General features: G+C 43.4%; 54 protein-coding genes and 2 tRNA genes (2 of these 56 cut by a window edge). 14 read left to right on the forward strand and 42 right to left on the reverse strand.

Features of this window, described 5'->3' with window-relative positions; genetic code table 11:
• The 7 genes from KO531_RS22540 to lrp form a co-directional block, all read right to left on the reverse strand.
• A protein-coding gene (locus KO531_RS22540) for a hypothetical protein (protein WP_028759944.1) crosses the window boundary here: on the reverse strand, nucleotides 1-7 show its beginning. The gene continues 116 nt to the left of window position 1, outside the view; 7 of the gene's 123 nt are visible here — the first part of the coding sequence; its start codon is at nucleotides 5-7; its stop codon lies beyond the left edge, outside the window.
• A 19-nt stretch (nucleotides 8-26) separates the two neighbouring features.
• Nucleotides 27-1,313, reverse strand: a complete 1,287-nt coding sequence (gene serS / locus KO531_RS07445) for a serine--tRNA ligase (RefSeq protein ID WP_028759943.1) — start codon at nucleotides 1,311-1,313, stop codon at nucleotides 27-29.
• An 18-nt stretch (nucleotides 1,314-1,331) separates the two neighbouring features.
• The gene (gene crcB / locus KO531_RS07450; protein ID WP_028759942.1) at nucleotides 1,332-1,706 is read right to left on the reverse strand and encodes a fluoride efflux transporter CrcB; all 375 of its coding nucleotides are present in this window, start codon (nucleotides 1,704-1,706) and stop codon (nucleotides 1,332-1,334) included.
• Entirely contained in the window at nucleotides 1,699-3,030 is a 1,332-nt protein-coding gene (locus KO531_RS07455; RefSeq protein WP_219250790.1) for a replication-associated recombination protein A, read from the reverse strand. The genes crcB and KO531_RS07455 overlap by 8 nt, the downstream gene beginning before the upstream one ends.
• Nucleotides 3,031-3,038: 8 nt before the next feature.
• On the reverse strand, nucleotides 3,039-3,665 hold the full coding sequence (gene lolA, locus KO531_RS07460) for an outer membrane lipoprotein chaperone LolA (RefSeq protein ID WP_219250791.1): 627 nt from the start codon (nucleotides 3,663-3,665) through the stop codon (nucleotides 3,039-3,041).
• 55 nt (nucleotides 3,666-3,720) lie between these two features.
• Complete coding sequence (locus KO531_RS07465) at nucleotides 3,721-6,486, reverse strand: DNA translocase FtsK 4TM domain-containing protein (RefSeq protein ID WP_219234164.1); 2,766 nt, start codon at nucleotides 6,484-6,486, stop codon at nucleotides 3,721-3,723.
• Between the two features lie 341 nt (nucleotides 6,487-6,827).
• Nucleotides 6,828-7,334, reverse strand: coding sequence for a leucine-responsive transcriptional regulator Lrp (gene lrp, locus KO531_RS07470; RefSeq protein ID WP_006081649.1), 507 nt, complete (start codon nucleotides 7,332-7,334; stop codon nucleotides 6,828-6,830).
• 179 nt (nucleotides 7,335-7,513) lie between these two features.
• On the opposite strand from lrp, the gene ald reads away from it, so the two are divergent.
• On the forward strand, nucleotides 7,514-8,629 hold the full coding sequence (gene ald / locus KO531_RS07475; RefSeq protein WP_173496917.1) for an alanine dehydrogenase: 1,116 nt from the start codon (nucleotides 7,514-7,516) through the stop codon (nucleotides 8,627-8,629).
• A gap of 332 nt (nucleotides 8,630-8,961) precedes the next feature.
• Entirely contained in the window at nucleotides 8,962-9,915 is a 954-nt protein-coding gene (gene trxB / locus KO531_RS07480; RefSeq protein WP_219250792.1) for a thioredoxin-disulfide reductase, read from the forward strand.
• 266 nt (nucleotides 9,916-10,181) lie between these two features.
• Here trxB and rplT read toward each other — a convergent pair whose 3' ends face one another.
• The 4 genes from rplT to thrS all read right to left on the reverse strand — a co-directional run bounded on the left by rplT (nucleotide 10,182) and on the right by thrS (nucleotide 13,308).
• Nucleotides 10,182-10,538, reverse strand: coding sequence for a 50S ribosomal protein L20 (gene rplT, locus KO531_RS07485; protein ID WP_006081652.1), 357 nt, complete (start codon nucleotides 10,536-10,538; stop codon nucleotides 10,182-10,184).
• Between the two features lie 16 nt (nucleotides 10,539-10,554).
• Complete coding sequence (gene rpmI / locus KO531_RS07490; protein ID WP_006081653.1) at nucleotides 10,555-10,749, reverse strand: 50S ribosomal protein L35; 195 nt, start codon at nucleotides 10,747-10,749, stop codon at nucleotides 10,555-10,557.
• Nucleotides 10,750-10,833: 84 nt separating this feature from the next.
• Nucleotides 10,834-11,376: a translation initiation factor IF-3 gene (infC, locus tag KO531_RS07495; protein WP_012089240.1), complete on the reverse strand. Its 543-nt coding sequence runs from the start codon at nucleotides 11,374-11,376 to the stop codon at nucleotides 10,834-10,836.
• 3 nt (nucleotides 11,377-11,379) lie between these two features.
• Complete coding sequence (thrS, locus tag KO531_RS07500; RefSeq protein ID WP_028759936.1) at nucleotides 11,380-13,308, reverse strand: threonine--tRNA ligase; 1,929 nt, start codon at nucleotides 13,306-13,308, stop codon at nucleotides 11,380-11,382.
• 291 nt (nucleotides 13,309-13,599) lie between these two features.
• Here thrS and KO531_RS07505 point away from each other — a divergent pair, with 291 nt between their 5' ends.
• Both KO531_RS07505 and KO531_RS07510 read left to right on the forward strand, forming a co-directional pair.
• The gene (locus KO531_RS07505; protein WP_131525575.1) at nucleotides 13,600-13,833 is read left to right on the forward strand and encodes a hypothetical protein; all 234 of its coding nucleotides are present in this window, start codon (nucleotides 13,600-13,602) and stop codon (nucleotides 13,831-13,833) included.
• 201 nt (nucleotides 13,834-14,034) lie between these two features.
• Complete coding sequence (locus KO531_RS07510) at nucleotides 14,035-14,235, forward strand: CPXCG motif-containing cysteine-rich protein (protein WP_028759934.1); 201 nt, start codon at nucleotides 14,035-14,037, stop codon at nucleotides 14,233-14,235.
• A gap of 34 nt (nucleotides 14,236-14,269) precedes the next feature.
• On the opposite strand, the gene KO531_RS07515 is transcribed toward KO531_RS07510, so the two are convergent.
• Nucleotides 14,270-14,893, reverse strand: a complete 624-nt coding sequence (locus KO531_RS07515; RefSeq protein WP_028759933.1) for a riboflavin synthase — start codon at nucleotides 14,891-14,893, stop codon at nucleotides 14,270-14,272.
• Nucleotides 14,894-14,926: 33 nt separating this feature from the next.
• Here KO531_RS07515 and KO531_RS07520 point away from each other — a divergent pair, with 33 nt between their 5' ends.
• The 4 genes from KO531_RS07520 to KO531_RS07535 all read left to right on the forward strand — a co-directional run bounded on the left by KO531_RS07520 (nucleotide 14,927) and on the right by KO531_RS07535 (nucleotide 17,440).
• The gene (locus tag KO531_RS07520; protein WP_219250793.1) at nucleotides 14,927-16,306 is read left to right on the forward strand and encodes an MATE family efflux transporter; all 1,380 of its coding nucleotides are present in this window, start codon (nucleotides 14,927-14,929) and stop codon (nucleotides 16,304-16,306) included.
• 250 nt (nucleotides 16,307-16,556) lie between these two features.
• A tRNA-Val gene (locus KO531_RS07525) sits at nucleotides 16,557-16,633 on the forward strand.
• 38 nt (nucleotides 16,634-16,671) lie between these two features.
• Nucleotides 16,672-16,748: transfer RNA gene (locus KO531_RS07530), tRNA-Val, on the forward strand.
• Between the two features lie 389 nt (nucleotides 16,749-17,137).
• Complete coding sequence (locus KO531_RS07535) at nucleotides 17,138-17,440, forward strand: ferritin-like domain-containing protein (RefSeq protein ID WP_219234161.1); 303 nt, start codon at nucleotides 17,138-17,140, stop codon at nucleotides 17,438-17,440.
• A 423-nt stretch (nucleotides 17,441-17,863) separates the two neighbouring features.
• Here the strand turns inward: KO531_RS07535 and KO531_RS07540 are convergent, their stop codons facing one another.
• The 7 genes from KO531_RS07540 to KO531_RS07570 form a co-directional block, all read right to left on the reverse strand.
• Nucleotides 17,864-18,016, reverse strand: a complete 153-nt coding sequence (locus tag KO531_RS07540) for a DUF3309 family protein (protein ID WP_346345242.1) — start codon at nucleotides 18,014-18,016, stop codon at nucleotides 17,864-17,866.
• Nucleotides 18,017-18,158: 142 nt separating this feature from the next.
• Nucleotides 18,159-18,344, reverse strand: coding sequence for a CsbD family protein (locus tag KO531_RS07545; RefSeq protein ID WP_131524760.1), 186 nt, complete (start codon nucleotides 18,342-18,344; stop codon nucleotides 18,159-18,161).
• Between the two features lie 806 nt (nucleotides 18,345-19,150).
• Nucleotides 19,151-19,780 carry a DsbA family protein gene (locus tag KO531_RS07550; protein WP_219250795.1) on the reverse strand — a complete coding sequence of 210 codons (630 nt, stop codon included), beginning with the start codon at nucleotides 19,778-19,780 and terminating at the stop codon, nucleotides 19,151-19,153.
• A 184-nt stretch (nucleotides 19,781-19,964) separates the two neighbouring features.
• On the reverse strand, nucleotides 19,965-20,423 hold the full coding sequence (locus KO531_RS07555; RefSeq protein ID WP_219250796.1) for a hypothetical protein: 459 nt from the start codon (nucleotides 20,421-20,423) through the stop codon (nucleotides 19,965-19,967).
• A gap of 639 nt (nucleotides 20,424-21,062) precedes the next feature.
• Nucleotides 21,063-23,234: a TonB-dependent siderophore receptor gene (locus tag KO531_RS07560; RefSeq protein ID WP_219250797.1), complete on the reverse strand. Its 2,172-nt coding sequence runs from the start codon at nucleotides 23,232-23,234 to the stop codon at nucleotides 21,063-21,065.
• Nucleotides 23,235-23,505: 271 nt separating this feature from the next.
• Nucleotides 23,506-23,982: a hypothetical protein gene (locus KO531_RS07565; protein WP_219250798.1), complete on the reverse strand. Its 477-nt coding sequence runs from the start codon at nucleotides 23,980-23,982 to the stop codon at nucleotides 23,506-23,508.
• Nucleotides 23,982-25,151 carry a PepSY-associated TM helix domain-containing protein gene (locus tag KO531_RS07570; protein WP_219250799.1) on the reverse strand — a complete coding sequence of 390 codons (1,170 nt, stop codon included), beginning with the start codon at nucleotides 25,149-25,151 and terminating at the stop codon, nucleotides 23,982-23,984. The genes KO531_RS07565 and KO531_RS07570 overlap by 1 nt, the downstream gene beginning before the upstream one ends.
• A 128-nt stretch (nucleotides 25,152-25,279) precedes the next feature.
• Here KO531_RS07570 and KO531_RS07575 point away from each other — a divergent pair, with 128 nt between their 5' ends.
• Nucleotides 25,280-27,367: a TonB-dependent siderophore receptor gene (locus KO531_RS07575; RefSeq protein ID WP_219250874.1), complete on the forward strand. Its 2,088-nt coding sequence runs from the start codon at nucleotides 25,280-25,282 to the stop codon at nucleotides 27,365-27,367.
• A gap of 175 nt (nucleotides 27,368-27,542) precedes the next feature.
• Nucleotides 27,543-28,478, forward strand: a complete 936-nt coding sequence (locus KO531_RS07580) for a hypothetical protein (protein WP_219250800.1) — start codon at nucleotides 27,543-27,545, stop codon at nucleotides 28,476-28,478.
• Nucleotides 28,479-28,636: 158 nt separating this feature from the next.
• Here KO531_RS07580 and KO531_RS07585 read toward each other — a convergent pair whose 3' ends face one another.
• From KO531_RS07585 to KO531_RS07615, 7 genes are all read right to left on the reverse strand, one after another.
• The gene (locus tag KO531_RS07585; RefSeq protein ID WP_219250801.1) at nucleotides 28,637-29,425 is read right to left on the reverse strand and encodes a CLCA_X family protein; all 789 of its coding nucleotides are present in this window, start codon (nucleotides 29,423-29,425) and stop codon (nucleotides 28,637-28,639) included.
• Between the two features lie 175 nt (nucleotides 29,426-29,600).
• Complete coding sequence (locus tag KO531_RS07590) at nucleotides 29,601-30,635, reverse strand: sensor domain-containing diguanylate cyclase (RefSeq protein ID WP_219250802.1); 1,035 nt, start codon at nucleotides 30,633-30,635, stop codon at nucleotides 29,601-29,603.
• A gap of 187 nt (nucleotides 30,636-30,822) precedes the next feature.
• Nucleotides 30,823-32,727, reverse strand: coding sequence for an ATP-binding protein (locus KO531_RS07595; RefSeq protein WP_219250803.1), 1,905 nt, complete (start codon nucleotides 32,725-32,727; stop codon nucleotides 30,823-30,825).
• Nucleotides 32,717-33,016, reverse strand: a complete 300-nt coding sequence (locus tag KO531_RS07600; protein ID WP_219250804.1) for a hypothetical protein — start codon at nucleotides 33,014-33,016, stop codon at nucleotides 32,717-32,719. The genes KO531_RS07595 and KO531_RS07600 overlap by 11 nt, the downstream gene beginning before the upstream one ends.
• 3 nt (nucleotides 33,017-33,019) lie before the next feature.
• Nucleotides 33,020-34,213 (reverse strand): EAL domain-containing response regulator, encoded by a 1,194-nt coding sequence (locus tag KO531_RS07605; protein WP_173496905.1) that lies wholly within the window; start codon nucleotides 34,211-34,213, stop codon nucleotides 33,020-33,022.
• Nucleotides 34,210-35,178 (reverse strand): helix-turn-helix domain-containing protein, encoded by a 969-nt coding sequence (locus tag KO531_RS07610; RefSeq protein ID WP_105253121.1) that lies wholly within the window; start codon nucleotides 35,176-35,178, stop codon nucleotides 34,210-34,212. The genes KO531_RS07605 and KO531_RS07610 overlap by 4 nt, the downstream gene beginning before the upstream one ends.
• A gap of 1,423 nt (nucleotides 35,179-36,601) precedes the next feature.
• A complete protein-coding gene (locus KO531_RS07615; protein ID WP_028759915.1) occupies nucleotides 36,602-37,210 on the reverse strand; it encodes a VF530 family DNA-binding protein in 609 nt (202 codons plus the stop codon).
• 675 nt (nucleotides 37,211-37,885) lie between these two features.
• Here KO531_RS07615 and KO531_RS07620 point away from each other — a divergent pair.
• Together KO531_RS07620 and KO531_RS07625 are read left to right on the forward strand one after the other, a co-directional pair.
• Nucleotides 37,886-39,496 carry an ABC-F family ATPase gene (locus KO531_RS07620; RefSeq protein ID WP_131524739.1) on the forward strand — a complete coding sequence of 537 codons (1,611 nt, stop codon included), beginning with the start codon at nucleotides 37,886-37,888 and terminating at the stop codon, nucleotides 39,494-39,496.
• Between the two features lie 206 nt (nucleotides 39,497-39,702).
• A complete protein-coding gene (locus KO531_RS07625; protein WP_173913200.1) occupies nucleotides 39,703-39,858 on the forward strand; it encodes a hypothetical protein in 156 nt (51 codons plus the stop codon).
• A 3-nt stretch (nucleotides 39,859-39,861) separates the two neighbouring features.
• Here the strand turns inward: KO531_RS07625 and KO531_RS07630 are convergent, their stop codons facing one another.
• From KO531_RS07630 to KO531_RS07650, 6 genes are all read right to left on the reverse strand, one after another.
• Nucleotides 39,862-40,488, reverse strand: a complete 627-nt coding sequence (locus KO531_RS07630) for a Fic family protein (RefSeq protein WP_219250805.1) — start codon at nucleotides 40,486-40,488, stop codon at nucleotides 39,862-39,864.
• A gap of 119 nt (nucleotides 40,489-40,607) precedes the next feature.
• A complete protein-coding gene (locus tag KO531_RS07635) occupies nucleotides 40,608-41,192 on the reverse strand; it encodes a hypothetical protein (protein WP_219250806.1) in 585 nt (194 codons plus the stop codon).
• Nucleotides 41,193-41,213: 21 nt separating this feature from the next.
• Complete coding sequence (locus KO531_RS07640; protein ID WP_219250807.1) at nucleotides 41,214-41,642, reverse strand: hypothetical protein; 429 nt, start codon at nucleotides 41,640-41,642, stop codon at nucleotides 41,214-41,216.
• Between the two features lie 281 nt (nucleotides 41,643-41,923).
• Nucleotides 41,924-42,454, reverse strand: coding sequence for an HNH endonuclease signature motif containing protein (locus tag KO531_RS22380; RefSeq protein WP_346345241.1), 531 nt, complete (start codon nucleotides 42,452-42,454; stop codon nucleotides 41,924-41,926).
• A gap of 24 nt (nucleotides 42,455-42,478) precedes the next feature.
• The gene (locus KO531_RS22385; RefSeq protein WP_251068878.1) at nucleotides 42,479-42,985 is read right to left on the reverse strand and encodes a hypothetical protein; all 507 of its coding nucleotides are present in this window, start codon (nucleotides 42,983-42,985) and stop codon (nucleotides 42,479-42,481) included.
• Nucleotides 42,975-43,655, reverse strand: coding sequence for a class I SAM-dependent methyltransferase (locus KO531_RS07650; RefSeq protein ID WP_219250808.1), 681 nt, complete (start codon nucleotides 43,653-43,655; stop codon nucleotides 42,975-42,977). Before KO531_RS07650 ends, KO531_RS22385 begins: the two co-directional genes overlap by 11 nt.
• Before the next feature lie 394 nt (nucleotides 43,656-44,049).
• Between KO531_RS07650 and KO531_RS07655 the strand changes: the two genes are divergently transcribed.
• Entirely contained in the window at nucleotides 44,050-45,684 is a 1,635-nt protein-coding gene (locus tag KO531_RS07655) for a diguanylate cyclase (RefSeq protein WP_219250809.1), read from the forward strand.
• 108 nt (nucleotides 45,685-45,792) lie between these two features.
• Here KO531_RS07655 and KO531_RS07660 read toward each other — a convergent pair whose 3' ends face one another.
• From KO531_RS07660 to KO531_RS07705, 10 genes are read right to left on the reverse strand one after another with little or no spacing between them, the layout of a single operon-like run.
• Nucleotides 45,793-46,842 (reverse strand): chemotaxis response regulator protein-glutamate methylesterase, encoded by a 1,050-nt coding sequence (locus tag KO531_RS07660; protein ID WP_105252528.1) that lies wholly within the window; start codon nucleotides 46,840-46,842, stop codon nucleotides 45,793-45,795.
• A gap of 3 nt (nucleotides 46,843-46,845) precedes the next feature.
• A complete protein-coding gene (gene cheD, locus KO531_RS07665) occupies nucleotides 46,846-47,466 on the reverse strand; it encodes a chemoreceptor glutamine deamidase CheD (protein ID WP_105252529.1) in 621 nt (206 codons plus the stop codon).
• Nucleotides 47,453-48,298, reverse strand: a complete 846-nt coding sequence (locus KO531_RS07670) for a CheR family methyltransferase (protein WP_028759906.1) — start codon at nucleotides 48,296-48,298, stop codon at nucleotides 47,453-47,455. Before KO531_RS07670 ends, cheD begins: the two co-directional genes overlap by 14 nt.
• Nucleotides 48,299-50,296, reverse strand: a complete 1,998-nt coding sequence (locus tag KO531_RS07675) for a methyl-accepting chemotaxis protein (protein WP_219250810.1) — start codon at nucleotides 50,294-50,296, stop codon at nucleotides 48,299-48,301.
• 5 nt (nucleotides 50,297-50,301) lie between these two features.
• Nucleotides 50,302-50,814, reverse strand: coding sequence for a chemotaxis protein CheW (locus KO531_RS07680; protein ID WP_049821692.1), 513 nt, complete (start codon nucleotides 50,812-50,814; stop codon nucleotides 50,302-50,304).
• A gap of 10 nt (nucleotides 50,815-50,824) precedes the next feature.
• Nucleotides 50,825-52,978 (reverse strand): chemotaxis protein CheA, encoded by a 2,154-nt coding sequence (locus tag KO531_RS07685; protein WP_219250811.1) that lies wholly within the window; start codon nucleotides 52,976-52,978, stop codon nucleotides 50,825-50,827.
• Between the two features lie 17 nt (nucleotides 52,979-52,995).
• Nucleotides 52,996-53,361 (reverse strand): response regulator, encoded by a 366-nt coding sequence (locus tag KO531_RS07690; RefSeq protein ID WP_028759902.1) that lies wholly within the window; start codon nucleotides 53,359-53,361, stop codon nucleotides 52,996-52,998.
• A 3-nt stretch (nucleotides 53,362-53,364) separates the two neighbouring features.
• Complete coding sequence (locus KO531_RS07695) at nucleotides 53,365-55,098, reverse strand: SpoIIE family protein phosphatase (RefSeq protein ID WP_219250812.1); 1,734 nt, start codon at nucleotides 55,096-55,098, stop codon at nucleotides 53,365-53,367.
• A gap of 8 nt (nucleotides 55,099-55,106) precedes the next feature.
• Nucleotides 55,107-55,391: an STAS domain-containing protein gene (locus KO531_RS07700; protein ID WP_219250813.1), complete on the reverse strand. Its 285-nt coding sequence runs from the start codon at nucleotides 55,389-55,391 to the stop codon at nucleotides 55,107-55,109.
• Between the two features lie 14 nt (nucleotides 55,392-55,405).
• On the reverse strand, nucleotides 55,406-56,548 hold the full coding sequence (locus KO531_RS07705) for a methyl-accepting chemotaxis protein (protein ID WP_219250814.1): 1,143 nt from the start codon (nucleotides 56,546-56,548) through the stop codon (nucleotides 55,406-55,408).
• A 276-nt stretch (nucleotides 56,549-56,824) separates the two neighbouring features.
• Between KO531_RS07705 and KO531_RS07710 the strand changes: the two genes are divergently transcribed.
• Nucleotides 56,825-57,671 carry the start of an acetate--CoA ligase family protein gene (locus KO531_RS07710; protein WP_219250815.1) on the forward strand. 1,859 nt of this gene lie beyond the right edge of the window, so 847 of the gene's 2,706 nt are visible here — the first part of the coding sequence; it begins with the start codon at nucleotides 56,825-56,827; its stop codon lies beyond the right edge, outside the window.

The raw sequence follows: 57,671 nt of genomic DNA on the forward strand, positions 1-57,671 counted from the left end.
TATCCATAGTATTATTTTGTGTTCCATTAGCCTATTTGAGTCAAACCGCCCATGTAAGGACGCAGAACTTCAGGGACTGTGATACTGCCATCAGCATTTTGATAGTTTTCTAAAATAGCCACTAAAGTACGACCCACAGCTAAACCTGAGCCGTTTAACGTATGCAATAGCGCAGGCTTATTATCTGCTTTCACGCGGTAACGTGCTTGCATACGACGGGCTTGGAAATCCTTCATGTTTGAGCAAGAAGAAATCTCACGATAGGTATTTTGTGCTGGTAACCAGACTTCGATGTCGTAGGTTTTGCTTGAGCCAAAGCCCATATCGCCAGTACATAAAATCACTGTTCGATACGGTAAACCTAAACGCTGCAATACAGTTTCAGCATGACCTGTCAGCGCTTCAAGTGCCGCCATTGAATCTTCAGGCTTAACAATTTGCACCATTTCAACTTTATCGAATTGGTGCTGACGGATCAGACCACGGGTATCTTTGCCGTATGAGCCCGCTTCGCTGCGGAAACATGCAGTATGTGCAGTTAACTTTATTGGCAGCTCGTCTTCATCAACAATGCTATCGCGAACTAAGTTCGTTAATGGCACTTCTGCGGTTGGGATAAGGCTCAAGCCTTGGCCTTCTTCAGTCGCAGGTTTAGTGTGGAATAAGTCTTCACCAAACTTAGGTAGCTGACCTGTGCCGAGTAAGCTTGCCTCGTTAACCAGTAATGGCACATAGGCTTCGGTATAACCGTGCTCTGTGGTATGTAAGTCCAACATGAACTGACCAATAGCGCGGTTTAAGCGGGCGACTTGGCCTTTCATCACAATGAAACGTGAGCCAGTAATTTTAACGGCATTTTTAAAATCTAAGCCGTTTAGGCCTTCGCCTAAATCGATATGATCTTTAATCGGGAAATCAAAAGTGCGTGGCGTACCCCAACGTCTCACTTCAACGTTCTCTGTTTCATCGGCACCCATTGGTACTGATTCATCAGGCAGGTTAGGCATAGACATGGCAATGGCATTGACTTCTTCAAGTACGGCGGCCAGTTCAATCTTTTTGGCATCCAACTGTGAACCTAAATCGCCCACTTGCGCCATGATCGCGTCAACATCTTCACCACGGGCTTTAGCTTGGCCAATAGATTTGGAGATGGCATTACGCGACGCTTGTAATTCTTCGGTAGCCACTTGCAGTGACTTACGCTTTTCTTCTAATTGAATGAGATGAGCTATGTCTAAAATAAAGCCACGGGTAGCCAGTCGCTCAGCGGTAACTTCTAATTCGTTGCGCAAAAATTTAGGATCTAACATGTGATATATTCTTAATAGTTAAATGCGAGAAAAAACCAGTTGTTGACCTAAGTACACCATGAATAAACATAGACTTAGATTCAACACCACATTCAAAATCGCCTTCAGCCAATCCCCTTCTTGCATCAGCAACAAGGTTTCATTAGAGAAAGTCGAAAACGTTGTCAAAGCACCTAATAGACCGATACCTATAAGCGCTTTGAGTTCAGGGCTGATATGACTCATTTGCCCCAGAGCGTAAATTACGCCCATAAAAAATGAACCTATAACATTAACCAACAGTGTACCAAAAGGAAAACTGCTGCCAAATACTTGGATCATGAATATTGAAATAAGATAGCGTAAAACTGCTCCAATTGACCCGCCGAAAGCCACTAATAAGATGTTAGTCATATCTTTTGTTCTCACTGGCTTGATCTAACTGGGCTAATTGCGCCAATTTATCTTTGATCCGCTTCTCGAACCCTCGCTCAGTCGGAAAATAAAACTGTGCTGTTTGCAGGGATTCGGGGAAATAATTTTCACCACTGGCATAGGCATTGGCTTCATCGTGGGCATATCGATACCCTGCACCCATGCCGATGTCTTTCATTAATTGAGTCGGTGCATTGCGTAAATGGTGCGGTACTTCGACTTGCCCTGTTTCGCGAGCTAACTCACGCGCCGCCTTAAATGCGGTATACACAGCGTTGCTCTTCGGCGCGCTGGCAAGGTAAACAATGGCTTGTGCTATTGCTCGCTCACCTTCTGCGGGGCCAACACGGTGAAAACAATCCCAGGCATTCAGTGCGATAGTCATCGCCGCAGGATCGGCATTGCCCACATCTTCAGAGGCAATCGCCAGTAAGCGCCTTACCACGTAAAGCGGATCGCCACCGCCTTCTAATATTCGACAAAACCAATACAACGCGGCATCGGGTGCTGAGCCGCGAATGGATTTATGTACAGCCGAGATTAAATCGTAAAACTGATCACCGTTCTTATCAAAACCAGCAACTTGGTGTCCCGCCACTTGAATTAACATTTCAGTGGTAAAGGTGCCACCGTCGATGAGCATATCACTCATCAACTCAATAAGATTTAACGCTTTACGGGCATCACCATCACAAAGTTGTGCCAATGTGGTGAGCACATCGGTTGGCATTACAAATTGTCGTAGGCCTAAACCGCGCTCGTTATCTTTTAAGGCTTGAGTCACTATATGGGCGATTTCATCATGGCTTAACCGCTTGATAAGATAGACCCTTGCCCGTGAGAGTAAGGCATTGTTGATTTCAAAAGACGGATTTTCTGTGGTTGCGCCGATAAAGATCACTGTGCCATCTTCAATAAATGGCAGAAAGGCATCCTGCTGACTCTTATTGAATCGGTGGACTTCATCGACAAACAATAGAGTACGTTGGCCACGGGATTCTGCAACGGCTTTTGCTTGCTCAATCGCGGCGCGAATGTCCTTAACGCCAGAGGTTACCGCTGAAATGCGTTCAACGTGAGCATTTGAATAATGTGCGATTAATTCGGCTAAGGTTGTTTTACCTGTGCCCGGCGGTCCCCACAACATCATGGAATGGGCGCGCCCTGCTTCCAATGCTTTGCGTAGTGGTTGGCCCTCACCCAGTAAATGGGCTTGACCTATGTACTCGCCAATCGTTCTTGGCCGCATGCGCGCGGCCAAGGGACGAAAATCGGGCGCAAAATTAAACGATAAACTGCTCACGCGATAGCCTAATGCGCTGCTTTACGACGTTGATCATCAACATCGACGCTGTCTGGGATCACAAAGGTGAACAAGGCTTTGTCTTTATTTGTGATGGCTTGCTGATCGCTTAAATCAAACAGGCTTAAATTACCTTTATCATCGGCAACATTAAAGTTGACTAACTGGGCATTTTTGAAACACACATTGACGGACAATATGCCCGAATCAATCGCCTTAGGTTTGATCTCATAGCAATCTTGTTTCTTGGACACTGAATACTGTGACCAAGTCGCATCGTCGCGGTGGACGAGCAATGCGATGGGAGATGCATTGATTGCTTCAGCAAAATCCATGATGACCACCTCTTCGGCGAAAGGATTGTAGATCCACAAATCTTTACCATCAGCGACAATCTGCGATTCATCGGGCTGGGTTAAATGCCAATAAAATTGATTCGGATACGCTAAGGCAAAAATGCCAGACCCTGTTTGAATAACCTTTTTATTGACATCTGTTACGGTTTGTTTGAAATCGGCTTTTAGTGACGCGGTACCAATCAATTTTTCCCTGAGCTGCTGCGCATCATCGGCAAACACAGCCGCGCTAAATAGCAAAGGTGAAGCTAACAACACATCGCATAATCGTTTTTTCATTTTATTCCTTACCCTGTAAACCCTTGGGTGTATCAAAGCTACGCCTTAGCGCGGCTTAATAATGTTTTGGTGCTGGCGGCGCTAAGACTTCACGGTTACCGTTGTGGCCTTGAGCAGAAACAATACCTTGTGCTTCCATCTGTTCAATAATGCGGGCTGCACGGTTATAACCAATCTTAAATTTACGCTGTACGCTTGAAATCGAGCCGCGACGAGTTTCAGTCACAAAGGCGACTGCTTCATCGTATAACGGATCGTATTCTTCGTCTGATTCAGCGGTTTCACCAGGCAATAATACTTGTTCACCATCACTGGCACCGTTGAGGATTTCTTCGATATATTGCGGTTTGCCACGTGCGCACCAGTCGGCAACGACACGGTGAACTTCATGATCATCAACGAACGCACCATGAACACGATTCGGTACCGCGGTACCCGGTGGCAAAAATAACATGTCACCCATACCAAGCAAGGTTTCGGCACCCTGTTGATCTAAAATGGTGCGCGAATCGATACGAGATGACACTTGGAACGCCATACGTGTGGGAATGTTGGCCTTAATCAAACCTGTGATCACATCCACTGACGGTCTTTGGGTTGCCAAGATCAAATGTATGCCAGCTGCACGCGCTTTTTGGGCAATACGGGCAATCAACTCTTCAACTTTTTTACCAACAATCATCATCATGTCAGCAAATTCATCGACCACGACAACAATCGATGGCAGCTTATCTAACGCAGGCGCTTCAGGCTCCATGCTGTCGGATGACTTCCACATAGGATCTAAAATCACTTCGCCATTGGCTTTCGCTTCGGCAATTTTAGCGTTATAGCCCTTGATGTTACGCACGCCCATCATAGACATCAGCTTGTAGCGACGTTCCATCTCGCCGACACACCAACGCAGCGCATTGGCAGCTTCTTTCATGTCGGTCACGACTTCACATAGCAAATGCGGAATGCCTTCATAGACAGACAATTCCAACATTTTGGGGTCGATCATGATAAAGCGTACATCTTCTGGGCCAGACTTATACAGTAAGCTGGTGATCATCACGTTTACACCCACAGACTTACCAGAGCCTGTAGTACCGGCTACCAATAAATGTGGCATTTTACCAAGATCAACAACAACTGGGTCACCAGCAATATCTTGGCCTAACACCATAGTTAAGTTGGATTTACTCTCAGTAAAGGCGGCACAATCTAACACATCGCGCATAAACACGGTTTCGCGAAATTTATTGGGCAATTCGAGTCCGACATAAGCCTTACCCGGAATAACTTCAACCACGCGCACACTTTCAGCCAGTAATGAACGAGCTAAATCCTTTGATAGATTAGAGATTTTTGACGCTTTAACGCCCGGCGCTAATTCTAATTCAAAGCGTGTGATCACAGGACCTGGATACACACCCACTACATTGGCGATGATGTTGAAATCGGCCAATTTAAGCTCAACAAGGCGAGCGACTTGATCCAATTCCTCTGGACTGATCGGATTCTTCTTACGGTCAGGTATGTCGAGCAAGTTAATACTCGGCAGAGGATCCATCGGTTTTTTCGGTGCGGGTTTGTCTTCTTGTCCTGGCAATACCACAATGCCATCGACAATTTTAGCTTTTTGATCTTGCTTATTACGCTGCGCTTGATTCACTGCACCTGTTGACACTTTAGTATCAAAATCAATGACGTCATCATCGCTAAAACCGAGACTTTCATCGTCTTCATCTTCTGTAAATGCTTGACTGCTAAACACTGGCTCATTGTCATCATGATCGAATGAATGCGAATTAAAATCGGCACTGTCTTGCTCATCGGCATTTGAATGCTGAGGTTCAGCTAACCAAGGTGGCGCTTCAAAATTGCCATGGGCGGCCAAATCATCATTATCGATTTGTGGCTCAACCCGTTGTGCACTCTTACTTTTACTGCCATTCAAGCTTAGAATTTTTGCAAGCGCCGATAGTTTGTTTTTTGGCGACGAATTATTCTCAGTTTCAGTAATAATACCTTCTGGTTCAATGACCATATCATCAGTGGCAGCATATAGCGTTGGGGTTATCTCAGCTCTACGACCAATATGACGCTCACGCACCTTAGGCTTTTCAACTATGGGGGGCTTTTCTAGCACATATTGGGATTCACGGCGCTGTTTAAACTTATCCACCACGGACATAAAACCACGGGTATCCTCGGTTTCATGCTCACGCTTCATCGCCTGCGGCAATAATTTTAACTTTTTATAAATCCAAATAGAGACTAAGCCGATTTTCTCGACCACAGTCAGCCAGCTAATCCCAGTCAACAGCGTAAAGCCTGAGCCCAAGAAACACAGCAGTAATAAGGTAGTGCCGAGTTTATTAAAATACGGCAACATGGCTTGGCCTATGACATCACCCGCCACTCCGCCTGCCGAAAACTCGTAGATGTTGTTGGCATTCATGCTCGCCAAAGCAGAAAATCCCAGAATGATCAGTAAAAATCCAATCAATCTCAGGGCCACTGAAAAGTAATCAATTTCAAGTAAATGATGGGCGCGCTTGAACAATAACCAACCCGTCGATGCGACAATGATTGGCATGATATAAGCCGTAACGCCGAAGAAATATAACAGAATATCGGCAATCCAAGCCCCTACTGCTCCGGTCCAGTTTTTAATATCGCCTTGAAAATGCGACTGACTCCAACCAGGATCAGACGGACTAAAACTCGTCAATGCGAGCAAAATATAAGTGGCGAGAACACAACAAATGATGAGTCCGCCTTCCAGCAGACGTTGCAGGCCAGTGAGCGTGCGTACACTATTTCCTTGAGACAAACGACGTAATCCATAAAAGTGAAAACAGGTGGGCTAACGATACCAGAATCCCACTAAATGTGGAGCACATTAGCCTGTTTTTCTATACAGAATTGGTCATGATTGGCAAAATTTGGTCTATTGAGGTGTTTTAGTGTGCTTTTGGGGAGGAATGAGTTATTACACAAACACTTCCGTTAACAAATTTGTTTAAAAATGCCACAAAAAGAAGCCCCTAAGTTAGCAAACTTAAGGGCAATACAAGGCTAATAGCAATAGGCGTTAAATGAGATGGATATATCGACGTTACTGATAAATAAGGGGCCTAAGCCCCTTATTGTAAAACCAAACAATCAGGGTAATTAGATATCTGAGAGTAGATGATTTATCGCTACACGACTGGTGTGCTTAACTTCTTCCATCACAACATAAGTACGCGTGTCGGAAACAGAAGGCAATTTCAATAAAGTTTCACCTAACAAGCGACGATAAGCCGACATATCTGAAACACGAGTTTTCAGTAAGTAGTCAAAATCGCCTGAAACCAGATGACATTCTTGAATATCATCGAGTAGTTGCACTGCACGGTTAAACTTATCAAACACTTCGGGAGTATCACGGCTTAATGTGATTTCCACGAATACCAGTAGGGATGCACCCAAGAAATGAGGATTCACCAATGCGGTATAGCCATTGATGTAACCTTGCTTTTCGAGACGTTTTACTCTTTCTAAACACGGAGTTGGACTTAGTCCGACTCTTTTTGACAATTCCACATTTGAAATGCGGCCATCAAGTTGTAGTTCATTAAGAATGTTGCGATCGATGCGATCCAAGTCTTTTACAGGACTCTTTTTATTATATGCCATTTATTTAACCTTGCTTTATCACTAAAACAACATTTTATTCTACGTATGCCGAAAGTTCAGCAGCATAAACTGCGTCGCCGATACTATACTAGATATCCCTGAATTAATCACGTTCAGGTCACGATAAAATAACAATTATGCCCATTAAAAGTGGGATTTCAGGCAATTGAGGCTCAAAGATGATTATTGGTGTTCCCAAGGAAATTAAAAACCACGAATATCGTGTCGGTATGGTTCCTTCTAGTGTTCGCGAGTTGGCGATCAAAGGTCACGACGTTTTTGTTGAAACAAATGCAGGCATAGGTATTGGTTTTTCAGATCAAGATTATATTGATGCTGGCGCCACAATTTTAGCGACTGCTGCTGAAGTTTTTGCTGAAGCGCAGATGATTGTAAAAGTAAAAGAGCCTCAAGCAGTTGAACGCGCTATGTTGCGTCACGATCAGATTTTATTTACTTATCTGCATCTTGCTCCAGATTTACCGCAAACTGAAGATTTAATCAAAAGTGGTGCCGTATGTATCGCTTACGAAACTGTGACAGACGATCGTGGTGGCCTGCCTTTGCTTGCTCCTATGTCTGAAGTCGCTGGTCGTATGTCAATCCAAGCTGGCGCTATGGCGTTAGAGAAATCTTCTGGTGGCCGCGGTATGTTATTGGGCGGCGTACCGGGGGTTGAGCCTGCTAAAGTCGTCATTATCGGCGGCGGTATGGTTGGTACTAATGCAGCACAAGTGGCAGTTGGTATGGGTGCTGATGTTGTTGTGCTTGATCGCAGTATTGATGCTCTACGTCGTTTAAATGTGCAATTCGGTTCTGCTGTAAAAGCCATTTACTCAACTGCGGATGCAATTGAACGTCATGTTATTGAGGCCGATCTTGTGATCGGTGGTGTACTAATTCCTGGTGCTGCGGCGCCAAAATTGGTTACTCGTAGCATGATTTCACGTATGAAGCCTGGCAGCGCTATCGTTGACGTGGCGATTGATCAAGGCGGTTGTGTTGAAACTTCACATGCCACTACTCACCAAGATCCGACCTATATCGTTGATGATGTTGTGCATTACTGTGTTGCAAATATGCCTGGTGCGGTCGCTCGTACTTCAACATTTGCGCTTAATAATGCAACCTTACCGTACATTCTCAAGTTAGCAAATTTAGGCTATAAAGAAGCGCTGTTGCAAGACAAGCATTTTCTTAATGGCTTAAACGTCATGCACGGTAAAGTGGTGTGTAAGGAAGTGGCTCACGCCCTAAACTTAGCGTTCACATCTCCTGCGACACTATTAGTATAAGTTTTTAATTAACTTAACTTTTTATGTGGATTTAAGCTGGCTTTACTTAGTATGTAATTCAAATCGGTCTCGATACTATTGAGGCCGATTTTTTATTGGGTAGAAATAGGCTCCACTACGATCGCACCATCATATTTATACAAGCTCATCCCGTGCTTCATTTCGTGGTTCACACTTAAGCTATTTATTCACAGTAAAGTAAAACTGACACTCTCCATACTAAAACGGATGGACTCGATTAGTGCAATCTAAAAGAATCGCCCTCCAACACTTTACCCCCACAGGTAAATTCCCTACAATCCTTGCAATTTGCTAAAGGCACGGAGATAAAAATGAGCCAGGTCAGACATTGTAACTTATTGATTTTGGGTTCAGGCCCAGCAGGATATACCGCAGCCGTTTATGCTGCGCGTGCGAATTTAAAACCTGTGATGATCACAGGTATGCAGCAAGGCGGTCAATTAACCACGACGACTGAAGTTGAAAACTGGCCAGGTGACGCGGACGACTTAACGGGTCCAGCCTTGATGGAACGTATGCAGAAGCATGCTGAAAAGTTCGATACTGAAATCTTGTTCGATCACATTAACGAAGTCACCTTAACCGAGCGCCCTTTCCGCTTGAAAGGCGACAATGGCGAGTACACCTGTGATGCACTGATCATCGCAACTGGCGCTTCTGCCCGTTACTTAGGGTTAGAGTCAGAAGAAGCTTTCAAAGGTCGCGGTGTATCAGCCTGTGCAACCTGTGATGGCTTCTTCTATCGCAATCAAAAAGTCGCAGTTATCGGTGGCGGCAACACCGCCGTTGAAGAAGCATTGTATTTAAGCAATATTGCTGCTGAAGTTCACCTCATCCATCGCCGTGACACCTTCCGCTCAGAAAAAATCTTAATCGACCGTCTGATGGACAAAGTCGCCAATGGCAACATCATCCTTCACTTAGATCAAACCATGGATGAAGTGGTTGGTGATGCCATGGGTGTGACAGGTCTGAAGGTGAAGAGCACTAAAGATGGCTCGATCACTGACTTAGCCGTTGCTGGTGTGTTCGTCGCTATTGGTCACAGCCCTAATACCGGTATTTTTGAAGGCCAATTGGAAATGAACCACGGTTATTTAAAAGTTCAGAGTGGCTTGCAAGGTAACGCCACGCAAACCAGTATCGAAGGTGTTTATGCCTGTGGTGATGTGATGGACCAACATTATCGTCAAGCCATTACTTCTGCTGGCACCGGCTGTATGGCTGCACTCGATGCAGAGCGTTATTTAGACGCTAAAAAATAACTAGACTCGATTTTTCAACGAATAGCAGGCTTAGCCTGCTATTTTTTTAGGTCAAAATCGTTAAGCAATAGCAAAATTTTTTGCAGGCTGTGCCAATTAATATTGTTCACGCACGCACATTTCTTTCCTTTGCGATTCTTAATTCCGCACCACTTAGATAGTACTTATATAAGTTCTTAGGTAAGTAAAATTATTTCGTTAAGCCAAAAATGGCGCACAAAAAAAGGGACCAAATGGTCCCTTCTCTACAGCAACAAACTAATTTCTTAGTTTAACGCTTCTTTTGCTTTTTCAACTAAAGTTGCAAATACAACTTTATCGAATACAGCGATGTCAGCCAAAATCTTACGATCGATTTCGATAGACGCCTTTTTCAGACCGTTGATGAAACGGCTGTAAGACAGACCATTTTGACGAGCAGCAGCATTAATACGTGCAATCCAAAGTTGACGGAATTGACGTTTTTTCTGACGACGGTCACGGTAAGCATATTGACCAGCTTTAGTTACTGCTTGAACAGCAACACGGTAAGTACGGCTACGAGCGCCATAATAACCTTTAGCTAGTTTTAAAACTTTCTTGTGACGAGCACGAGCGGTTACACCACGCTTAACTCTTGGCATTTTCTAATCTCCTAAATTAAGCGTAAGGTAATTGACGCGCGATTGCTGGAACGTCAGCTTTTGATACTAAACATTTGGCACGTAAGTGACGTTTACGTTTAGTGCTTTTTTTCGTCAAAATGTGACGTAAGTGTGCTTGCTTGCGCTTGAAACCATTAGCGGTTTTCTTAAAACGCTTCGCTACACCCTTGTCTGTTTTCATTTTAGGCATTTCTAAAACTCCGCATTGGGATGTTTAATAAAAAGCAAGGCGAGCAAAGGCCATAGACCTTTGCTACTTTAAGTTTTGCCCTACTTATTTCTTTTTAGGCGCTAGCACCATAATTGCTTGTCGGCCTTCCATTTTCGGGAAAGATTCAACAACCGCATACTCGTCCAAATCAGCCTTGATACGGTTCAATAGATCCATACCTAGGTTTTGGTGTGCCATTTCGCGACCTCGGAAACGAAGCGTAATCTTCGCTTTGTCCCCGTCTTCCAGAAAACGTATCAGGTTGCGTAGTTTTACCTGATAGTCGTTTTCGTCAGTTCCAGGACGGAATTTAATTTCCTTGACCTGAACCTGCTTTTGCTTCTTCTTTTGTTCCTTGGCTGACTTAGCCTTATCAAAAAGGAACTTACCGTAGTCCATAATGCGACATACTGGAGGTTCAGCATTTGGGCTGATTTCTACTAGGTCTACACCTGCTTCATCTGCCAAATTCTGAGCATCTCTGATGCTTACCACACCAATAGCTTCACCATCAATGCCTGTTAAGCGTACTTCTGGTACACCTGTGATTTCTTCATTGATTCTATTAGGGGCCGGCTGACGCCCTGCTGTTTTTTTGATCTTTATGACCTATTCCTCCAACAATTTGAGACTACGGAGCGAAATCTGTTGATGGATTTTAGTGGCGAAATCTTCAAGTCGCATCTTACCTAAATCGATACCATCACGGGTACGCACCGCTACTTCCTTATTTTCCATTTCTTGATCGCCAACGACCAACAAATAAGGGACACGCCTTAAGGTGTGCTCGCGTATTTTAAAGCCTATTTTCTCATTCCTCAAGTCAAAAGACGCTCGAATACCTTGTTCTTTGAAGAATTTTACGACTTCTTCAACATAATCAGCCTGTTTATCGGTGATATTCATCACGACAACTTGCATTGGGGCTAACCAAGTTGGGAAACGTCCTGCATATTCTTCTATCAAGATACCCAAGAATCGTTCCAAAGAGCCTAAAATAGCACGATGGATCATCACTGGGGTCTGACGGCTGTTATCTTCGGCAACGTAAGTTGCACCAAGACGGCTTGGCAACGCATAATCGAGCTGCACAGTACCACATTGCCACGCTCGGTCCAAACAATCGTGTAAAGTAAATTCGATTTTGGGTCCGTAGAACGCGCCTTCGCCTGGCAAAATAGTGAATTCAATATTATTGGCACGCAGAGCTTGCTTAAGTGCTTCTTCCGCTCTGTCCCACATCGCATCGTCACCGATACGTTTCTCTGGGCGAGTCGACAGTTTTACTACGATATTTTCAAAGCCGAAGGTAGCGTAAGTATCGTAAACCATCTGGATACAGGCACTCACTTCCTCTTGAACTTGGCTGTCAGTACAGAAAATATGGGCGTCATCTTGCGTAAAGCCACGTACACGCATTAATCCGTGTAACGAGCCTGAAGGTTCATTACGGTGACAGCAACCAAATTCCGCCATACGCAATGGTAGATCACGGTAAGATTTCAGCCCTTGGTTGAAGATCTGCACGTGGCCAGGGCAGTTCATTGGTTTGATAGCGTATTCGCGGTTTTCGCTGCTGGTCGTGAACATGGCTTCTGAGTATTTATCCCAGTGACCAGAACGTTCCCACAACACGCGGTCCATCATTAATGGACCTTTCACTTCTTGGTAAGTGTATTGGTTTAGCTTACGGCGAATGAATCTTTCTAATTCGAGGAAGATGCTCCAACCGTCGTTATGCCAAAACACCATACCCGGCGCTTCTTCTTGCATGTGATACAAGTCGAGCTGCTTACCGATTTTACGGTGGTCACGCTTAGCCGCTTCTTCAAGACGGGTTAAGTGTGTGCTCAGGGCTTTTTTGTCGGCCCAAGCGGTACCATAGATACGTTGCAACATCTTGTTTTCTGAGTTGCCACGCCAATAAGCGCCGGCAATGCTCATTAATTTAAAATGCTGGCAGAAACGCATGTTAGGTACGTGCGGTCCACGACACATGTCAGTGTATTCTTCGTGATGATACAGCGCAGGCGTCGCGTCTTTGCTGATGTTCTCATCCAGAATGGCAATCTTATAATCTTCACCGCGCGCAGCGAATGTATCACGGGCTTCTTGCCAGCTAACGACACGTTTTACTACGTCATAGTTGGTTTTTGCCAGTTGAAGCATGCGCTTTTCTAATGCGTCGATGTCATCTTGAGTCAACTTGTGCTCAAGGTCGATATCATAGTAGAAGCCATTATCGATAACAGGACCAATCGCCATCTTGGTTTCTGGCCACATTTGCTTAATCGCGTGACCTAATAAATGCGCGCAAGAATGGCGAAGAATTTCAACACCTTCTTCGTCTTTGGCGGTAATGATTGATAGCTCAGCATCGGTTTCAATGAGATCGCAAGCATCTTTTAATTCGCCATTAACGCGGCCAGCGATACAAGCTTTCGCTAAACCAGGGCCAATATCGGCGGCAACATCGAGGGTCGATACAGCATGAGCAAACTCGCGTTTGCTACCATCGGGAAGTGTAATTACAGGCATGAAATGTCCTTTCCAGTGGTGACCCACACGTAGGGCCACTTGGTTTTAGTTAATGTAAGAGAAATGCTCGCTAGGTTAAGACAGTACAGGAGTCTTAGCCGCCTTGCGTAGCAGGGCGTTTATTCTAAGGGATTGTAGCTAAAAGGCGCAAGCATATTGACCAGAATTGGGATTGGAAACAAAAAGCAAATTCATGATTTTGCAGTGTCTTGGTAACTTCTTGGTCATCTAACTCCCCTATTCTAGCGCCAGTTTATTGGGCATCACTGAAAACATGACAAGGGAGTTGATATGTTGAACTGTATTCTACTGGCTGTAACACTCACGCACACAGCAACCGCTTTACCTGAGCCGCAGGTGAAAATCACAAGCAAATCTTTGATTGATACTCAAGTGTTACTCGTTGATATTAAAAGTGAACTTGAGCAACAGATGCAGCGTTTAACGCTGGATATCACCCAAGATGCCCGCGATGGCGTGTTACACAGCAATGAAATGGAGGGGTTAGTGACGGCAAAGGACTAGTTTTTAGAAGAGATAATGATCCAACAAGAAAATATTTAACCAGAAGGTCTATCATGACTCTGCTGTATACTCAAATAGGAAGCACATAAAGCGCACTCAGGTTTCGAATATCGACAAAGCGCAGACAATATAAGCGTACGAAGTGTGAGATGCGTTGATTGAGCAGAGCGATTCGCTCTATTGGCGATAAGGAGTTGCACCATGAGAGTCATGAACAAAGTTATTGCTTGTCCCCACTGCGGGCACCATCAAGATATCAGTATCGATGCCAGCTGTGGAGACCAAGATTATTACGATGACTGCCGAATTTGTTGTAATCCGATTCACTTACGCTTACACATCGATGAATCGAGACGAACGGTTGAGCTGTATATCGATTCAGACGACGAGCAAATCTATTAAACGAGATTGCACTACCCGCTGCGATGTCACTAAACTAACGTGCTTGTTCGTTAAAACGCCTGGCCAGCACGCGCTCGACTGTGTCGACGATAATTTGTGTTTGGCTGTCGATCTCAATATTGAGTTCATCACCCACTTTATACTGACTTAAATTGGTCAGTTTTAGGGTTTCAGGAATTAAGTGCAACTTAAAACCGGAGTCACTCACCTCGCCAACCGTTAAACTACAGCCATTAACGCCAACAAAACCTTTATAAAAAATGTAATCCATCCATTTAGGCTCAATGCCCAGTGTCAGATCATAATGCTGTTCTGTATGGCTAATATCGATGACTTTGGCCTTAGTATGGATATGGCCAGAGAGAATGTGCCCACCAATTTCACTACCAAAAGTTAACGAACGCTCAACATTAACGCTTTGACCTATAGACAAATTAGCCAGATTCGTCAGTCGCAAGGTCTCTTCCACTACGTCGAAAAATACCCTATCATCAACGACCTGAGTCACAGTAAGACATACCCCGTTATTTGCCACACTTGCACCAATCGCAAGTCCCTCATGCAAATCAGGTTCGAACGCTACCTCAAGGGTATTTAGGCCATCTTTCTTATGTATTGCAACCACCTCGCAGGTGGCTTGAACTATACCTGTAAACATTTTCTGCTCGCTTAATCGTTAAAGGCTGTATTTATGAATCATTCAGGCTATCAAGCCAAACGTTTAATCCAATTGGCGCTGCCGGTGCTAATAGCTCAGGTCACTCAGACCATGATGGGCTTTATTGATACCGTTATGGCGGGCCGTGTTAGCGCGGTTGATATGGCCGCTGTCGCAGTCGGCACTAGCCTTTGGTTACCCGCTATTCTGTTCGTCCAAGGTTTGCTGATGGCTTTTACGCCTTTATTTGCCCACTACAATGGCGCGAATAATCAAAAAGCCATCCAACCTTTGGCCTTTCAAGGTGCCTATCTTGCCATCATTGGCGGCATTGGCGTGATGGTTTTCCTTGCATCAGCCCCCTTTGTGCTTAGCCACATGGACTTGGAGCCTGAATTATACCGCTTAACCATAGGATATCTCGACGGTATTTTATGGGGCGCGCCCGCATTTGTGCTTTATCAAGTGCTACGCGGCTGCAGTGAAGGTATATCCTATACCTTACCGACCATGGTCATTGGTTTTGTCGGTCTAGCCGTAAATATCCCCGCTAACTATATTTTTATTTATGGACACTTTGGCGTACCGGCAATGGGCGGCGCAGGCTGTGGTATCGCCACTGCTCTCGTATTCTGGGCCATGCTAGTTGCCATGACCATTTACATGCAGTTACATAAAAAATTCGCGGCTTTAGCTCCCTTCAGTAAATTTCATCGTCCAGACTTTGAAACTATGAAGAAAATGACCAAACTCGGCATGCCGATAGCAATGGCGCTGTTTTTTGAAGTGAGTTTATTTGCCATCATAGCGCTGTTACTCGCGCCACTTGGCGCAACAGTGGTCGCAAGTCACCAGATTGCGCTCAACTTTTCTGCCATCGTATTTATGCTGCCGTTATCGATAGGTATCGCGGTATCGATTCGGATTGGTTATTACTTAGGCCGTGATCGCGCTGATATTTCCGCTGTGGTCACTAAAGTGGGCTTATGGCTGGCACTATCCCTTGCTCTAACGACAGCGGTCTTGACCGTCTTATTTAGATTCCAAATTGCGAAACTTTATAATGGTGATCCTGAAGTGGTTGCCTTAGCCGGCAGCTTGATGTTGATGGCAGCCCTGTATCAATTATCTGATTCAGTTCAAGTGGTCGCAGCGGGTGCTCTTCGCGGTTATAAAGATACACGCAGCGCCTTTTATATCACGCTGTTTTCCTACTGGGGGATTGGTATGTCACTCGGTTATACCTTAGCTTATACGGACCATATCGTTCCCGCGATGGGCGCCCATGGATTCTGGGCAGGATTGATTGCGGGCTTGACCTCAGCAGCGCTGTTATTTTTCATTCGTCTGCGTTACATCCAAAAGTATGGTGTGCATTTGAGCCTTATTGAAGGTGACAGTGTTCACCATTGATTGCATTAATGGCGAGCGACAGTGCTCGCCTTTTGGTTTATCAGTTTGATTTCGATGCGTTCTCTGAAGTAAAGCGAATAAAAAATTGCGGTTTTATCGGCGGCATTGTTGAAACACTGGGCAAGTTGCACAGCAATTCACCATTTGACGACAAATTTGTTTTTTTTGCTTGCCAGCCCTGCGCTATGCCCCTAATATAGCGCTCGTTCCAAGGCGCAACGCTTTTGAATAGCTTGTTAAATTTTGCGATGCACCCGTAGCTCAGTTGGTTAGAGCACTACCTTGACATGGTAGGGGTCGGTGGTTCGAGTCCACTCGGGTGTACCACTCTCTTCACAGAGTATAAAAAGTGAAATTCAAACAGTGCACCCGTAGCTCAGTTGGTTAGAGCACTACCTTGACATGGTAGGGGTCGGTGGTTCGAGTCCACTCGGGTGTACCATTTCTTATTATGTATTTCATTAATCCCCCCCTGCTTATCAAGCTAAATACAATTAATCTGCCTTTTAAAGCAGGTGTTTATGGTTTTCACTGCCTTTATCTTTTGATTTAAAATTCATTCCCAAATATCTCAAAGTTCAAAATCCAAAGTAATATCCTGTGCTAAATCAAATATTCGCAGTGGTATTTCTGCGCCCTCTCCAATCCTTTTAAACGAGCGGCCTAAAAATTTTTGACTAAGTACGGCATCGAACAGACACTCGACGGTTAAGGTCGCAGAATAATGCATTCAAAGTCTGTTCGTTGAAAATAGCGTTCAGACAATCATCTGCAATTATCATCACCGCTCAATAGTGAGCGATCCTATCTGCATTTAGCGAGGAAATCCCAATGTCGAATGAAGGTTATCATGAACCCATTACTGAACTCACCGATAAAACCAAGGACATGCACCGTGCACTTACGTCACTGATGGAAGAGCTTGAAGCAATAGACTGGTATAACCAAAGAGTTGATGCGTGCAAAAATAATGAGTTGAGAGAGATACTTATACATAATCGAGACGAAGAAAAAGAACATGCTGCAATGCTACAAGAATGGATAAGGAGACAAGATCCGAGCTTTGATAAACAGCTAAAACATTACCTTTTTACAGATACGCCTGTTGCTCACACAGCTATTGTTCACAAATAAGTATTCAATCTGGCTGTTTGAGCAAGCCATTTTCGTGAGCAAACGCCTTTAGTCACTAAGCTGCCGTTCTTATAAAACAAACCTCTGCATGTGTTATTGCACCATTTAGCTCATTTCATACAGCCTTGCAGAATACTAGCGTGCAAATGTATTACTACGGACACTGTATTCTACGGACTTAGTGACTTTCATTTTTAGCGTGAAGGACTTCACCTAATGCTACCTTAACGAAATATCTTGCGTGTAAATCTTAGGCGTATAGGACCTTTCAATCTCAGAATGGCGAGCACTGCCGTGCAAGAAAAACGAGCGATGTCAGCCATTTTTGAACGACTAAAAACATCACTCACTATTTTTAGCTACCTACGGCAGTTAGAAATGACGACTCAATATTGAGGTCGTACATAACTTAGGCTTTATCGCTCAAATTTTACCGAGTAAAAGGAGTATAACGAGGAGCAATACTACCAAACCTAATCCACCGCTCGGGCCGTACCCCCAGCTCTTACTGTGTGGCCAAGTCGGAGCCACACCGATCAGCATCAGAATCAAAACCACCAATAATATTGTTCCTATACTCATAAGAGTCTCCTAGACATTATGGATATAACTCGAACCAGAAATCTTAATCAATATGACTAAGATTCTTTTAAATACCCACATAAAGCTGCCAAACTTTATGCTTAAGGCGCTTACTTAATTGTAAAAGCCTCTGACATCAACTGTGTTTGTCGGCATCCTTAGCCGCTTCTTTTACATTACCAATTGCTTTTTGAGTTTTACCTTTTATCTGTTTCTGAACCCCTTTCATCTGCTGTTTCGGGTTGCCAACTATCTCACCAATTTTTTGCTGCACTTTGCCTGCAGCATCTTTTATTGAACCTTCTATTTGGTCTTTGTTCATGGTCAATTTCCTTTTGTTTTTGATATAACATCTAAATAATAATGAGCGCTAACAATCAGCTATGAGCTATTTTTCATTTTAGTAAATAGCGTTTAGCAAACATCTAAATATTTTTAGTAAATATCTTAGTTGGTAAAATATCAGTAAAGCGACATAAAAATTAGACTAAAATTAATTCCGCGGTATTTTCATAAAATTGTGTGACTGGCTCTACATCAATCACGCCGCGTCAACTTAGGTATTAACGCTACAATATGACATTGGTTTGAATAGGAAAATATTTTGTAGCAATCTTGAATTTTATTTTAAACATATTGTGGTGATCATTTTATTTACTGAAAATTTAGTATTAATCATGACTGAATTCCATTATTTAATTATCTAGTGATTTTTCAGTTAAAGCGACATCTTAATGATGAGCCACAACATCAAGATAAATAACATAAAATATTTTATTAAGACAAAGATTACCCATTAAAGGCATATCAATCTAAACTCTGTATCCAATTTATAATTTATCTAAAAGTGTGTCTGTGCGATAGCGTACACATTATAAATATTTTAATCCGCAATTTAACTAAAAACACAATGAAACATCATCTGATACCTAATGTAGCTACATTTTGGCATATTATAGATGCCATTAAACATATGAATATTCAGTGAATAAGCTCAGAAGGAACTAAGAGGTATAACTCTAAAACGTTAAAATGTTCTAGAGGTGTTTATAGCATCTTGTAGAGCTTAGAAAACCACAGCTGGTAGTCTAAGGTTGTTTAGCACCAATTAGCCTCAACTGCTGATTTTTACAATAATGCTTCTATATTCGCAAGAAGAACACGATAACCTACGTTACCATAAAATATTTGTCTACCTTCGTCGATAATATAGCTTGGACTGCCTTGTAGATTTTGTTGTGTTGACTTTTGATAGTTGCTCATTAATGCGGCTATAGCTGAACCATCATGAACGCTTGAGATGATTTTTTTCTGTTCCAGCCCATAGAAATCAACCAGATCATAAAGTATTTCAAGCTTACCAATATCCAATGCGTCGATAAAAAATGCACTCCGAAATTTCAATGCCATATCGATACTGGTGTTTTTGTCATAGATAAGTTCAATGGCTTTAAGCACTAAATGAGCATTGGCCGACGTTGTCGGTCTGACTTCTGTCCATATTTTTGAGTTTGTGGGAACATCATCACGGATAGATGCAGATTTATGTACATGCTCTGCAAAACCATTATATTGACCTTTCTGTTTCCATTGCGTCTCAATTTTTGTTTGAACATCACCAAATATATCAAGATAATGATATTTAAAATGAATTTTATTTTCTAACTTTTGATTTAACTCCTCAATACGTTGTTGTGCAACCCAAGCCCACACACAAAGAATATCAGAATAGTAATCAATGATCAGGGGTTGATTCATGTTAATCCTTAATAAGGTGGCAGTTTAAGTCATACACTCTAGTTTCAAGGCTAATCAATAATTATTGTGATGGCAGATCTACTTGTTACCCACATGAAGTCACGATTTCAATATCTGAACTACTGAATAAATACCTAAGCTACACAGAGCAATAGGTACAAGGATGTGATTTTTAGCAGACATGCTAGAAGTCATCAATTTTTTTCATATTACGTGCCAGCAATCGCTTTTCAGCTTCTTCAAGGGACAGTATATTGCTAAGAAATTCAGTTACGGAAGGTGCAGAACTGCAGTTTTGTAGATATTCAAACAGCCCTACAATATTTTTATGATACTCAAGTGTGGCCATCGCTATTTCATCCGTATCCATCCTCTTAAACGGATGTTCACCTATGGTGTTAAAAGGAATAGTGGTTTTTTCATAATAATGCCGACAATAAGTGTTAAGTGCATTGCTATTGCCATTATCTTCGAACTGTCTGATAACCAGAGCCATTTTTTGCTCGTGGGCTGAAATATACTCCAACAGTAATCCGCTTCTTTCGCTATCATTTGTAAGTGCGCAATGTGCCGCAAATGCATGCAGCTGTTGGTGTATATTTCTAGTCCATTGCATAACATCATAAAGCGTTTCTATTTGCATATTATTCTCCTCAAAACGGGAGTCCTTGGTCTTTACTGTGAAAAATGAATCACTTTTCTATGCATTGATGAAAGTAAACTTACTAAACAAGCCCATATTTACAATGGCATTATTTCTCATTAAAAACGCAGTTTTGAAATGATTATTGACTAAATAGTCAAATGCTGATGGCTATTATTGATATGAATTGTTGACATCTTGTCATCAACATAAAATACTTTATAAGTCCAACAACGGCTTAATCTATGTAACATCTGGTCTTTAGCTTAAAAAGCTGGCGATAAGCCACAACCTTGTAATAAGGCTAATGGCATGAGTATACCTATATTTTTCTATTGACTCTGTTCGTTGCCGCACTGATTGTTGACAATACAATGCGCACAAGAAAGAAGGAAAACTACCAATACAATATGTTGCCATTTCATAACTTGATTGAAGGGCATCATCTTCCCGCTTTAAGTTAATAACAGTATTTGATTTGGAAACGAACCATAGGTGAGTTAGCCCAATATTTACTGATGTCAGAACTGAGTCGTTAATACGCACTAAACGAGCTATTAAAATATTTAGAATAACAATAATAGAAGATACAAAAGGAGTCGCCGATAACTCGGCTACTCCTTTTACTTAGCGGACAATTTAAAAGCGGTAATTAAAGCTCAGGGTCACATTACGTGGAGTTCCGTAATGATACACGCTATATGCTTCGGACATTGAGGCAGAGGCAGTCATATAAGCATAGTATTTTTCGTCTAATAGGTTCTCTACGTTAAGTTGCAGATCCATATTGTCAGTGAGGTTATAACGAGCCATCAGGTTGACTAAAGAGTAAGCATCCTGATCGATTTTCACTGTCCCCCCTTCAGAGTAACTATCACTCTGCCAGTTAATACCACCACCCACGGTCAACTCAGGCAGGTAATCGACAAACTGATAAGTTGTGAATAGTTTAAACTGTTTGCGAGGGCTAGTAGTCGCCACTTTTTTTCCGTCAGCATCTTCCGCTGTAAACTGCGAATAGCCAGCCGTGATATTCCACCCATCGATAAACTCCCCCACCACTTCTAACTCAAAGCCTGTACTCTCAGTACCTTGAGCAGCTTTGTAATAAGTGGTTGGAGTACCGTCAACAATGATAGTTCCAGCGGGTGTTGCCAGATTATCCTGTTCAATCTTAAACAGTGCCACTGCGGTATGCAGACGATTATCTAGATAAGCGCTCTTTAAACCGATTTCATAGGCTTTACCTTCGAGTGGATCTAAATAATCACCGTTAATATCCTTACTGTTCTGCGGATTAAATATTTCGGTATAACTGGCGTAAACACGATGCTCTTCGTTTATGTCATACAAGGCGCCAACATAAGGAACGAACACACCATCATCACCAAAGTTGGTATCAGTACCATAACTGATCCCTTCGCGGTTCCAACTAGAAATACGGCCACCGGCAATCACTTTTAAATCATCGGTAAGTGTTAGCCGAGTTGCTGCGTAGAAACCTTTCTGCTCGGTATCCATATTCAACTGGCGATTGGCGTTTGTTGACCATTCAGGCTCTTCAAAGGCGTTGCTTTGCCAATCATAAAAGTTTTCAACTGCCTTTGAGTCCCAGCCTGTCATATTCTCACGGATGGGTTCATAGGTATCAGCATAGGATTTCTGTTTGCTGTATAAGGCACCAGTCACAAATTGATGCTCACGGTTAAAGAGTTGGTAATCGCCTTTCAACTGAAAATCGAAATTATCAGAGTTACTTTCACCATGGCTGTGATAACGCTGACCGCTCAAACCTGCACCGGTTTCTTTATTCAGCAAGCCAGACATATAGATCATTTTGGTGGTGGTTTCATATTCCATGCGATTATAGTTCGCCACCAACTGCCAACCATTGCTGAAATAATGGTTCAAGTTAGCAAAATAGTTGATGTTAGTCGTTTCCCAACGGCTCCAATCTGCCGCTGTTGTAGTAGAAACATCCCAATCAGTAGCCGAACCATCGCTGAATACTGCTGGTAACGCACCCCACATCGCTCCTTTGGGGTTGTTGTTATTGTAACTACCGCCAACGCGCAGCATAGTGTTGTCAGTAATGTCTGAATCAATTACGCCGTAAAGAATGGTCTTACGGTCTTGATAAAGATCCTGATAAGAATCGCTATTGACATATTTCGCGACCATGCGACCGCGCACACTGCCACTGTCGTTAAGGCCATTAGAAACATCTGCGGTAACTTGTTTTTTATCCCAGCTACCCGTAGCAACATCAACATAGCCCTTAAGTTCGTCACTGTCGGCATGTTTGCGTACTAGGTTGATTGAAGCAGAAGGATCCCCTGCCCCCGTTAGTAAGCCTGTTGCACCACGCACCACCTCTACACGCTCATACAGAGAGATATCAGACACAGTCTCACCTGCATCGCCACCCAAACTCCAAGATAAAGGTACGCCATCAATCTGGTAATTCTGAACCGCAAAACCACGGGCCATAAAGCCATTTCGAACGTTATCTGTTTTAGATGAAGACAAACCTACTGTGTTATTAACCACATCAACAACGGTATTGAGTGCCTGATCCTGGATCCGTTCAGCGGTCAAGATGCTAACTGACTGTGGCGTTTCCTGCAGTGACAGCCCTAAGCCTGTGGCGGTATCAATAGTTCGACTCACAGTGTACTTGCCCATCACTGTGATTTTTTCAATATTTTGATCATTTGCATCTGCAACAGAAGACGGCTCTGCAGCCAAGACTGACAAAGGGTTTAATGCCAAAGTAATGGCAGACGCGAGAGGTAGTAGATAAAAGCGCATAGTAATTTAGGGAGTTTATTTAGGATGAACATACGGTAACACTATTGCGAATCACTTTCATTTGTATTTTGGTGATGTATATAACAAATTCATCATTTATTAATGAGGAATAAACGTCCCCGTTGTGTTTATGCCTTCAAAAGTGAGCGTTTACGGTGAAAAAGGTTATTCTTTACCCGTATTCGGTTAATCATTCTTAATCTACGCCACTAAAAGCGACCCTGAGATTATTACTCCATAGGATCGCCATTAGTGTTTAGTTTTTATCTCATCAGTGTGTCTGTACTATTAGCTCGGCAGGCAGAGGCCACTTTGCCACTTGCCACTCACCTTGCCAATTCTCTATCGATATCCACAGACTATCGGCGGAGGTTAGTGTCTTAGCTGCGATGGCGTGTACGTGTTGGCCATGCTTATTACCGTGTAAAATACCATTCTCGCTGCGCTGTAAATCTGCTATTGGCAAAGCCTGCATTCCAATATTGGCATAGCCTTGGCGTATATTGCCTACCTCACCTTTTTCAAAAACCAACATAAAATCTTTCACATAGTCATCATGATGCACATAGGGTGCTTTTAGATCTAAGGGTAAAGGGGCTATTTTAAATTCACCTAACTCTTGAGTCTGCCAGGCCGGTGGAAATGTAGGTGTTAGCGACTGATACAAAAACAATAGGGGGAGCAATAGAATAAACCCACTCAGTTTATATTTATTTTTTTGCCAAAAAGTTGAATGAATGAAAGCCATTAACGTACCTCCTCTAACCTATCTGTCACAGTACTGGGGGATTCCATTTTTTTAATTGCACGCACATTACGCAGTCCCCACATCATAAATCCCGTGATTGACATACCCGATAGGATCACCCCAAAAATAAACCAAATGATTTTTGTCCAGATACCACCGAAGGTACCGTAATGCAAAGGATCTGCGATATGCATTAGCGTTTGTATTCCTGTCATCGTCTCGGGTGATGCCGTTTTTGCAATCTCCCCCGTCCAAGGGTTAATGCTGAGGTTGTAAGAATACTGATCGTAAAAAATGTGATCGCCGCTACCACTCAGATGATACATGTCACGATTATGCTCTGGTTTCATCACATAGCTTGGTTGAAAGTCTGGAAAGTGCGTTTGCGCTAATGTTAAGGCTTGTGCAAATGACACGCTTGGATCAACGGGATTCACATCACCCTTTTGGATAAAGGGCAATTGCTCAGCAGCAACCAATGGCGCATGTGGCTCGATATCAATATCTGCATGCCAAAAAATGGCTTGGACTAAATACCATAATCCGGTAACGGCCATAATCGCGATAAACCAAATAGACCACACACCAGACAATTTATGCAAATCGGCCAATAGTGTCTTTTTACCTTGACTCACTCGCAATTTCGGAGCAAAAAAACTTCGCCAAAAACGTTTATAAACAATGAGTCCCGTCACTAAAGACGCGAGCATAAACAGCGCCATCGAACAGACAAGGTAATAGCCCAAGCTGTAACCGCTTTGCCAAGGAAATAATAACCAAGCATGCAAAGATCTGATAAAGCCGGCAAATGTCATGCCTTCATTAATCTGTTGGATCTCACCAGTGTATTGATTGACATAGGCCATGGCATAGGGTTTATCAGCGTCACTGAACATGATCACATTGACCATATAAGGTTCTAAGGTCATAGCACCAGAGACTGCCGCACTTGGGTAGGCTTCCTCAACAATCGTCATTAGTTCACTAACCGGTTTTACGGGTAAATCATTAGGGTTCAACGCCCTCGATGCAGGATTCGTTAACCAAGTGATCTCATGACTCAGTACCGCAATCGTCCCCGTCAAGCAGATAAAACAAAATAACAACCAAATTGGGAGCGACACCCAACCATGCAACATAAACCAGAATCGGTTACTGATCTTCGCCATTTGTGACTTTCCTAACACTTATCGTATTTCGCGAGTGTAAAGGTAATGCAAATTGTTATCAATACGATGTGCTGGGAATTGTTTTCAATTAGAATGCCGGTCACAAAATACTATGATGGGGAATCATGATGGATAAAACCTTGTTAGCAGCGCTCATTTCGAGCCTATTGTTAGCGCCGAGTTCCTACGCCGACGAAACTCAATCTGACGCAGACGCCAATATCGAAGTGATCAGTATTAAAGGTAGTCGTTTAGATAAAGCTGCTACAGCAACGGGCTTACCTTTAACACTGAGAGAAACACCGCAGTCAGTGACGATTATAGATCAAGAATTTATTCAGAGTTTTTCTCTTAACAATGTTGCTGACTTAATGTTTTTAACACCGGGTATTTCTGCACAGAAAGCAGAAACTAACCGCTACTTTTTTAGCGCCCGTGGTAATCCAATCACTAACTTCCAATTTGATGGTGTGCCTGTTAACTATTCTAGTTTCTTCAATGATGCTTCGACCGATACAGTTATCTTCGATCGAGTAGAAGTGGTTCGTGGTGCAACCGGATTATTAACGGGTGCAGGAGAACCCTCGGCCGCCATCAACCTCATTCGTAAACGTCCAAAATCTTCACCAGGGGGTTACCTCAGTGCAAAAGTAGGTTCATGGGACAGTTATCGTGTAGAAGGTGATAGTTCAGTGGACATAACAGAAGATGCCGATGTCCAAGCACGTTTTGCCGCCGCCTATGAAAAATCAGATAGTTTTACCGATCTAGCCGAAGATGAAAATCTGCAAATTTATGGAGTCGTTACTGCAAGATTAAGTGATAGCACATTATTCACTTTGGGCGCGGACTATAGTGACCGCGATCCTAAAGGCTCCACTTGGGGAGCGCTGCCACTGTTTTATGCCGACGGCAGTTTAGCGAGTGACCTTCCCCGTTCGACGACCACTGCAGCATCTTGGTCTAGTTGGAAACGCCATGGTGCGAACGTTTTTTCTACTTTAGAACACAACTTTGATAATAACTGGGAACTCAAACTCGACATAGAACATCGTGAGGATAAGATGGATGGACACTTGCTATATTTATATGGCTCCCCAGATAAAATCACAGGTTTGGGGATGAGTGCATTGCCTATGATCTACCAATCAACCCGTAAGCAAGATGCGGCGCGAATATTTGCTTCAGGGCCATTCGAACTATTGGGTCGAGAACATAAACTAACAACCGGCCTACTCTATTCAAAACAAGATATTAGCGCCGACTCTTTCTACACCACAGATGTTTTAAGCATAGGCAATTTCTTTGAGTGGGATGGCTCGATTGCAGAGCCAAATTATCCATCGATTCCCACCAATGAAGAGACTGAAGAGATCCAAAAAGGTGCCTATATTGCTACCCAACTCAATTTGCACGATCAGGTCACACTGCTGTTAGGAAGCCGTATCAGCCAATATAAAGTCGATCCAGGTTATGAGCACAATGATGTCATTACGCCGTATGCGGGATTGATTTACGATATCAGTGACAGTGTGTCGATTTATACCAGTTACACTGAGATTTTTCAGCCTCAAGATGCCAAAGATGCTAATAACAAACGCTTAGACCCGACAACTGGCAATAATATTGAACTTGGCAGTAAAGCCGATTTTTTCGACGAAAAACTCACCGCCAGTGTTGCAGTGTTTAAAGTTCAAAAGGAAAATGTGGCGGAAAAAGATCCTAACATTAAAGACCCACTTCCTGATGGTAGCTTTCCAATGCGCGCTGTGGATGGCACCAGTAACCGTGGTTTTGAAATGGAACTAACGGGTAGACCCACAGAGGATTGGGATCTGTACTTCAGTTACACCTACAGTGAATCTGAAAAAGCCGATGGTTCGGCCTTTGGCACACATTTGCCTAAAAACTTAGTACGCTTATCTTCGCTCTATCACTTTGATGGCGCTCTAGAAGATCTCACATTAGGTGGCAACTTAAGCTGGCAGAGCAAGATTTATGTAGAAAACGCGGGGCCTAACGGCGAAAGCTCTGAACAAGCCAGTTATTTCCTTACCAATCTTATGGCAAGTTATCAACTCACTGATGATGCGATTGTTCGTTTGAATATTCGAAACTTGTTTGATGAAAAGTACTACTCTAGTATCGATTTCTACAATCAAGGTTTCTTCGGCGAACCGCGAAATGTCGAACTTAGCCTGAGCTATAATTTTTAGTCTAATTGTTAATCGCCAATACCGCGCATCACTTTTATGCGCGGTATACCTAAAGCTAAACTATCCTGCGTTAAAACAGCATCCGGTAAACTTCAATGGATTAACCCTTTGGGCTCAGGGGGATAATCCATTACAATGAAGTCCATTTTGAGTTCGTAAAACAGATGTTCCGCCTATGCCTAAGTCTCACACCCACATGCATCAACATTTGCAGATGCCACATGCTAAATTAGATCTGCAAGCTCTAGCGGGCACCCTTGCCTTTGAGCAAGTGACCATTATTGGTAATGCTTCTGGCGATTGGCAACCTGCGACCACAGGTACGACATTTATTTTTAACGGTACTCAATGGGCTGAAAACAGCAATGCAAATAATCAGATAGTAAATATCGCCAACGGTGGTTTTGCTGAATCAAAATATGCTTTTGTAGTACAAGGTCATCCACAAAGTGGTCTGCTTACCCAAGCCTTGACGCAAGTTGCGATTGAATTAACGCCTCAGCTTGGTTGCTGGCCTTCATCTGGGTTAACCACAATAGTATTGATGCAGCAATTGTCTCAGCATGTGCAAGTGCAGCGGATGTCGCTGTTTCCGAGTTTATCAAGACCCAATGATTTACCGCTTGAAGACCACTTACCTTGCATGGTGCATAATTGGTTAGGCGAACGACGGATTGCCCAGGCTTTGGTACCATCGCTCGACTGGCCTGAATTTAGCTTAGCGTCCGTATTTTTACCTCGCCTATCCGCAATAAACCAAATGCAACCATGCCAAGTCGCACCTAGGATAAACGCAGGTAATCCCTTTGATTTACTTGAGCGTTTACAAGAGTCGAGCTTATTAATCGCAGATGCGCTAAATCCAGCCACGCGGCAGATGCAACTTGAATGGCTAATCACACTGGCGCATACACACATCAACATTTGGCAGCAATTTGCTCATCCTAGCCAGCTCATCAATGCTGAAGCTTTATTTTTCAACCACATGCCAGAATCAAAACCTAGCTATTGGTATTTAATGGATATTCAGGCATCTCAATATCTTGATGCGATTCGCCATAGTTTGGCCTATTGTTGGCAAACGTTGTCGACTAAGCACGCGAGCTTATGATTGGCAATCAGTCTTCAAACGGCTCGTGACCCTCCCCCTGTCCACTGCCATTCGCATTCAAAACACCTAAGGCGAATGTCGTTTTACATTTTGCCTTGCCCTCTAGCGACGCTAAATTAACCTCTGTTCAAATGCATGACTCAAAACGTCAACACACCCTAGTTAAGGGGATTTTTACCCAATGCGATCCCCAGCGGTTCAAAGTAATTGATCAGTGCCTGAAAAATCACTTGTCTGTGGGCCTCATCGGGATAAGCCCCCTCCTTTGCCATCGCTGAAAAACGGGTTCCCGACACTAAATACGGATTCGAAATATCAGTATAGGATTCAATACAGGCTTCAAATGCTCGCGCCATCATCTCCGTTGGCCGAGAGAAGTACTGCATCCCATGTTTTTTATCTAATGCAATCGCTCGGCGAACATAATCATGGGGCTCATCACCCTGTCCACTCAACAATGTCACTTTGAAGATCTCAGATAATCGAGCATTTAATGGATGCTCTATGATGGGCAGATCGGATAGCCAAAGATCGCTCGCACACTGAAACCGCTTATTAGTAGGTTTGAATGATTTAGCGGCAATATAATGGTCAAACGCATGCCAAAACTCATGGGCTAAAGCACCTGCACCTGCATTTTTAGCCAATGCCAACTCTCGGGTCGCGGGAGCATAATGGGCCTGAACGCCCTTTTGACCGCCATGACCAAAGGCCAAGCTGACGGTTTCCCGCAGCCCTAAAGTCAAAGGTGGCAATTTTAAGATAAAGGCCAAATCGGCGAGCGAATCAAATACTAAATCCGCAGCAATGCGCGATTCATCCCGCGTCACCCAGCGGCCCACACGCACATGGCTAAAACCAAAGGTTTGTTTAATATCAAGAAAAGTGACTTGATCACCAAATCGATAATCGGGTCCATGGCGGTTATATTGCTGATTAATTAACACGGCTTACCTTGAACCCAATGGCAGTGAGAGACAAATTAAGCTGGCTATTTTAGGTGAAAATGCACTGGAACAAAACGCTGTATTGAGTGCAATATCAAGTTAAGAATAGGAGCCAAGCAGCGCTTACTCTTGGTTTGGTATCGCGATGCTTAGATTTCGTCAACCACAGGGTTCGTTAAGCTTTAGCCGTTAATATCACATCATCCCAAACCACGACACGATTTCGCCCCGTAGTTTTAGCGTGGTACAAGGCTTTATCGGCCTCGGCCACCAGCTTTTCAGCATCTGAACGGCACTGACTCCCTATTTCAATCGGTGAAGGTACAGACTGAAGCGCTAAAATACCGCAGTTTTCTTCGATGGCATGATGAGTGATCACAGGTGTTAACGCACTCACTCCTGCCGAAAATTGATAGTGAAAATCGGCGACTATCGCTGAAATATCTTCATTCGCAAGCGCTAACATCATACGCGTCACAATTTTCTGCGCGACATCGATCGATGTTTCTGGCAGTAATAGCGCAAATTCCTCACCGCCGAAGCGACCAAAGATATCGTATGGGCGCGTGCGAGCACTGATAAATTGGGTAAAATGCTGCAGTATCTTGTCACCCACTTGATGCCCATAGCGATCATTAACGAGTTTAAAATAATCGATATCCATCATGACAAGGCACAAAGGTAACTGTAGACGACTCAAGCGTTTGATTTCATGCTCTAACTGCTGGAAAAAATGCCGTCGATTGGCAATACCGGTTAATTCATCGGTGAGTGCGAGTCGATTCAACTCAGTCTGCGCATTCCTTAGGGCAAATTCGACCTGTTTTAACTGGGTAATATCGGTGCAAACAATGACCATATCGCCATTGTGATAAACCTGCTCAGAAAGTTGCAACCAGCTACCGTCGACCAGATCCACTTCAAAACGTCGAAAAGCTGATTTACGTTGATTCGCATGAATAAGTTCAAGCCATTCCTCTATGGTTTCATGATCAATTTTAGGCCCTTGCTTATGGGTAAAGGCAAAGTGCATCATGTCGTCAAAATGCCGGCCAGCCATGTCTTGATCAACAAAACCAAACATTTTCGCAAAGGTATGGTTATAAAAGATAAAATGATTGTGCTTGTCCAAAACAGCGAGGCCATTCTCGCTTAGCCGTAAGGCTTCGGTTAAAAAGGGGTAAACAGACTCAAGAGATTCTTTTTCCATCGATTATTCCTAGCAATGACGCTTTTAGAGAAGATCTCCGACATGTTTAGATTAGCAGCGTTCTACACTAATCACAGCGTCTTTGTCTTTACCCCCATATTACCGCAACGGGATTGGCTCTACCGCGATATAAATCCCACACATTCGGCAAATAAGCTTTAAAAATCAGATCCAATACTTTGATAATTTACGATTTTACGGCCAATTTACTGAGAAATATTTCAGCACTAAAAGGTTTCTGCATGAAATGTACCTCAGGGAATAATGCTAACTCAGGAATATCATCGCTATCATTAGCTGAAAGCAAAAAGAAGCGACAGTGATGCTCAAACTGGGTATCACTGGCAAGGTTTTGTAATGTTTGTTGCATCTGTTTGATAAGTTGCAAGCCATTCATATCTTGTAAACGGTAATCCACAATAACAATATGTGGCAATAAGTGAATCAACATCTTAAGTGCTTGCGCGGCGTTATCAACACTGAAGGTTTGAAAATGATAGTGCTCTAGCATGGCTTTGCAAATCTCAAGGTTAAACAGATTATCATCTATGATTAACACTTTTTGTTGATCATATTGAATCGTTAATCGTTCTTTCACCTCGGTAAGTTGGCAGGGAAAATGTAACAGCACTGTGGTGCCTTTGCCCTTTTGACTGCGCAACATAAACTTACCGCCAATTTGCTCAAGCAATCGATTACAAGTATAGAGTCCTAATCCCATGCCCGATGTTGTTGTATATGAGTTAGATGCGTGCATAAAGGGATCAACTAAAGCGCGCTGCGCTTCCTTTGACATTCCCTCGCCAAAATCGCGGATCAGTACCCTAAGCATAGGACTATGGTCTTTATGGTTACGTTTAAGGCGTAAGTCCATATAACAATGCACTTCGCTACCCGTACTGTATTTAAAGGCATTATTGATAATGTTAGTCATGAGTTGGAATAACTTAGTCCCATCGAGCTCGATAAACTTCGGCAGAGACTCATTCACGACAACCTGTAAACGTTTACCCGATGTCGCACTAAAAGCACGATAGTAATCCTCAATATTGCTCAGATATTCGTGCAAATTGACTAAATGCCGATTCAATTTTAACTGCCCAGCTTCAGCCTTACTGTAATTCAACGTATTTTCGGCAACCGAGTAAAGTAAGTTAGCTGACCAGGTCATTTTATCGATAATTTCGTCCAGTTTTTGTGGTTGTGAACGCGCTTTTTTTAACATGCGACTGTAGCCAAGAATGGCATTGATAGGAGTGCGGATCTCATGATTTATGCTGGAAAGTACTGCTAATCTAGATCGATTATCGAGCTTAATCTGCTCTACAATATGCTGATTTTTAGACTTAAAGTACAAAAGAAAAGACAGAGTAATACCAAGAGAAGCAATCAGTAAGATAATCACGATTAGCTCGACAACCTCTTTTTGTGGCACTTGATATTCTATGCGTAAATCTACACGGGTTTGGTATCCAGGAATATCCAAAGTTCGGCTATCTGAGTAGCTAAACATTGAAAATATGCCTGTGGAAAACTCATGGTTACAGGATGAACTTTGCAATAACGATTGTTCAAATTGATAGCTAATACATACACCCTGCTCCTGCTCAATCCGCGCTAATATCCGCTGATGAGAAATGGCATAGACTAAATAAAGCATATTAGGCCCATCGATATTAACAACCGCTAACGTGTAATCGGCAAGGCTAGCCTGAAGTTCCCCTTTACTATTCTTGACTAATTTAAGTGGCTTAAGTTCAGGCGCCATTGTCTGATCAGAGATATAGGCCAGTTCAAGTTCGGGGGTCAGTGTAAAAGCGACAGCAGATTTGATCTTCAGTAAGTCCTTAGCAAAAACCTCAAATTCCTGTGACGTTACCTCACTCGAAGCATAAAAAAACGATTTTAGCGCATCCAACATAATTTCATGTTGTAAGAACATATCCCGTGAAGAAGTAAAAACCGCTTCTGCTTTTTTATTGTAAATGGAGTCAAATTCATAACGTGAGTGGGACAAGGTTAACCACAGCACCAACAGAGTGACCCATAAGCCACTGAACATATTGATACAAGCGCTATATTTAAAGCTCATTAGCGTAATCCATTACGGCCTTTAGCAAGCTGCATAACTGATATTCAAACTGCTCTCGCTCGCAAACATCCATGACAGACAGCATATCTTTAAGCTGCAAGTAGCGCGCAATACCCGTAAATTGATGTTTCAGCCCTTCGATATTGTCAGAAGATTCATATTGTTCTAGCTCAAGTCGCATTCGCTGTAATTCAGCAATCAGTGTCAATCGCAGTCGTGATTGCTGTTCTTGGCTGTATTGCTCAAAGAATACAGATAAGGCCTTGAGTAACTCAGTATTAGCATTCATACATTAGGCACTCCTATTATATTGAGCAATCCAATCAATAAGATAACGACCTTCAATCGGGGGGCTGTACAAATAACCTTGGGCAACATCACACCCCAACTCAGAGAGAATTAACTCTATTGCACTTGTCTCAACGCCTTCTGCAACCACCTTTACGTGCATCTTCTGCGCAAGCGCGATGGTGGATTCTACGATGAGATAATGTTGGTGATTGATATCCATATCGGAGACAAAACTTTTATCAATTTTGATCTCTTTAAAGGGAATGGCATCAAGACGATCATAAGTAGAATAACTTTTACCGAAATCATCGAGGGAAATATCAATATTATTGATGATCAGCCGTGCAATTGAGTTAAGCACTCTATCTTGGTTAATGATTTCCTGTGATTCGGTGAGCTCTAAAATCAAATGGATTTGTTTATACTCACGACCACATTCGATGATGTACTCAATGAGTTCATCACAGGTCAGATCATCTGCGGTAATGTTAATCGACAGGGCAAACGCCATTAATAACGGTTGGCGCGACCAACATTGCAATGCTTGGGAAATAACCATCCGCGAAAACAAGCTATTTAGCCCCTGCTGATTCACCAGTGGCAAAAAAACGTCGGGATAAATATAGCCATTGGATTGATCGCAAAGCCGCGAAAGCACTTCAAAACCGATGATCTCCTTTGTTTTAAGGTTAATCTTAGGTTGATAACACAAAATTAATTGTTCATTTTTGAGCAATTGCCGCACATTGATATTCGCCGCCATGTCTTGCACGATAGACTCATCTTGATGGGCACGGTTTCTATCGTCGGAGGCGTCTAGCAATGGCGTTAAAATGTCATTCACATTGATAGGTTTAGCAAATACGCCAAGCAAGTTGAGCTTCAAACCCGTGATAATGCTATCCACCAGTTCTAAAGTCCGTTTATCCGAGGAGCTTATCACCGCAATCGGAATGGCAGTAAATCGGGGCTCGGAAGCCAACATATTAATCACCGCAATACCGTCACCTTGATCCATTTTTAAATCTAAAATGACTAAATCAAGTTTTGCTTCTACAGCTAAAATCAGTTCAATTCCTTGATTACCATTACTGGCTTCATAGATCTCCACATTGTCCTCTGCTAAGTACTTATGGATATCAGCTTTCATGGTTTCTCTAATAAAGCGTTGATCATCTATGATGAGAATATTCATATATTGGTCTCTAACTGCATAAAGAAAATGGGATCGATCGTCTGGGATTTGGATGTAGGGATGACAGAAAGCTTGAGTAAATTACGATTCGCCATGACTTCTGTGCGACTGGAGAAAAACGAATAGTTTTTGACTGGTTTGAAGCCGCCTTCTATCGTTCTTACTTTAAATATGGGCAACTTAAATTGCGTCAATTTTCGTTTTAGTGACTCATCACAGATATTAAAACTCAAAAACTTAAGTGAGCGACTCGTGGCCAATTCATTGAGATAAACAGACATCATATAATTTTCAATATAAGGCGTTACGCCAAAGGAGGAGAACACCATTAAGGTATCTGGCAAAGCTTGACTGTTATGGTTAATGACCTCAAATAAGTCCACCTCATCATTCATAAATTCAAGGGCAATTTTGCCTTGAGTGCGGCAGAATAGACTGTGTCCAATGATTTGATCCCCAAAGCTAAAAGCCACCACCAATGAGAGTCCACGGAAAAAAGGTTGAGACAACTTACGGCTCACAAAGGATAAACGCGGGTTACTTTCATAAACCAAACTGAGTTGCAGCAGGGTCATAAAGTTTTGATGGTGGCTTTCGATAAACTCGACACGATAAGGAGTATTACGGTAGTACGGATGATCACTGCGTTCTATGGTCGATTCAAAAAGGTTAATTAACGCTAAACCTTCGTTGATGAATTTCTTATCCTCCCGATAAATATCAAACAGTTCAGAGCCAAATATTTCAACGATTTCAGACTGTTTAGCTAGGGATGGAATGTTAACTCCCCGCTCCCAACGGCTAATAGTGATGGAATCTAGCATATCGAACAGGCAGCTTTTTTGCCTGAGTAGACTACATAAATCTTCTTGAGATAAATTATTCTCACTGCGGGTGTGTTTTAAGAAATTGGAGAATGTCTGTGCACTTGTTTTGCTTTGATAGGAGATAGGTGTACAAATCATATCGCGTTCCATCTGAATTTTTTATTTTATCTAGCAGCTCCATATACGTCTTATGGTCGATGTCATCTACTGGCTCTGGATGTCTAAATGTAAAAGTAATCCAAATGCGTTGAAGTTTCTCGATGAAATAAAGTCCAGTGATTTTTTCGTCACTCATCACTCAGTTCCTCCATCTCAGCCTTTTATTCACCACGTTTTTTGCAATAGGAAAACGAGTATAAATGCCATTGTTTATCTGAGACCATGGCACAGTCAAAAAAGCGATGGAAAAAAGTGTCTAGTTATTCGTTCGGTTAAATCATTGCATCATAGATAAAACCGCAATCAACAGAACCCCCTATAAAACCGCATAAAATATAAGATTCACCAGCAATGGCCACAAAACGCTAAATTGAATATTTATGCGCCAAACATTCAAAATGCGGGATAAAACCTCGTGATTTTTCTCACTGAACCACGTTTTTCATGCATGGTTATTCACGTTTGGAATAGGAAAACCGCGACAGTATCAGCTTAGAGATATAAGTAGGATAGTTTTTAATGGCTTATGGCTTATGGCTTATGGCTTAAGCAAGCCAGCTGCGAAAATAAATGGGTAATTGGCCAGTCCAGCGTTTAAAGGAACGCCTATCATCACTGGCGTCGCTGAAGGATAAAGAAGTGGAATACATCTTGCGCAGGTGTAGCCAAGTAATACAGTGCTCTGATTAAACGGGTCTCATCAGCAAATATCAGCGAGTTGGGCAAACTTAAGTTATCCCGCATTAGACACAAAAGAATACCAGCCGCTAAGCCTAACCGCAGTTCGAATATAGTAGTGATTGACATATCCCTTGGCGCTGAATGACGGCAGCGCCGTTTGGCAACAGAGAATGCTGGTGGAGCAAGACGGCTAAAACTACTTACCCAATGATAATCCAACATTTAAATGGTTACCTTGGAGCTGTATCGTCAAACAACTTGACGTTAACTCTGGGCATTTAGCAGACTAAGATGAACAAAAGGCACAAAGTATAAAGCACAGGTGTTAGAGAAGGCGCTGGTAGTGGTCCTAAAAATGAGCAACCGGCACATCTGATTGCAAATTGATGAATTAACTGGTTATGCACTAGATATGCAAATCTAAAACTATAATCCCCGATATTTTTCTCACCTCAATGCAATAAAGTGAATAGTTAATCATAAAAAAGAGGTTAGCTGTATTCAACAGCTAACCTCTTCTCTTTAAATCAGGCGATAAATCAGATGTTCTATCATACAACTAGAGCCATGACTTCAAAACGACTCTTACAAAAGCTAACTCATACCAGAGCTAATTTTTTACGGGTACGAAAATAGCAAGTTGAGGCTAGTCACTGTAAATCACGAATGTAAAACTAACGCCTGTGAAAAACCATGCCCACTCAATTCGGCAGACATGGGATTAGCCGCGTTTAGTGCCCCACGGATCGTTATCATCCGTCGATGGGCTTGGTCCTGAACGTTCAGCCATTCTTGAATCGTTTCTTGGCTCGTTTCTGGGTTCGCTGCGGCGCTGTGAGTTGCTATTCGATGAACCATATCCAGAGCCGGTGCCACGTCCACCCGTAGGTTTTTTGCTTGAGCTTTTACCTGAGCCATTACCAAAGCTCTTACCTGAACCATAACCAGAGTTAGGACGTTTATTACCCGCTTCGTACTCGGCGCTGGCTTGTGCCTGCATTTTAGCGATAGATTCTATGGTGAGTTCCATCGGTTTACGCGGCGCGATACCTGAGGAAAAACCTCGTTCGCGTGGCTTAAGATCAAACTGCTCACCGACGGCTTTAGGCATACGCTTGAATCGATACAGGTAAAAGTTTTCCACTTTCTCCCGCGCCCACTCAGTCTTCTTGAGGAAAATAATACAGGCTTCAATGGTCGGGTTGGTGTTAAAGCAACCTAGCTTTAATGCTGCGTATAAAATTTTCCAGCCATAAAAATCGACTAACTCAGTGATCATTGTCTCGAGTTTGAGGCCGTGTAATGGGTTGTTCTGTTGCTCTTCAATCATGGGAATTCCAAGTTCAGCCCTATTGGCTGATTTTACAGTATTAGTTTACGGTTTTGAGTTGTTAAACGAGTGACTCAATTCGCTACTAAAATTCGCGATTAGAGAAATCACTCAAGTTATGAAGTCATGAGCCACTGACGTTGCTACGGCAATAGCATAGGGCGTTAAGCCTTATTGCTCGTGATGCTTAGATCTTAAATCTTAAGGACCTAAAGCCTCCAAACTGAGCCATTAAATATTAGCCGTAAAATCTGCTGCTCGACAAAACTGCGGGAATAATAACGGTAAATAAGCTAAACGCCTTCTTTTATTTGCGCTAGCGAGGTTTGGCATCGGCTTTAGGGCAAAGAAAATACACCGCAGCTGACAGTTTTAATCTGCATATCCACGATATCACGCTAACAGGTATGAACTCAGCATCAAGCTCAAACCCGTTTCAAAATTTTACCTATGATCCGCTGATGCCTTGGGTCAACCTCAAAATAAACGCAACTGAAACGGCTCGATTTATAGCTGCGCATCACATCCTTGCTCGCATCTTTAGCCCTTAGTCTGTATACTCCGCGACCTTATTATCCCAACTTTAATGTTTTGGCTTAGAGTGGGTGAAGCGCATGTTTCATTTTGAGGCTTGTTTGTCACAATCCCCGTTAGCAAATACCTAGGAAAGCTCCTTTGATCTCTACCGCGAACATCACGATGCAGTTTGGCCCTGAGCCATTGTTTGAAAACATTTCAGCGAAATTTGGCAACGGTCACCGCTATGGTTTGATCGGCGCGAATGGCTGTGGCAAATCGACCTTTATGAAGATCCTCAGCGGAGCGTTAGCGCCAACCTCTGGCAATGTGTCCATCACGCCCGGCTTAAAAGTCGGTACCCTAAGCCAAGATCAGTTCGCGTTTGAACAATACAGTGTGATCGATGCGGTGATCATGGGGGATGTTGCCCTGTGGAAAGTCAAACAGGAACGCGATGCAATCTACGCCAATCCGAATATGACCGAAGAAGATGGCATGCGCGTTGGCGATCTTGAAAGTGAATTTGCCGAAATGGATGGCTACAGCGCCGAAAGCCGCGCCGGTGAGATTCTGCTCGAAGCGGGTATTGAAGAATCTTTCCATTACGGCCTAATGCAACAAGTAGCACCGGGTTGGAAACTGCGGGTATTGTTGGCACAAGCACTATTTGCCAACCCAGATATTTTGCTGCTCGACGAACCAACCAACAACTTGGACATACATACCATTAGCTGGTTAGAAGCCGAGTTGAACAAACGCAAATGCACCATGATCATTATTTCCCATGATAGGCATTTCTTGAATGCCGTATGTACCCACATGGCCGATATCGATTACGGCGAACTGCGCATTTACCCTGGTAACTACGAATACTTCCTCGCCCAATCATCTTTGATCCGTGAACAATTATTATCGGGCAACGCCAAAAAGAGTGCTGAAATCGAAGAACTGCAAGACTTCGTCAACCGCTTCGGTGCCAACGCATCTAAGGCAAAACAAGCCAGCTCGCGCGCGAAAAAAATGGACAAGATCAAGCTTGATGAAGTGAAATCATCAAGCCGTATTCACCCTTCTATTCGTTTCGATGCCGGCAAGAAAATGCATCGCCAAGCACTGATCCTCGAAGATTTGGCCCACGGGTTTGATGGTGAGCTGCTATTCGAAGGCGGCGACTTAATCCTCGAAGCCGGTGCAAAATTAGCGATTATCGGCGAAAACGGCGTGGGTAAAACCACTTTCCTACGTTGCTTAGTCAATGATTTAGAACATAATAAAGGCGTGATCAAGTGGTCAGAAAACGCATCAATCGGCTACTGTCCACAAGACAGCAGTGACGAATTTGATAATGACTATACGTTAATGGATTGGATGTCACAGTGGCGCCAACCTAAGCACAACGATCTTATGGTACGCGCCATGTTAGGCCGTCTGCTGTTCACCGAAGATGACGCGAACAAGAAAGCTCGTAACTGTTCAGGCGGAGAGAAAAACCGCTTGTTATTCGGTAAGTTAATGATGCAAGACATCAATGTGCTGATCATGGACGAACCGACTAACCACATGGACATGGAAGCCATCGAAGCACTCAATAATGCGTTGAAAGACTTTGAAGGCACTTTGATATTCGTCAGTCATGACCGTGAGTTTGTATCGTCACTCGCAACACGTATCATTGATATTAAAGATAAAAAAGTGATTAACTTCCAAGGCACTTTCGATGAGTACCTTTCAAGCCAAGCAGAAATGGAAGCGAGAAAAAGCGCGTAATGTTGTGCTTTGATAAACCTTAATCGGCTATGTCAGCTTGATTAAAAGAGTCGTCATTGGAGAACCTACTGACGACTTTTTATCGATATCTAAAGAGCGATATGATTGGTAAAACATGAAGTATTGCTGCTTTGGGCCTTGGATACACAGCTGTCTATTCGTTATCTAGAGTGCTATAATTCATGCACTTAATTGAGGTTGATCCTATGAAAACTAAATCAAAAAACACACAAGTGACTCAAAATCGACTCTATCGCGCTGTGGCCAGTTCAACCGCTATTGAGACGGGTAAAACTACGGCTGAAGTTGAAGCAAAATTGAAGGCCAAAAAAAGCCGTTTCAGTCATTTGACCTTAGCCTAAACTTCATTCGTTTTTAGCGCTGAGCACATCGTTTACCAAACGAGCCATATGTTGATAATCCCCACCCAACCCTGCTTGAATTGACTTAAAATAAAAATCTCTATTTTGTTCCCAAATCCCATAATCAAGTGGGAGATAACCCGCCTTTACTGCCATCACATCGAGTATCAAACGTGACAAACGTCCATTTCCCTCTCTAAATGGGTGAATTAGGATAAATTCCACATGACTTTCAGCCAAGTAACTCACAACTTCGTCTCTAGAAAACGAATTTAAACCATTGAACTTGCTTAAATATTCCTTTTCAAACTGAGTGAGAGACTTAAGTATTTGAGCCGCTGCCGTAAATTCGAAACCACCTTTTCCCATATTGACTGTACGCCGCTCACCAGCCCAGTAATAAACATTACCGAGCCATTTTCGATGCCACTCAAAGAGCATACCAACCGATAGATGCTCGCTTTCAATAACACCAGATTGAAACACGTACTCATAAAGCTTTAGTAACAACTGAGTCTCTACCTCTGCCATATCCTCTTCATCGGTTATCGCGAGTTTGTTACGAAGTATATGGCCGCCGGAACCGGGTTCGAATTCATCCTCGGTAGTGCCAATATGATATTTCGACATGATAATAGACCCGCTAACTGTAATAACTAATAGAAAAGCAAATATCCGAGTCACAGACAACTTAACACAACTACTCGATGAGATTGACCACACAAGTCTTTGAAATAGGTATGTAGAAACTATGGGCTATAAATTAGCTTATTAATTTTTTTAACCAATATCTCACGATTTTTAGCCAGTTTAAAAATTGTCGGCAAATGTCGAATGACTATCGGCTCAGACTCGAATACCGCATCGCGATCTTTGGCCTGAATATAATCACGGATCTGAAGCATCATCTGTTTATTAAATGCCCAAAGTGAATGACCTTTAAACTCAAGGGAATAAAATGCGTCATTGGGCCATTCAAGTCGATGTTTCTGTTTTGCCATACACTGATAACAACAAATAAGACCAAGATCTGTACCATCTGTAAAAGCACTGTTTGCCCTATGTTCCCAAGTCGAAGTACCTTGGTATTTTTCTGGCAATTTTTCCCGCCAAGAAGCATCCAATAGCGGAGGGAAAAACAGTACTCCAGGCCATTTATGGGCAAATCTTTGATTAAACAGCTTGATCTCAAACTGCCTACCCTCAAATAAATGCACATCTTTTTTCTCTAAACGAAAAACATGGGCAAAGGTAAAAGTGGCGCAGCCAGCACAATGGGGGCAAGTAACTTCAACTCCGTTTGGCAGGCTAAAAAACTCATAAAATCCTGTCATAGATACGACATTCCAAATGATTTAGAGACTAATTTGGAGCTCATCAATTTTCCAACCACCTTCATTTATCATGCTAATTCTTTGTTTTTCATTCGCCTCCGATGCATTACCACAGAGATCTTTTTGTGCATATTCAAGAACGGCCGTATCCCCTTCTATCACCTGCGACACTAAGGTGAGTGCTTTGCACTTGGCAGCGGCTTTTGAAAATGAAAGATAAGATGCGATCACTTCATCGCGGGACTGCTTCATCTGCTGCATATACTGTGGGAACTTAGACTCAACATCCGCTTGCTTACGTTGGGTATAGTAAGCCTTGTCCTCTTGATAACTCATCCCCTGCTGTACCTTAGCATTGTACTCGTCATAGACTTCGCTCGGCGATTTAGGCGTTGTACAACCTATCAGCACAAGCACAGATATGGGCAGTAAGAAAATCGATTTCATCATCGAACCTCCAAAACTAGACATGTATTATCAATAAAAGTGAAATTGAAAAAATCCATTTTAGTAACTCTGTCATACCTTTCCTTTAAAAATAGATAATTAAGATTTTTAAACTGAATCAACGCCACGTTTTCCGATCATGATCCAGTTGTTTGATACCATCAGGATAACGTGTAAATAGTTCATCGATTACTTTAGCTTGGCAGCGTTGCTCATTCAATTGCAGCACAGTTGCTTACCTTGGCGAGTGCTAAAAATAAGTGCCATAAAACTGTGAGCATGCTCTAAATTGCTGTATTTGACAGGTCATTGTCTAATGCATTAAAAGGCACAAAGGTCTTTTTATCGAGCCAGAGAGGCGAGCGATTTTGTCCTGCAAGCTGATAAGCCCAAGTCGTAATGGCTTCAGAGCGATCACTCTCACAGACGAAATATCGACTGAGTTCAGAGTGTAACGTTTGGCCATGCTGGATAATATTTTGCTCATACCAGTTATCTTTATGGTGCTGAGCGGCAAGATGATCGCGTTTTTGATTATTACAACTGCTATGAGCGAGGACAAAATTATGGCCTAAATCATTAGGATATCGTGCCCAAGGGATAACATGATCCACTTCGCCTGTTTCTTTTAATGATTTTTGGCAATAGAAGCATTGGCCTTTTTGGATATCAAGCAGTACAGGTCTAGCATAGGTGATCGTCTGTCTGTCGCTACCAAACAGAAACTCACTTAAATTGCCTTTACTGCCTATAATGACCTGATTTGCTGGAAACTCGGCGATTTTTTGTACCCATTGAGTACGAGCCAATGACACAAGTAAATCGTGAAATCGCCTGAATCAAAATGCGATACCCGGATTCAACTCGATGTGATTTTTCGTTTTATCATGGGGATAAAGAAAACATTCTTCATTACGTGACAAGTTTTGTAAGCGCCATAAGGGGCCATCTTTAAACGTACCGCGCGTTTTACGCAATAAAGCTGGATAACTAAGATGCGCTTTTAACTGGGATAGACTGTTAACACCTTGATGGCGTAGTTCAATCAAACGGTTGATCAAGGCTGATTGCTTTCCACTATTTTGGATCAGGACAAAATACCCATCATTGGCACCAAAAGGCAAAGAGTGTTGCCAGTAAAGTTCAATAAACTTCTCTACCAAATCATCAATACTAATCGCGGTTTTCAGCGCAGGATCGGCATTGAGTATTAATGGCCGTTCGATACAGATATCGGCGATCGCATGCAGTAAGGCAAATTTGTAAGTTGCAACGAAATCCCCTTCAACTAATAGACGTTGTAAATAGCTAATAAATTCAACTTGTCTTCTCGCATCAATCGGCATTCAGTCGCTCCTGAATAATAACGCTTGCTTCAGGTGCATTTACGTTTGGCATCAGTTTGGGTGTGAAAACTAGCGTCTGCCAATGCACTTGTGAGCGACCGAGTTTATCGGTTTCATCTTGGCTCAAATCTAAAAGTTGTAGCTGACAATCTGCAGCCAGTGTGAGCAGCTCATCGACACTGACTGGGTGCATAACGCGCGCATCGGGGCTTGGGCCATGGCGCAAACTGATGATTAAAAGTCCAGTCGAATTGAGTAAGCGCGAAAGTGTTGCTAGTGCAAGTGGGCGCTCTGAGGGAGATAAATGCATCCACACAGCGCTGAGTAAAATCAGATCAAACTGTTGCGCTAGGCCAACCACTTTTTGCAACTGAGGTAAACCATCCTCAATCCAACGCACGGGTAGCTCCCGAGTTAACACCTGCCCCATTTTCGCTAAAACAACCGCAGGTTCGACTGCAATAATTTGTGTTTCTTTGCCCTGTGTTTTTTCGGCTAAATAATGCACATCCCGGCCAGAACCTGCTCCCACATCCAATATCGACAATGTATTTTTAGTAAGTAGAGGCAAAAGATGATGCAACCAACTCGAATGCACTTCTTCAAAGGTTTTAGACAAATACTGTGCCGCGAGTATTTCGGCGTGGTCATTATAAAACACTGTGCTCACTGACAACGATCCTTTTGCAACAAGTGATTGTTTTTACAGACGCTAACTTATCACAGTCGTATTTGATAAAAAATACATGTCATCATCATTATCATGCTGTTTTGCATAAAATATTTAGCATTATACTGTTCGCGATCACTGTGCTGATTTCGGCTATTCGCCCCAATATTCTTATCAATGCCTATGCAATCTCAGCATTTTCACGTCGTTTTTTTCGCAGTGGTTTACACTCTATGAGTGAGTGTAAATATAAGTGCAATTGATTGAATCTGTTACATGCTTCTCCAGAGCAGTTTCCATTTCAGTGTTGGAGTGAACGGGTTTTAACGTCTTGGCGTAGCGTCTACATAGAGATTAAGACCTAGGGCTCAATTATTTAGGATATCTATTGCCTATGAGTTTTGAAGATTCGTTAGAGCAACTTAAACGACAGTTTTTACATGCACTGCCGGATAAAAAGAAACAAATCATTACCTTGTGGATTTCATTGCGTAAAAATTGGGACGCACACATGCTGTCTGCCGTGTACCGAGAGGTGCATAACTTAAAAGGGTCGAGCGAGACCTTTGGGTTGTCAGATACCAAACACATAGTCGATAAACTGGAGTTGCTGCTTAAAGGACTGCTCAATGCGCCAGCCCCCGAACTGCCTACTATCAAAGGCTTAGATACCCTCTTCCACCAGTTGTTACAAAACAATATGCGCGGCCAACCGTCGCCGCCAGTAGTGGAGGCGCAAATGCAGCAAAGCCCCTATAAACCGTCAAAGGCGCGGCATGAGCACCATATTGCCATCATAGAAGACGATGGTAATGTCGGCGCGATGATCACAAAGCAGCTGCGAGAGTTCGGTTTTAGTGTGCAGCATTTTTTGAATTTCACGAGCTTTCTGGTAGTGCAAAATAAAACGCCCTTTGATCTGATTTTATTAGATTTAATTCTACCCGATTGGACTGAAGAGGACTTGTTCGAAGCCGCCACTGAGTTTGAGAAGAATAATACCCGAGTTTTTGTTTTATCCTCGCGGGGAGATTTTGACATGCGGCTATTGGCCATTCGTGCCAATGTCAGCGAATATTTTGTCAAACCCGCTGAGACCACTTTATTGGTGCGCAAAATCCATCAATCCCTCAAAATGTCAGAGAAACAGCCCTTGAAGGTGTTACTGGTGGATGATCAACAATCTATGGTGGATTACTTTTCAAGCCTGTTACGCAGCCATGGTTTGATGGTAAAAGGGTTATCGAGTGCCGAGCAAGTCTTGCCTGCCCTTGAGCAATTTGAGCCTGATTTGTTTATCTTCGATTTGTACATGCCCGAAGTGAACGGGCTTGAGCTGGCAAAGATGATCCGTCAATTGGACAAATACACCTCGAGCCCAATTCTCGTGTTGAGCTCTGATGATACGATGCAGAATAAAGTCAGCATCATACAAGCGGGATCAGATGACTTAATTTCAAAGCAAACCGCGCCGAGTTTATTCGTCGCGCAGGTGATTTCCCGTGCTCAACGGGGTCATGACATTCGAAGTTCGGCTAGTCGCGACAGCTTAACTGGGCTGCTAAATCATACCCAAATTCTGGTGGCTGCGAGACGCTGTTTTAACGTAGCGAAACGGATTAACTCTCAAGTTTGTATTGCCATGTTCGATTTAGATCACTTCAAAAAGGTCAACGATACTTATGGTCATTCCGGTGGTGATAAGGTGTTGTTGGCATTTGCCCATCTGCTACAACAATCCTTACGTCAAACTGACTTTACCGGCCGCTACGGTGGTGAAGAATTTATGTTAGTGCTGCCAGATATGCAAAAACCACTGGCGATTGCCAAGTTGAATGCGATCCGTGAAAGCTTTAGCCATATCGTATTTGTTGAAGATGGCGTCGAATTTAAGGTGACGCTCAGCGGCGGTTTAGCCTTTTCGGATCAATGTGAGGAATTTCAAGATTGCCTGTTACTGGCAGATAAAAACCTTTACGAAGCTAAGCGTTTAGGCAGAAATCAACTCGTGGTTTCTACGACTGACTAACCCTAAACAGAATGCGCCACTGCAGCGCACAAATCAGTTCGGCGTAATGCTCTTCCTGCGAGACTCACGCTCTATTCGTCACTTTTGAATCCCACTCCGCGTGGGCGGTCACAGTGAGCTTAAATGGTTAATGAGCTTGCTCGGCATCTGCGATAACTCCACCACATAATCTACTGCACGGCACTTTATTGCTTCTCGTGGCATGCCAAATACCACACAACTTTGTTCATCTTGGGCAAATGTAGTGACTCCTTTTTGGTGTAGCGCCACCATGCCTTCGGCGCCATCTTTGCCCATACCGGTTAAAATCATCGCGCTGATATTGGGCGCGGCACATTGGGCCAAGGCCGTAAACATCACATCGACCGAAGGTCTGTGGCCACTGACCTTTTCATCTTGGGTTAATTTGACTTTATAACTGCCACCCACTTTGATGATCTCAAGGTGATGATCCCCTGGTGCAACATAGGCATAACTGGGTAAGAGTCGTTCCCCATGCTCGGCTTCTTTGACAGTGATCCGTGACTGTCGGTTTAAACGTTCAGCAAAAGTGCGGGTAAACCCCGCGGGCATATGTTGGGTGATCACTATCGGCGGCATAGCCGCGGGTAAATGTTGTAATACATAAAGAATGGCTTCAGTACCGCCAGTAGATGCGCCTATCGCGACTAAATGCTGTGTCAGGGTTGTATTGGCCAATACTGGCCGCTTACTTGAAACTGGGCGTACTGGCTCAACAAATTTCTGCGGCTTGATGATTTTGGCTTTCGCGGCAGATTTGATCTTATCTAAAATCAAATCCTGATAATCATGGATACCTTGGGGCGAGTCTAATTTCGGTTTAGGGATAAAATCCACCGCACCTAAGGCCAAGGCATTAAAGGTCGCATCCGCGCCCTGCTCGGTTAGCGATGAAATCATCACTACTGCAGTGGGTCTGGCTTTCATCAAGCGGTCTAAAAACGTTAAACCATCTACTTTGGGCATTTCAATGTCTAAGGTAATCACATCGGGGCGAAATTGATTCACCAGATCCTTGGCCTCGTAGGCATCGGCAGCGAGCCCAACCAGAGACAGTTCAGAGTCAGCCTCAATCATTTTACCGAGCAAGCTGCGCATCAGCGCAGAATCGTCAACAACTAACACTTTGATCGTCATAACTTAATCACCAAATAGTTCAACGTCGCCGCCCGAAGGTAAATTACGAACCCGTAAACGGTACTCACTTTCCCTGTCAAGAATTGTACTGTTATGCATGGATTTAATTTTGCGGACTTTCACTTTTCCCGAATGGGGGAAAAAATACACTTTGCGCGGATATACATCGAGTAAATCGGCAGCAACGATAGGGATATTTTCAAGATTGAGATATTCAATCACAAACTCAGCATTACGCTCACCAATGTTATGCACAGTAAAGCTGCGTAACATATTGCCGCCCCCAAACACCTTAGCTTCGAGTGAATTGCGCTGTGCGCCAAGCTTGAGCAAGTCGTTGATTAACAACTCCATGGCATACACGCCGTAACGGGCAGAATCGGCGAGCACCCCAGTACAATTGCTATTGTCACTTGGCAATAAAAAGTGATTCATTCCGCCAATTTTGAGCTTAGGATCATACAAGCACACTGAGACGCAGGAACCTAATACTGTCACTATCATGGTATCTTCACGGGTCGCAAAATACTCGCCGGGTAATATTTTTACCGCATCGCAACCAAAATGATGATCGTGATAGCGATTCGGCTCTGCAATAGCATATTCGATATTAGGTTTTAGCACTCATGAGCCCCTTCACTGGCCGATAGGTTGTTTGACCAACGGCAGTGATGATTTGCGGGAACATATTAAAATTTTCCGAATGTCCCGCAATATAAAGCCCATCCTCGCTAAGGGAGTTCATCATGTGTTTTAATATGACTTCCTGCGTTTCTTTATCGAAATAAATCATTACATTACGGCAAAAAATCACATCGATTGGCGTTTTTAGCGGCCAAAATGAATCGAGTAAATTGATGCGGGTAAACTTGAGCATCTGCTTTAATTCGGGCACCACGCGCACATTGCCCAACTGTGAACCGCGTCCGCGGTGAAAAAACCGTTTCTTACGGATATCGCTGACTGTATCGATCCTGTCTAAGGGATAAATGCCCATTTCAGCCTTTTTAAGCACGCCGCTGTCGATATCGGAAGCAATGATCTCGATAGGCGTTTTAAAACTGTTGAAATGTTCAGCGACGACAATCGCAATCGAGTAAGGTTCTTCCCCTGTGCTACTGGCAGCACACCAGATCCTGCGGGTATCAGGGTTATCGATTAAATACTGTTTTAACACCTCAAAGTGATGCGGTTCCCTGAAAAATGCCGTTTGATTCGTGGTTAACGCATTGATAAATTCTTGGTGTTCGTTTTCATGGCTTAGCAGATACTCAAAATAAGCCGAAAATCCGGCTAATTTCAATGTTCTGATCCGCCGCACTAAACGGCTATACACCATAGCATCCTTGCTATCGGCGAGTTTGATCCCCGCTAAGCGGTACAGCGTCGTCCTCGCGGTATTAAAGTGCACCGAGGTATAGGCAAACTCTCGTTCCAATGGTTTGTTTTCACTCAATTAAAATTCTTCCCATTCATCTTGATCTTGCTTCATGGGCTTCATCGCATTGGTTTTAGGTTTCTCTGTCACCCTTGATTTTGCCATAGGTTGAAGCTGCTGTTTGATGGGTTTCATCGCCTTCGCTTTGGGTGCCGCTAATCTCGCGTTGCTGCGTCTTGGGGCTTCATCTTCGTCGTCCACGCGAAAACTGGCGACACTGTCTGAGAGTTGCTGCGCTTGGGATTGCATGCTTTCCGCTGCGGCGGCCGCTTCTTCAACCAATGCCGCATTTTGTTGCGTCATTTCATCCATTTGCACTACGGCTTTGCTGATCTCATCGATACCGATGGCCTGCTCATTAGAGGCTGAGGCAATTTCCGCCATGATGTCGTTCACCCGTTTAATGGCGATGACGATTTCCTTCATGGTATCGCCGGACTTACCGACAAGGCTGTTGCCACTCTCGATTTTAGACACGGAATCCGAGATCAATGCCTTGATATCTTTAGCGGCATTGGCCGAACGTTGGGCTAAGCTACGCACTTCTGACGCGACCACAGCAAAACCGCGGCCTTGTTCGCCCGCCCGCGCCGCTTCAACCGCAGCATTGAGCGCTAAGATATTGGTCTGGAAAGCAATGCCATCGATAACACCAATAATGTCGGCAATCTTACGCGCCGATTCATTAATCGATGCCATGGTCTGTACAACTTGCTGAATAAGCTCACCACCGTCCACTGCGACTTCAGCCGCTTTAGAGGCTAAGGCATTGGCTTGACTGGCGTTATCCGCATTGAGTTTCACTGTACCTGTGAGTTCCTCCATGCTGGCGGAAGTTTCTTCTAGGCTCGAAGCTTGCTCTTCGGTGCGGCTGGATAAATCAGCGTTACCTTGAGCTATTTCTGCCGAAGCGGTATTGATGGTATCCGCGGCTCGTTGAATATCTTGGATCATGAAGGATAACTTTTCAGCAGTTTGATTTGAGTAATTTTTCAAATCATCAAAGGTGCCTTCATAGTCGTTATAAATGCGAGTGGTCAAATCGCCATCCGCTAGCGCCATCAGCACCCGAGCCACATCTTGCAATCCACGTTCCGAGGTTTCAATTAACGAGTTTAAATTGTTCGCCAGCATTAAAAAGAAACCTTGCTTGCCATCTGTTTCCGCCCTTTGGGAGAAATCACCCGCCGCTGCGGCTGTGACTATGCGGGAAATTTCCTGCTCGGTTTGGACTTCAATGGTGCGGTCGAGCCATTCAACCACAGTCCCTAAGCGCTCACCTTCTTTAGACACTATGGGGCTGGCGGTTAAGCGAAAATGGCAACTCGCGACCTTAATAAGCGATTCATATTTACGGTCTAATTTATCGAGTAAACTTGCTTGGTGAGCAGGATTGCGGTGGAAGATATCCATCGAGCTGCCGAGGATTTTATCTACGGAAAAATGCGGTAAGGCTTGTCTGATCTCACTTTCAGAATGGCGCAACATAGTTTCGACCGAGCGATTCATATAAATGATCGTACGGTTAGCATCGGCTATCATGACGTTGGTACTGGTATTATTGAGCGCTTCGAGGATGCGCTGAGTTGCTCGCTCGGCTTCGATACTTTCGGTGCGGTCTATCCACTCAACACCTGTGCCTAAATGCTTATTTTCAGCCGTGATAATCGGCGTCAAAATCAACCTAAAAGTACGTTTGCCTATGGTGATTTGCGCGGTATGGGATTGAGTTAGACGTTCTAATAAATTGCGCTGATGTGCAGGATTTTTATGGAAAATGTCGATATTACTGCCGATCAGTTTGGCAACCGAGAACTGAGGTAACTCTTTACGAATATCGTCCTCTGCCTCTTGCAGCAAACGGACAACGGCTTTATTCGCATAAATAATATTGCGCTGACTGTCAGCGATCATAAAGCTGTTGCCACTGTTATCAAGTAGCTGAAAATAGCGCTGACGCTCTTCATCCCTTTGCTCACGCGCCTCATCATTGCCAAAAAAATTGAAAATACTCATTATTGTTACTCCTGATCAGTCAGACTATTTGCATCAATTAGACCCAGCTCATCACTGCTGATCAGAGCCTGAATATTTACTAAAATGATCATCTTATCCTCGACCGTGGCTAAGCCTTTGAGGTAGCGGCTATCGAACGCCACCCCAAATTCTGGGGCGGGTAAGATTTCCTCCGCCGACAGCTTAATTACATCGGAGACGGCATCGACCACTATGCCGACTATACGTTCAAACACGTTGAGCATAATAACGATAGTGAACTCGTTATAAGTGGCGGTTCCAACAGCAAATTTCATCCGCAAATCCACTATGGGCACTATGTCACCGCGCAAATTAATCACGCCTTTTATAAAACTGGGGGCGTTGGCGATTTTAGTGACCGACTCATAACCGCGAATTTCTTTGACGGACATAATGTCAAGGGCGTAGTGCTCTTCGCCTAACATAAAGCTTAAAAACTCCACCTCATCATGGGCGTTGTATTCCACTTTGGCGGTCATAGTTGATCGACTCTCCATGGCTATTTCCTTAATTTTTAATGTGCAGAGCGAGCGATTCGACATCGAGGATCAACGCGACGCTACCATCGCCCATGATGGTGGCGCCGGAAACTCCGGGGATCCTGCGATAATGTTTTTCAAGACTTTTAATCACCACTTGCTGCTGGCCAACTAAGGCATCAACGCACAGGCCAAAGCGCTTGTGGTTGCTTTCGAGCAATACGACTATGCCCTCTTCTGGGCAGCGGGCATTGGGCTCAATTTCCATCAGCTGATAAAGATTGAGCAGAGGTAAGTACTCTTCACGTACTTTTAAGAGTCTTTCTTTGGCGAGAAATTTAAGTTGTTCCGTTTGCGGCTGAATAGATTCTATGATGTGCACTAAGGGCAAAATGTAGATCTGATTTCCCACAGAAACCGTCATACCATCGACAATGGCGAGCGTGAGTGGCAACTGGATTTCAAAGGTTGAGCCTTGGCCCTCAGTGGACTCAATATCAATGCGTCCGCCTAAGGCTTCAATATTACGGCGCACCACATCCATACCAACACCACGGCCAGACACATCTGTGACTTCCTCCGCAGTTGAAAATCCTGCGGCAAAAATCAATTGCCAGACTTGCTTGTCGCTACTGTTATCAGCCACTTGCAAACCATTTTCCCGCGCCTTTTGAATAATGCGTTCACGATTTAAGCCTGCGCCGTTATCGTGCACAGCGATAACGATATTGCCGCCTCTTTGACTGGCTTTAAGGGATAACACACCTACTTCGGATTTACCCGCTGCGAGCCGTTTTTCAGGTTTTTCGATACCGTGATCTAAACTATTGCGCACTAAGTGAGTCAGCGGATCGACGAGCTTTTCAATCATGCCCTTGTCTATTTCTGTGTTGCCACCTTCAATCACGAGATTGACGTTTTTACCCAGTTGCTCAGAAAGATCCCTCACCAAACGGTTAAAACGGTTAAACACAAAAGATACCGGCAGCATACGCACCGACATCACTGCCTCTTGCATCTCACGGGTATTACGTTCCAATTCATTGAGTGCGGTCTTGAGTCGCTCGCCTAAATCGCCCGTCATTTCATTGCCGATAAGCGTTAGCATGGACTGAGTGATCACCAGCTCGCCCGCGAGATTAACCAGGGTATCTATTTTGGAGGTTTCGACCCTTAAGGTGGCATCCTGAGCCGACACGGCTGGTTTTTTTGTCGCTGTTTTCACCTCTGTGGTATTGGGCTTTGGGGCAACGGATGAGTTTGATGTTGCGTTTGAACTCAGTATTGCAGGCGAGCTTGCTTTCACAGAAGGACTCGTGGGCACGGTTGAATCAGGTGCGGCGGGCTCAGTCGCTTTGGCTTTAAATAAGATGTTTTTGGATTGGCTACTTCCAGTTTCCTTGGCTTGATGTGCTCGAGTGGTCGCTGGCTTATAAACCTTCTGCACTAGCGGTTTCGAACTTAATAACTCGATTTCATTGGCGAAGGATTCTGGCGTTAATGCTTCAAAGAAACCAAAGCCTAACTCATCATCGTCAATTGTCACATCACACAGATCAGCATTACACTCTTTATTATTTGCCACACTGTCAGCGCTGATGTCTTCCGCTTGATAAGCCTCATCAAAAAATCCAAAGTCTTCACCTTCGATGGCAATATCACGTGCTATTTCATCTTCAAAAAATCCAAAACCCAGATCTTCTGCCTCCACTGGTTCGGTGGGTGTTGCATTTATGATGGGAGTGCTAGCGGCGTCTGTACCATTACGTATCGCAACTGATGAACTAAAAGGCTCACCATTTAACGCCGCAACCAACTGACTTTTACTGTATTCGACCTCCTGCCAATCAATCTGCTCTTCTTCGCGGTACAAGCTCAAGATATGGGATAACGTGTCCACAGTACTCAGCAGTAAATCGATAATAGATGACGTTAATTGGAAGTTACCCTTACGCGTTTTATCCAGCAGGTTTTCCATCACATGGGTGACACTGGTTAATGCGGTAAAACCAAAAATACCACTGCCGCCTTTTATAGAATGTGCAGCACGGAAAATGGTGTTCAGTTCTTCAGGATCGGGAGAAGCAAGGTCCAATGCCAATAGCAATTGTTCCATATTTTCAAGATGTTCATGACTTTCTTCAAAAAAGACCTGATGGAACTCGGCCATATTGATGGACATAGCGCACCCCGTTGCAGTTAACCCAGCACTTTAGCCGTAATAGCCAACAACTTTTGAGGATCAAAGGGTTTTACCATCCATCCCGTCGCACCCGCGGCTTTCCCTTGGGCTTTCATGTCATCGCCCGCTTCCGTGGTGAGCATAATGATCGGCGTACGCATAAATGCCGACATAGCACGTAAGGATTTAATTAAGGTCAGCCCATCCATTCGAGGCATGTTTTGGTCTGTCAGAATGAAGTCAAATCTCTGCCCATTACAGATATCGAGTGCTTCTCGACCATCTTTGGCCAGTACCACTTGATAATTAGCCGATTTAAGGGTCGCTTCGACCATTTGTCGAATCGCTGCGGAATCATCAACAATTAATATTCTTTTACTCATGCGCTATTCCATTATGACTTTAGTTATATTCCCTGGCGGTACTAATTCGTAGGTCTTAGATAATGTTTTCACCAGTAAGAGACCGCGCCCAGACAACTGAGGAATGTCCGCCATCAAATTTTCATCACCCTCAAAGCCTTTGCCACTGTCAGCCACGCTAATATGTAATTCATCCTGCGATGAACGCCAGATGATGCTCACTTTTACCCAATCATTTTCCGTGAGCCTATCTGCAAAACTGTCCCTAATACTATGGTACAGTTCGAAGCCTTCTGGATCATTTTTTAGTCGAGAATCTAATTTTAGTACACCATGATCAATGGCGTTGCTAAATAACTCGGCGACAACAGTAAAAACCCGTTGACAGAAATTAGTCGCAAATCCCAATATGCTGAGAAACTGATTCAATGAACTTAAATAATCAGCGCTGAGTAGCATAGGCCCTGTAATACTGACATCCCAGCAGAACTCACCATCCATAATGGCTTTAATACGACTAACATCACGATCTTGATGCCAAGTGTTTAATCGTTCAAAATCTAAGGTACAAATAGTGATGTCATCGGCAATATTTTCAGCAGAACAGTACTCATGCATATTGCTCTCTAAATATTTAACTAGACCACCTGACAAATGAATAAATAGATCTTTTAATTTATCAATGCCAAATGGATTGCCGTCATGGGTATATTGCTCAATTAAACCATCACTAAAAAGGCAAGCATGCCCATGGGATGGTAAATCAACCGTAACAATATCTGCTATAAAAGTATGCGGAGGTAAAATACCAAGGGCCATATTTGTCGATTTAAATTTATCGATGGATTGATTACTGACTGAACGAGAAAGGTCAGTTTCTTTAATATTGTGGTTTGTTAAACAGTCAATTCCCCCCGTTTGAATATACACGGGTGGCATACCACCATTCCAAATGTGTAATTTATTACGATTAAAATCGGCTTCTAAAATAATACATGCAACAAATCTGTCTTCAGGGTTTTCTCGGTGGAGCTTAGCATTCAGTTCATAAATAAACGTAACTAAAGAAAATCCCTTTGAAACCATGGCCCTAAATGTACTGGCAACACGCATGATGGGCATGGCTGCACTCAGGCCATGACCCGTTGAATCGGCAAGAATTAAGAAGAAATTGCCATTAGGCGCTATGCCATTGAGGATAATATCACCGCTAAAATTGGCACTGGCTTGGCAATAAGTATGTACAAAATCAAAGTCAGTATTATCAATATTGACCAAGTGCTCAAATAAATGCCGGGCCATGTGTTCTTCTCGGGCCTTTTCATAAAGCATTTTTTCAAGTTCAATTCTTTGATGCTCTACTTTATGCTGAAGTTGCACCCGGGTAAGTAAACATTCAACCTTGTACCAAAATATTTCAACATTTATCGGTTTAACAACAAAATCCAAAACCCCCATTCTAAAACAGGCTAACACGGATTGATTTTCTTTTGTCTCGCTCATGACGATAACAGGTGTTTCTTTTTTATCCTTATTCAACTTTTCCAGTAACGCCAGTGCGGTACCATCCTTTAACCAATAGTTAATCAGAATTAAATCAACCGTATTTTGCGTTATTTCAAATAAACCTTCTTCTAGATCACTACAGACAATGACGTTGTAACCTTTGCTATGAATAAAGTCACTGATCCTTTGACTCACAATAGCGTCATCATCGATAACTAAAATAAAATTTTCCGGCTGAGTAAGCGATACCATAATGAGTGTTACTCTATGATGTAGATTTTCTGCATATTGGCAATACTAAGAATTTCATTCGCCTGACCATGTGCACCTTTTACAGACGTAGAAATATGTAACTCCTGCGCCTTACGATGCAGCAATACCATCATGCCTAAAGCAGAACTATCGAGGTAAAGCACTCGACTAAAATCTAAAATAATATGGTTAACCTCTGGATGCGTTAAAATATCTTGATAATCACTGGTGAATTTCTTGTGGTAATAAAAGTCAAAGCGCTCTGGCAATGAAATAACTTTAATATTTGACATTGTGTTATCCCTAATTAAAAGAGTTCAATTTCACCACAGGTAATTTGATCCCTTGAAACGGGATTATGAGTCTCCTGACGTCGGCGACTCATTTGTATTGTGATGTCATCCCCCTTAATGCCAAACTCCTGTTGTGACATAGTGGTGACGCGATTGAGCGATTCTTTTAAATGGTTTAGGGACTGATTTGTGTAAATCAGGCTTTGGGAAGTAATATCACTGAACTGCAATCCCCGAATAGTATCCGAGATGGCTTGTTCTAGTTCATGTGCCGATGAATCGATACGTTCAATCACTTGAGAATCCTTCTCTGCTTTAACGATAATCTGCCTTAGTGCAGTATCTATATCCTTTTTTGCATCAATAATATAAGTCATATCTTGAGCGGCGACTTTACTCACGTGTACGGTTAATTGCTCAATCTGAATTTGAATTAATTTAAGCTGTTTTTGTATGCTTTCACTAAAACCTGCGCTACGAGTGGATAAAGCGCGCACTTCATCTGCCACAACGGCAAAGCCTCTACCCGCATCACCCGCCCGCGCCGCTTCAATTGCCGCATTTAAAGCGAGCAAATTAGTCTGGGACGAGATTTGATCTATGTCTTGCAAGGCTTTCATTGCTTGAGGCATAGACTCGTAGATGAGATTCACTTTTTCCAACAATTCCATAGTTGATGCCGACATTTCTATGGTGGATTGAATAAAGCGCTCTAACGTCATTGAGGTATTGTTGGCAAATTGCTTCATTTGATCTGAATGGAATAACTCAGCATCATCAGTACTCTTAACGAGATCTGAAATAAATCCTGTCTGCTCCGTCATTAACCGCCCTAAACCATCGAATGACTCACCGAGCAAATTGACTGCGTCACCTTGCACCGCTAGCACACTGTCAATGTTAGCCTCGCAGCCGTTAAGCGTCGTGATTGACTCTTGATACAGACTGACATGGGCTTGCCAGTCCGCGGCAAGTTGGTTGTTGAAGGACTTATCATCATGCTGTTGAACTGACTGCATTTGCTTATGCTGATAAAATTGCCACAGCAACATCATCAATACAGAAATAACCGGACCGATAGCCCACAATGTCATCAAACTCAGCGAATATCCAACGCCTGCCGCGAGCACCGCAACGACCCCATCCTTGTATGTCATATGGACTTCACAATAATTGTACAGTGATTAAAAAGTAGTTTCATATTGGGTGATTTTCAAACACGAAAGTGAAATTATTCACATTGTTACGTGTCGCAATGCGGAAAATGCAGTTATCGCGATAGAAATCCTCAGCATTGAGCGCTAATTCTCAGTAAATTGCCGTAAATTCATGATTTGCTAATAAACTTGTCTTAATGGAACCCGAAACTTAACTGTGCAGTCCTCATACCCTAGGTTACACTGGAAGCGTCATGGATTGGGATGGGATCGCTTATGAGTCAACGTACATTAAACTCCTTATTTAAACCGACTTCCGTTGCCATTATCGGCGCTTCGAATACCGAAAAACGCGCGGGTAATGTGCTGATGAAAAACCTACTATCGAGTGGTTTTTCTGGGCCTATCATGCCAGTCACCCCTAAGTATCGGGCAGTGATGGGTGTGCTCGCCTATCCCAATATTGAAGCCTTACCCATCAAACCCGATTTAGCGGTTATTTGTACCCGCGCTTGCCGTGTGCCCGCCATCGTTGAAACCCTTGCGCAATTTGGCTGTAAGGTGGCCATTATTATGGCAGCAGGGATGGCGCAGGAATTTAACGAAGATGGCGTGAGCCTGCTCGACCTTGCCATGCAAAATGCTAAGCGTTACGGGATGCGCATTCTGGGGCCAAATAGCTTAGGAATGCTATTACCCCCATTGGGATTAAACGCCAGCTTAGCCCACGCCAGCGCCCTACCGGGCAAAATAGCCTTTGTGTCTCAATCGGCTGCTATTTGTACAACGGTACTCGATTGGGCCAATAACAAAGGTATTGGCTTTTCCTCCTTTATCTCCCTCGGTGATGCCACCGACATTAACTTTGACGAACTGCTCGATTACCTTGGCCGCGATAGCCGCACCAGCGCCATCATGCTTTATATCGACTCAGTGAATGAGAAGCGCCATTTCCTCTCGGCCGCTCGAGCCGCTTCACGCAATAAACCAATTCTAGTGATTAAATCGGGCCGTAGCGCCGAAGGTGCCCGCGCCGCAAAATTGCATACGGGCGGTGTTGGCGGTAACGATGCAGTGTATGAAGCGGCGTTTCGCCGTGCAGGTATGTTGCGGGTTAACGATT

Source organism: Shewanella sp. NKUCC06_TVS (assembly GCF_019345515.1).
GTDB classification, from domain to species: Bacteria; Pseudomonadota; Gammaproteobacteria; order Enterobacterales; family Shewanellaceae; genus Shewanella; species Shewanella oncorhynchi.

Excerpts from the sequence above, each read along its gene's own strand:
- KO531_RS22385 (WP_251068878.1), bottom strand. The coding sequence starts at position 42,985 with ATGCCGATTGATGCGAGAAGACAAGTTGAATTTATTAGCTATTTACAA.
- KO531_RS07535 (WP_219234161.1), top strand. The coding sequence starts at position 17,138 with ATGTCGAATGAAGGTTATCATGAACCCATTACTGAACTCACCGATAAA.
- KO531_RS07610 (WP_105253121.1), bottom strand. The coding sequence starts at position 35,178 with ATGATTTGTACACCTATCTCCTATCAAAGCAAAACAAGTGCACAGACA.
- KO531_RS07675 (WP_219250810.1), bottom strand. The coding sequence starts at position 50,296 with ATGAGTATTTTCAATTTTTTTGGCAATGATGAGGCGCGTGAGCAAAGG.
- thrS (WP_028759936.1), bottom strand. The coding sequence starts at position 13,308 with ATGCCTGTAATTACACTTCCCGATGGTAGCAAACGCGAGTTTGCTCAT.
- KO531_RS07615 (WP_028759915.1), bottom strand. The coding sequence starts at position 37,210 with ATGATTGAAGAGCAACAGAACAACCCATTACACGGCCTCAAACTCGAG.
- KO531_RS07685 (WP_219250811.1), bottom strand. The coding sequence starts at position 52,978 with ATGTCCATCAATATGGCCGAGTTCCATCAGGTCTTTTTTGAAGAAAGT.
- ald (WP_173496917.1), top strand. The coding sequence starts at position 7,514 with ATGATTATTGGTGTTCCCAAGGAAATTAAAAACCACGAATATCGTGTC.
- KO531_RS07515 (WP_028759933.1), bottom strand. The coding sequence starts at position 14,893 with ATGTTTACAGGTATAGTTCAAGCCACCTGCGAGGTGGTTGCAATACAT.
- KO531_RS07660 (WP_105252528.1), bottom strand. The coding sequence starts at position 46,842 with ATGACGATCAAAGTGTTAGTTGTTGACGATTCTGCGCTGATGCGCAGC.
- KO531_RS07655 (WP_219250809.1), top strand. The coding sequence starts at position 44,050 with ATGAGTTTTGAAGATTCGTTAGAGCAACTTAAACGACAGTTTTTACAT.
- KO531_RS07595 (WP_219250803.1), bottom strand. The coding sequence starts at position 32,727 with ATGAGCTTTAAATATAGCGCTTGTATCAATATGTTCAGTGGCTTATGG.
- KO531_RS07640 (WP_219250807.1), bottom strand. The coding sequence starts at position 41,642 with ATGATGAAATCGATTTTCTTACTGCCCATATCTGTGCTTGTGCTGATA.
- KO531_RS07630 (WP_219250805.1), bottom strand. The coding sequence starts at position 40,488 with ATGTCGAAATATCATATTGGCACTACCGAGGATGAATTCGAACCCGGT.
- KO531_RS07600 (WP_219250804.1), bottom strand. The coding sequence starts at position 33,016 with ATGAATGCTAATACTGAGTTACTCAAGGCCTTATCTGTATTCTTTGAG.
- KO531_RS07575 (WP_219250874.1), top strand. The coding sequence starts at position 25,280 with ATGGATAAAACCTTGTTAGCAGCGCTCATTTCGAGCCTATTGTTAGCG.
- KO531_RS07590 (WP_219250802.1), bottom strand. The coding sequence starts at position 30,635 with ATGGAAAAAGAATCTCTTGAGTCTGTTTACCCCTTTTTAACCGAAGCC.
- KO531_RS07545 (WP_131524760.1), bottom strand. The coding sequence starts at position 18,344 with ATGAACAAAGACCAAATAGAAGGTTCAATAAAAGATGCTGCAGGCAAA.
- KO531_RS07570 (WP_219250799.1), bottom strand. The coding sequence starts at position 25,151 with ATGGCGAAGATCAGTAACCGATTCTGGTTTATGTTGCATGGTTGGGTG.
- KO531_RS07635 (WP_219250806.1), bottom strand. The coding sequence starts at position 41,192 with ATGACAGGATTTTATGAGTTTTTTAGCCTGCCAAACGGAGTTGAAGTT.
- KO531_RS07565 (WP_219250798.1), bottom strand. The coding sequence starts at position 23,982 with ATGGCTTTCATTCATTCAACTTTTTGGCAAAAAAATAAATATAAACTG.
- KO531_RS07680 (WP_049821692.1), bottom strand. The coding sequence starts at position 50,814 with ATGGAGAGTCGATCAACTATGACCGCCAAAGTGGAATACAACGCCCAT.
- KO531_RS07560 (WP_219250797.1), bottom strand. The coding sequence starts at position 23,234 with ATGCGCTTTTATCTACTACCTCTCGCGTCTGCCATTACTTTGGCATTA.
- KO531_RS07505 (WP_131525575.1), top strand. The coding sequence starts at position 13,600 with ATGTTGAACTGTATTCTACTGGCTGTAACACTCACGCACACAGCAACC.
- KO531_RS07555 (WP_219250796.1), bottom strand. The coding sequence starts at position 20,423 with ATGCAAATAGAAACGCTTTATGATGTTATGCAATGGACTAGAAATATA.
- rplT (WP_006081652.1), bottom strand. The coding sequence starts at position 10,538 with ATGCCAAGAGTTAAGCGTGGTGTAACCGCTCGTGCTCGTCACAAGAAA.
- lrp (WP_006081649.1), bottom strand. The coding sequence starts at position 7,334 with ATGGCATATAATAAAAAGAGTCCTGTAAAAGACTTGGATCGCATCGAT.
- KO531_RS07695 (WP_219250812.1), bottom strand. The coding sequence starts at position 55,098 with ATGGTATCGCTTACTCAGCCGGAAAATTTTATTTTAGTTATCGATGAT.
- crcB (WP_028759942.1), bottom strand. The coding sequence starts at position 1,706 with ATGACTAACATCTTATTAGTGGCTTTCGGCGGGTCAATTGGAGCAGTT.
- rpmI (WP_006081653.1), bottom strand. The coding sequence starts at position 10,749 with ATGCCTAAAATGAAAACAGACAAGGGTGTAGCGAAGCGTTTTAAGAAA.
- KO531_RS07605 (WP_173496905.1), bottom strand. The coding sequence starts at position 34,213 with ATGAATATTCTCATCATAGATGATCAACGCTTTATTAGAGAAACCATG.
- KO531_RS07550 (WP_219250795.1), bottom strand. The coding sequence starts at position 19,780 with ATGAATCAACCCCTGATCATTGATTACTATTCTGATATTCTTTGTGTG.
- trxB (WP_219250792.1), top strand. The coding sequence starts at position 8,962 with ATGAGCCAGGTCAGACATTGTAACTTATTGATTTTGGGTTCAGGCCCA.
- serS (WP_028759943.1), bottom strand. The coding sequence starts at position 1,313 with ATGTTAGATCCTAAATTTTTGCGCAACGAATTAGAAGTTACCGCTGAG.
- KO531_RS07690 (WP_028759902.1), bottom strand. The coding sequence starts at position 53,361 with ATGAGTAAAAGAATATTAATTGTTGATGATTCCGCAGCGATTCGACAA.
- KO531_RS07700 (WP_219250813.1), bottom strand. The coding sequence starts at position 55,391 with ATGTCAAATATTAAAGTTATTTCATTGCCAGAGCGCTTTGACTTTTAT.
- lolA (WP_219250791.1), bottom strand. The coding sequence starts at position 3,665 with ATGAAAAAACGATTATGCGATGTGTTGTTAGCTTCACCTTTGCTATTT.
- KO531_RS07510 (WP_028759934.1), top strand. The coding sequence starts at position 14,035 with ATGAGAGTCATGAACAAAGTTATTGCTTGTCCCCACTGCGGGCACCAT.
- KO531_RS07520 (WP_219250793.1), top strand. The coding sequence starts at position 14,927 with ATGAATCATTCAGGCTATCAAGCCAAACGTTTAATCCAATTGGCGCTG.
- KO531_RS07580 (WP_219250800.1), top strand. The coding sequence starts at position 27,543 with ATGCCTAAGTCTCACACCCACATGCATCAACATTTGCAGATGCCACAT.
- KO531_RS07625 (WP_173913200.1), top strand. The coding sequence starts at position 39,703 with ATGAAAACTAAATCAAAAAACACACAAGTGACTCAAAATCGACTCTAT.
- KO531_RS07705 (WP_219250814.1), bottom strand. The coding sequence starts at position 56,548 with ATGACATACAAGGATGGGGTCGTTGCGGTGCTCGCGGCAGGCGTTGGA.